Source organism: Paenibacillus sp. FSL L8-0641 (assembly GCF_038006265.1).
GTDB classification, from domain to species: domain Bacteria; phylum Bacillota; class Bacilli; order Paenibacillales; family Paenibacillaceae; genus Paenibacillus; species Paenibacillus polymyxa_D.
In genome coordinates this window covers 5,500,981-5,558,651 of record NZ_JBBOUW010000001.1, presented here as the reverse complement: position 1 = coordinate 5,558,651, position 57,671 = coordinate 5,500,981, and the positions used below count along the sequence as shown (strand labels likewise).

The window sequence follows — 57,671 nt, the reverse complement described above, 5'->3', positions numbered from 1 at the left end:
CCAAATCAGATAAAGCTTTTTCGGTGGCTTTGAAGCAGGTAGATGGACAGCTGTCCCAGAATATTCGTCGCTTGCGTCATGTTTTGGTGGAGACACTTGCTCATATTGAAGTGAACATTGATTATCCTGAGCATGATGTTGAATCTTTTACATCTGATTTAATCAAGGATAAAAGCAGTCAGGTCATGATGGAAATTGATCGGCTGCTGCATATGGCGGAGCAGGGAAAGATTTTGCGTGAAGGGTTGACCACAGCGATTGTTGGAAGACCAAATGTGGGGAAATCATCACTGCTGAACACATTGGCTCAGGGCGAGCGGGCCATTGTGACCGATATTCCGGGCACAACCCGTGACGTTATTGAGGAATATGTGACGATTAATAATATTCCACTCAAGTTGCTGGATACAGCTGGGATTCGTGAAACGATGGATGTTGTGGAACGGATTGGAGTAGAACGTTCGAGAACGGCGGTTAGTGAAGCAGATCTGCTACTCATCGTCATTAACGCCAACGAACCACTGCATGAGGATGAAATGGCATTAATGGAACAAATCCGCGGTAGACAAGCGATTGTCATTATGAATAAAATGGACTTACCGGCCCAGGTAGACCGGGATTTGTTGCTGCGTTATGTTCCTGAAGAGCTTATCGTACCGATGTCTGTGAAGGAAAATGAGGGAGCGGACCGACTGGAGCAGGCTATATCCAAGTTATTCTTTAGCGGCAAGCTGGAATCAGCGGATATGACATATGTCAGCAACGTACGGCATATTGCTTTGTTGAAGAAGGCGCGCCAATCGCTGGTAGATGCCTATGAAGCTGCTGATCAATTTGTTCCGATCGACATGATCCAGATTGATGTAAGGCTGGCATGGGAGCATTTGGGTGAGATTGTAGGCGATACTGCGCATGATGCGCTAATAGACCAAATATTTTCACAATTTTGTCTAGGCAAATAGAACATTTAAGCATGGCTGATATAAGCCTGCTATCGTTATAGATATACAAGAGCATATTCGGCGTGAAGACCGAAATGTATAAGGAGGTAAGAAAGGTATGGGTTACCAAGGAGGCGACTATGACGTGATTGTCGTAGGCGCGGGCCATGCAGGTGTAGAATCGGCCTTGGCAGCAGCACGGATGGGCTGTCGCACGTTGATGATCACAATTAACCTGGATATGGTCGCGTTCATGCCCTGCAACCCGTCTATTGGCGGTCCTGCAAAAGGACATGTGGTGCGAGAAATTGATGCACTGGGCGGCGAAATGGGTCGGAATATAGACAAGACATTTATCCAAATGAGAATGTTAAATACTGGTAAAGGTCCGGCGGTTCATGCATTGCGTGCACAAGCAGACAAGTTCTCTTATCAGCATGCGATGAAGGAAACGATGGAAAAGGAACCGAATTTGACCTTACGCCAAGGTATGGTTGAAGAACTGATTATGGAAGATGGTCATTGCGTAGGTGTAATCACGAAGACGGGCACAGAGTATCGAAGTAAAGCAGTTGTCCTGACCACAGGCACTTATCTGCGCGGGAAAATCATTATGGGCGAGCTAATGTATGAGAGTGGTCCGAACAATCAACAGCCTTCGTTGAGATTGTCTGAGCATTTGAGAGAGCTGGGTTTTGATCTGGTTCGATTTAAGACAGGAACGCCACCACGTGTGCATAAGGACACGATTGATTTTAGCAAAACCGAAATACAACCGGGTGATGATCAACCAAAGTTCTTTTCCTATGAAACGAAGTCTTCGGATAATGAACAGCTTCCTTGCTGGCTGACATATACTTCAGTAGAAACACATCAGATTATTAATGATAATTTGCACCGTGCGCCTATGTTCTCTGGTCTGATTGAAGGAACGGGACCACGATATTGCCCATCTATTGAAGATAAAGTGGTACGCTTCAGTGATAAGCCTAAGCACCAAATCTTTTTGGAGCCTGAAGGTAAAAACACATCTGAATACTATGTTCAGGGCTTGTCGACCAGCTTGCCAGAGGATGTACAATTAGCTGTACTGCGTTCGATTCCGGGGATGGAAAAGGTAGAGATGATGCGTAACGGCTATGCTATTGAATATGATGCAATGGTACCTACGCAGTTATGGCCTACTTTGGAAACGAAGAAAGTCCCAGGCTTGTTCACAGCAGGTCAGATTAACGGTACTTCCGGTTACGAAGAAGCTGCGGGTCAAGGAATTATGGCAGGGATTAACGCAGCTCGTAAGGTGCAGGGCAAAGAGCCTGTCGTATTGGACCGTTCGCAAGGCTACATCGGGGTCCTGATTGACGATCTGGTGACGAAGGGGACGAATGAGCCATATCGCTTGCTGACGTCACGTGCAGAATATCGTCTGTTGTTGCGTCATGATAACGCTGATCTGCGATTGACTCCGATTGGGCATGATATTGGCCTAATTACGGATGAACGATACGAGCGCTTTTTGGATAAAAAGCAAAAGGTAGATCAAGAGATTGAACGTTTGCGCTTGGCGAAGGTTCGTCCAGTTGATATAAATGAGATGCTGGAGCAAGGCGGATCTGCACCGATACAGGATGGTAGTAATTTGTTAACGGTGCTGCGTCGACCAGAGATCAGTTATGCGCAAGTAGCACAAATCTCACCTTCACCTATAGCTCTTACTGAGGAAGAACAGGAGCAGGTGGAAATCCAAATTAAGTATGCGGGCTACATTGAAAAGCAATTGATGCATGTGGAGCGTCTGCAAAAGATGGAGAAGAAGAAGCTTCCAGAGGATATTGTATACAATGAAGTTCAAGGACTGGCCATTGAAGCCAAGCAGAAACTTGAAAAGATCCGTCCGATGTCGATTGGTCAGGCATCCCGTATTTCGGGTGTAACCCCTGCGGATATTTCCATTTTGCTGGTTTATCTGGAGCATTATAACCGCGTAACAGCAGCAAGGGGATCATAATGGACGCGATACAACAGCAATTTAAGCAGCGGCTGGCAGAGCATAGTATTGTGATTAATGACAGTCAGTTAGAGCAGTTTGAAGCATATTACCGTGTGCTGGTTGAGTGGAATGAAAAAATGAACCTGACGGGTATTACTGAGCGCGATGCAGTGTACACCAAGCATTTTTATGATTCTCTTTCCCTGGCTTTTTATGTTCCGTTAAAAGATGTGGAAAGCCTGGCCGATATTGGGTCAGGTGCAGGTTTTCCAGGTATTCCTTTGAAAATATGCTTTCCGCAGATTCAGTTGACTATTGTAGATTCGTTGAACAAACGTATACAGTTCTTGGCCCATGTAGTAGAGCAGTTGGGTTTGGAAAATGTTGAACTGGTTCACAGCAGGGCAGAGGAATTGGGGCGTAAACCAGGATACCGTGATAGCTATGATCTAGTGACAGCCAGAGCGGTTGCTCGTCTCGCCGTATTGAATGAATTTTGTTTGCCGTTTGTCCGTGAAGGAGGACACTTTGCCGCGATGAAGGGCAATGATCCTACCGAGGAAATCAAGGAAGCTTCTTACAGTTTGAAAGAGCTAAAGGGAAAAATCAAACATGTTCAGGCCTTCCAGTTACCTGTTGAAGATGCAGCCAGACATATGATTATTATTGAGAAAAGAGCGGCGACACCACGGAAATATCCGCGTAAGCCGGGTACTCCTTTGAAGGCGCCGTTAGTGTAAATGTTTGAAAGAAAGTGAATGTTTCACGTGAAACATTCACTTTTTTTATGGCTGATAGACTCTTTACATAAAAGCCTCTTTGCTAACATGCGTTCTTGTTTACATTTGGGGATCAAAGAGGATGCATAATTTATTCTCTGATCCTTCCGAAAAGCTGGTAGAGACGATAGGATTATGGCTGGAAAAGTGATAGAATAGAGATAATCGTTTTAATGTAAGTTGACTGCTCCTATACCCATGAATTCAGATATACATATAGGGGAGTGGGACAACAAATGTCGGGTGAGTACGTGGAGTGTACCCGCTTACGGCGCTGTTTCATATAGAAGGGTCTACGATCCGCGTAAGGAACTGTTTTTCACGAAGCGCTGTTAGTATGGTGCTATTATGAAATTAGGTGGTATTATACGGAATGAAAGAACAATTTTCCAAGCTATTTGGTTTGACGGAGCGATCTACTGGGGACGAAATAAAACAAATTCCAGTTCGGGATATTGTCAGCAGTCCTTATCAGCCCCGTACCATATTTGACGACGAGAAGATTGATGAGCTATGCCAGACCATTAAGACGCATGGTGTAATTCAACCGATTGTCGTTCGTTTCCGTAATGGGCAATATGAGATTATAGCAGGGGAACGTCGTTGGAGAGCTGTCACCAAGCTGGGTATGGAATCTATTCCAGCTATTGTTCGTGAGTTTAATGATTCACAAGCTGCATCCATCGCGTTGATTGAAAATCTTCAACGGGAAGGGTTAACTGCGATTGAAGAGGCTGTAGCTTACCAAAAGCTGATTGATCTACATCAGCTCACCCAGGAAAGCCTCGCTCAACGACTTGGCAAAAGCCAATCCACTATTGCTAACAAGATACGGCTGCTTCATCTACCGGAGAGAGTGAAAGAGGCTCTAATGGAACGGAAGGTATCCGAGCGTCATGCTCGTGCATTATTGTCATTAGAGACTGAAGAACTACAGTACAAGGTTTTAGATGAAGTCATTGCCAAGGAACTCAATGTGAAGCAGACAGAGGCACGAGTTGCCTTTTATAAACAAGTATCCACTAATAAGAAATCGAAGCGGATTTCCTTTACCAAGGATGTCCGGCTTGCGCTGAATACAATTCGTCAATCCATTGATATGGTGTCTGGCTCAGGCTTGGATATCAAGACCAAGGAATCTGATCATGAGGATCACTATGAGATTGTCATTCAAATTCCCAAACGTAAGTAAGGGATGAAGCGTACAGGCGGCAGCAATTGCCGCTTTTTCTGTCTAACGCCGAATAAAACCGCAGCATACTCAATTCTATTCTGAAATTGCCGTTATCCCTAAGATAAGGACTAAGTAACGTCTCCATAGAGCGTTTTGCAGGTATGGAGTGTAGCAGGATTCCGATTAAATTATGAGGTGAATGAAGTGTCAAAAATAATAGCCGTAGCCAATCAAAAGGGCGGAGTAGGCAAAACAACTACTTCCGTTAATTTGGGCGCCGGACTTGCTTCCCTCGGCAAAAGGGTATTGCTCGTGGATATCGACCCGCAAGGTAATACAACCAGCGGTGTGGGTATCAATAAGGCGGATGTGGCAAATTGTATTTATGATGTACTCATTAACGAGGTTGATCCTAGCGAAGCTATTGTCAGTACACAGGTTGAGGGATTAGATATAATTCCGGCAACCATTCAGTTAGCAGGCGCGGAAATTGAACTGGTGCCGACTATTTCTCGTGAGTTGAGATTAAAAAGATCGCTTCAACTCGTTAAGCATAATTATGATTATATACTAATTGATTGCCCACCATCGCTGGGTATTTTGACGCTCAATTCATTGACGGCTTCCGATTCAGTCATTATCCCAATCCAGTGTGAATATTACGCATTGGAAGGATTAAGTCAATTGTTGAATACCGTGCGATTAGTGCAAAAACATCTGAACACCTCATTGCAAATTGAAGGTGTGTTGTTAACCATGTTTGATGCTCGCACGAACTTGGGTATACAGGTGATTGAAGAAGTGAAAAAATATTTTCAAAGCAAGGTTTATCAGACGATTATTCCACGCAATGTGAGACTCAGCGAAGCACCTTCACATGGCCAGTCCATTATTACGTATGATCCCCGTTCCCGTGGGGCAGAGGTATATATTGAGTTGGCAAAGGAAGTGGTATCTTATGAGTAAACGGTTGGGAAAAGGACTTGATGCACTCATTCCCTCCCTTACGGTCAATGAAGAGGATAAGGTTGTTGACATTCCGCTGAGCCAGTTGCGTGCGAACCCGTACCAGCCTCGCAAAACGTTTGATGAAGAGTCCATTAAGGAATTAGCCGAGTCCATTCGTCAGCACGGTGTTATCCAACCTATTATTGCACGTAGTGTATTGCGAGGATATGAAATCATAGCCGGGGAAAGACGATTTCGGGCATCTCAATTTTGTGGGAATCCGACGATACCTGTGGTTGTTCGTAATTTTACGGATCAGCAGGTGATGGAGATTGCTCTGATTGAGAATTTGCAGCGTGAGAATTTGAATGCTATGGAAGTAGCAGTAGCTTATCAGGGATTAATGGATCAATTTTCTTTAACTCAGGAAGAGTTGTCCATGAAAGTGGGAAAATCACGCTCTCATATTGCCAATTTCCTTCGCTTGCTCGCATTACCTGAAGAAGTTAAAGATCATGTTTCACGTGGAACATTGTCTATGGGACATGCTAGAGCTATTGTTGGCCTCAAAGATCCAGACATGGTGAAACAGTTAGCACAACAATGTATTGAACAGCAGTGGAGTGTTCGCGAGCTGGAGGAAGCCGTACAGCAGTTGGATCATAAGCCTGGTGAGGCGAAAGCCAAAGCAAAGGTACGAAAAAAGGACCCCTATATTGACCATATGGAAGAGTCCTTGCGTGAACGCTTTAAAACAACTGTGAAGATCAAGCATAATAAAGATAAAGGCAAAATTGAATTGAATTATTACAGTCAGCAGGATTTGGAAAGATTACTGGAGCTATTACAGTAGTTTGTTGAAATATGGACATGTCTCCTTGAGCAAAATGGAAAGTGAGATATGTCTTTGCTTTGTCTGGAATTGCAGGAATTAGAATGGTTTTGATGGATAAACTAATAGCCTTGTGTTATTTGTTTCGCTGTTCTCAAACGTATAAAATATAAGTATGCAGTAATATGATTTTTGGGGTAGAGGAGTAGAAGCAAGCATATGGCTGAATTGAATGGACTAATCATGGAACAGCTTGCCGGAATCGTTGCAGGGATCGTGCTTATTTTGCTCATCCTGTTGATTGTTATTATTGTGCAGGGTGCAAAGCTAAAGAAGATGCGGCGAAAGTATGAAACCATGATGGCAGGCAGTGGTGTCGAGAATTTGGAAACACTGTTGATTGATTTGAAGGTACAGATGGATACGATTGAGGATGAGCAGGAAACCCATCGTGCAAGTATGAAATCACTACGTAGTAAACTGACAGGCTTGAAGGGACATATAGGCATCAAACGCTATAATGCCTTTGGTGAGAGAGGAAGCGATTTAAGCTTCTCTCTGGCTATTGTAGACGACAATCAGGATGGTATGGTATTAACCGGCATTTATAACCGAGATGGCTCATATGTGTATGCCAAGCCTCTAGAAGCGGGACAGTCCACCTATTCCTTATCACCTGAAGAAAAAGAAGCCGTCACTCTTGCGCAGCAAGCAGGACAGAACGGTAGTGCCACTCCTTAATCGCGGAGTATAGGCTGCCAGCAATGATATCTGATAATTTCATTACCAAATTTAGTCTTGTATTTTGCAGCACGAAGTATTCCATGAAGCCGCCGACGTTAACGATACCAGTCAAATGGATATCGCCGACCGGCGGTAATTCTTTATTTACACCTGCTCCAGGCTTGAGAGGACCATCTGAAACCTGAATGCATCCAACGCTGGAGGTTTGTCCAAGACATGCATCTATACCAATGATATAAGGCTGTTCATATCGGGCTTGTATGCCGTTCAGTGTCGTTTGCAGGTTCATGGCATGTACAGGCTCCTCTAATGTACCGTATAGGTTAAACAGAGGGCTTTTGTAGCGTGATAAATGCGTACCTACGAGCGGGCCCAGACAATCTCCAGTAGAACGGTCAGTGCCGATGCAAATAATGACGATATTTTGCAGACTCGGTGCCTGATGCAGATGGAACAGTAGACGATGGATGATGGCTGATTGGATCCCGGGATCTGTGTGTGATATTTTTAAACTTAGGGGTTCTTGCCCCGGAATGAAGTCAGATGGATGAGTCATGGAATCTTCCTTTCGCTCTGTAGTGGAGTGTGAAGGTTACGCTCGCAGTACCTTGAGATAACAATTAGCCTGCGGGTAACATTTATGCTCAGGATAGTAGCTAGTATATGGATAAACTTATGCTTTTATACTCACAGGAAGTAGAATATTCATAGCCATATGTTTGAAGTCGGTAGATAAGCTTATATAGTGAGGATTTTGCAAAATCCTGATAGTAGGAAATAGAATTCGGGAAGCAGGAAGAGTAGTTCCCTTGTTTAAGGAGGAGTACAGCATGACCTTTATACATTGGTTGACCGATAATTTAGACACGGGTGACGTAGTGAAAGGTGCAATTCACTGGAAGGATGCTGTATGGAAATGGCTTACCGATAGTGCGATGTGGTCGACCTTTTTGTTTGTAATTTTGAAAATCGCGATTATTTTTATCATCACACGTATCTTTATTCGAGTTATTAATAAAATTATAGATAAGTCAATGCAACAAAAGGGAGATAACGGCAGGTTTCGATTGAACACAAGGCGGTTAACAACTGTTGGGGAATTACTGAAAAACGTAACCAATATTGTATTTAATTTCATTTTAATTATGCTGGTGCTATCGCAAATGGGCATTAATCTCGGCCCGCTGATTGCTGGAGCTGGAGTGCTTGGATTGGCCGTTGGTTTTGGGGCACAGAGCTTGGTTAAGGATGTAATTACCGGATTTTTCATTATTTTTGAGGATCAATTTGCCGTAGGAGACGTCATTCAGACAGGTACTTTCAAGGGTACAGTGGAAATGATCGGGCTGCGTACAACCAGACTGGTGAGCTGGAAAGGTGAGGTGTACATTTTACCGAATGGCTCAATTACAACGGTAACAAACTTCTCCATGTCCAACGCGTTGGCGGTAGTGGATGTGCCAATGAAGGCCGAGCGTAGCCTGGAGGAAGCAGTTGGCTTGGTAAAACAGGCAATCCAAGGCATTGAAGAATCCAATGTACAGATACTTAATATACCGGATGTGTTAGGGGTTCAGTCCATGACCACCTCAGAGTATATTGTGCGTGTTGTGGCAGAATGTATGCCGAATACAGGGGCAGTGGTAGAGCGTGATATTCAGAATAACATCAAGAAGGCTCTGGAGGATGAGGAACATCGTCAGGCAGCATTGGAGACGGCGGTAACCCTAGAAAAAGAAGACGAACAAGGAAGAAAAGGGGGAGAGAAGGGTGGAGCGTAAGTCATTTGAACTAGGGGACATTGTACAGATGAAGAAGCCCCATCCGTGTGGAACGAATGAAATGGAAATTATCCGCATGGGAATGGATATTCGAATCAAATGTGTCGGTTGCCAGCATAGTGTGCTGATTCCGCGTGCCAAGTTCGAAAAAAACATGAAGAAAGTGCTGCGATCAAAGGCCAACGCCGACGAGCAAAACACAGAAGCAAATTGAGCCAAGAAAGATGAATGGCGATGAACCAGAATCAGCTTGCGTCACAGTTGCAATGATGATATAATTATCCTTGCTGCGGAAAGGTACCCAAGAGGTCTAAGGGGGCTGACTCGAAATCAGTTAGGCGTCGCAAGGCGTGCGTGGGTTCGACTCCCACTCTTTCCGCCACTAACTTCATTAAATAAACCAATCTCTTACGTCTGTGACGTAGGGGATTTTTTGTTTGTGGAATAAAAGGTCAACAGATTGTGATAAAGTGAAAAGCACTAAGATAAACCATGAGGGTAAAGGAAGAAACGATTACAAATCTATTGGGATGAATAAGGCGTTATAACAAAAAAATGCTCCTGACAGCGGGGAAATTATTGCCGTTAGGAGCACTCTTTTGTTATAGCTGGTTAGGCGGGTAATGATAGCGTTTTGTTTTTTTTGAGCCAGAGATCATCAGAAGGATCGCCGCAATCAAATGGAGAGCCCAGCCCACAAAGGGTATCCAGGCCAGCAAAGAAGTGAGTACTCCCCATACAGAGCCGTAGATCGCCTCCTGATTGCGTAACGATAGGATAAGTGTTACTGCATGCAGGATAAGCATAAATCCCAGAGCCGAGTAGCCGGTCCCCATGACAATAGCTCCCCCCACAATTGGTACGGCAAGCACCAATTCGAATATACCTGATATCCACTTTAATATTCGAGAATAGCTCATCTTTAAACCTCCGTAGATAGTAGGTCTTTGTACTTGGATATATTCTAGCAGAAGGAGCTCAATTAATCTGCATTTTACCAGGATATGCAAAAAGTCCGATAATGCAACAAAGGAGGACCACAAAGGTCCTCCATCGTAGGCGATACATTTTTAACAGGATACGATCTGTCCAATCACATCATGAAACTCGGTGTACTGACCAGCAATACCGTGTCGAAAAGACAGTGTCCTTTTACACAAACCTAACGCTTCTAATGCCCGGAATGGATCTCCTAACAGTTTGTCCGGCTACGTCGTCCAACGGAACCACACCTCTCTGTTGTATCGCCTAATCATAATATGGCCAGGATTCCGAGGAAATATACATTAGTGGACACGAGCTTTCGTTTTTTTCTTCCATTTGCGATTATGGTTGGCGGTTTCGGGAAAAGAATCGCCTCTTTCCAGCGTTACTTGCTGTGGGTTTTGGATTTCAGTATGGAAGCTCTTTTCTCCGACCTCCATGTATACGCCGTCGTTTGGGACCTTATCCCCTGGTTCGAACTCAGTCTTTTCACCCATACGGTGGTGCCTCCTTAGATAAATGAATTTGGACTGCAACGGTTATTGTGCGCTGTCTTGAACAGAAACATGCGAAACCGGGTATACAGATACTGAGTGAATCAAATGATTTCCTTTATATATGCGAAATTTTTGATATGCTATAAAATTGTATAAAGCTTATGATATGCAGTGTTTTTAGCCGTTTTAGGCTTGTTTATTGAATTTGTAGGTTGCATTCAGTTGTTGGATTTGGTAAACTGTTTTAGTGCGAGCTTAGGCTCGTTCCTTGCTCTCAACTGAGATTGAGGGCCTTATGTCCATAAGGAGGTGTAAAGAATGCGCAAATATGAAGCGATGTATATTATTCGTCCTGACATTGAACAAGAAGCTGTTCAAGCGACAGTCGATAAATTCCAAGGTATCATCTCTAACGGCGGTGGCGAAATTACGAGTCACGATGTAACTAAACGCCGTCTTGCGTATGAGATCAAGAAATTCCGTGATGGTTCTTTCGTTCTGGTAAACTTCACAGCAGAACCTGCTGTTGTTACTGAGCTTGAGCGTATCATGAAAATTTCTGACGAAGTAATTCGTTATCTCATTACGAACGACGTAGCTTAATTATTGTACGTGATTATGTAATGAACAACGCTCAAAGGAGGGGATTGGATTGTTGAACCGTGTCATTCTGATCGGTCGTTTGACCAAAGATCCAGAGCTGCGCTATACACCGTCTGGTGTAGCAGTAACCCAGTTCACCCTGGCTGTAGACCGTCCGTTTACGAGTCAAGGCGGCGAACGGGAAGCGGATTTCTTGCCGATCGTAACCTGGCGTCAGCTTGCTGAAACATGCGCTAACTATCTTCGCAAAGGTCGTTTAACGGCTGTTGAAGGCCGTGTTCAGGTACGTAATTATGAGAACAATGAAGGAAAACGTGTATACGTGACTGAAATTGTAGCTGATAATGTGCGTTTCTTGGAATCTAACCGCGATGGCGGTAACGGTGGCGGCAATAGCGGTGGAGCTGCGCGTGAGGAGTCTCCTTTCGGAGGCGGTAACAGCAATAGTGGACGCGGGAATAATAACTCGCGAAACAATCAGGATCCTTTTTCCGATGACGGAAAACCGATCGATATTTCGGATGATGATTTACCATTTTAATTGGGAAAGGACTGACAAAGAATGGGCTTCAGACAAAGAGAAGGCGGAGACGATAACAAAAGACCAGCTCGTCGTGGTGGTCGCAACAAACGTCGTAAAGTATGTTTCTTCACTGTGAACAAAATTACTCACATTGACTATAAAGATACAGACCTGCTTAAAAAATTCATCAGCGAACGTGGAAAAATTCTTCCTCGTCGTGTGACTGGAACAAGCGCGAAATATCAACGTATGTTGACAATCGCTGTTAAACGTTCCCGTCAAATCGCATTGCTTCCTTACACTACTGAATAGTAGTGGGTGGAAAAAAGAGACGTTCCCGTTCCCGGGAGCGTCTTTTTTTGTGATTTTTTATATTGACAACAAGTCCCATCTATTGTAACTTACTAATAATACAATCCATGTTTACCCATAACGATAGTATACCTTTTAATGGCTTGTGAAATTGCAAGCTCCTCAACTCGCCAGAGTAAACATTTCGGCATTCTGAAATGTTATTTTATATTACATGAAATCCTGGTTTTTGTCATTTTCCACAAGTAAAATTCATAAACTTTACATAAATAGATGTTTTGCATTTGTATATTACATAAAAAAAGATATTGACGTGATATTATTTTACACTTAAGATAAACCTTAATAAAAATGTAATGGTTGTTAGTGTACAAAATTGACCAGAGGTCTAAAACACGTGTTTACGCTATTAGGACAGTAAGGAGGATGTGCAACTTCATTTTCAAACCTCAAGCTTTAACGAATCACCGCAGGAATGAGACAGGCTGTTAAATAAAGAACCGACTAAGGGGGATTAACAGGATGATGCAGACGAAAAAATGGGTTTCTTTGCTTATGATGCTTACGATCGTTGGTGTTCTGTTTGCAGGATGTAGCGGAGGTGCTAATGAGGCACAGCCACAGCAAGGCAATGCGGACAATAAGACAGAGGGAAATGAAGCAAGTGCACCTGTTACGGAGGGCGTTATTAAAGCGACGGATTTGTCGCAAAATCCTCCAGGAGCGACTAATCGGAAAGATAACATTGTAGTAGGTATGACATCACCTAAAGGGGTATTTAATCCGCTATTCTGGCAAACGACTTACGATCTATATGTAGTCAGAACAGTATTTGACTCCTTCTTACAGGTGAAGGCAGATGGTACATATGAAAATAGTTTGGCTGACAAGGTTGATGTATCGCCGGATGGTCTAAAATATACATTCCATCTGAAACCAGGTGTGAAGTATAGTGACGGCACTCCAGTAACCGTGAAGGATTATGCTTTTGTACTCAAAGTGCTGCATGATCCGAATTATGATGGAGAAACCGATGTATTGTCTTTTAAGATTAAAGGCGGTAAAGAATATCACGATGGCAAAGCAAATGATATCTCGGGGATCAAAGTCATTGATGATAACACAGTAGAGGTCACCGTTACAGAAGCAACAGCGTATACAAAGGATTTTCTGGGTGAGCAATACTTCATGCCAGAAGCTTATTATGGAAAAGGGTTCAAAAAGGGTAACTTGGACAGCATCAAGGCACTTAATAATAAGCCGATCGGCTCTGGTCAGTATGTACTGAAGAGCTTCTCCCCGGGTCAACAAGTCGTTCTTGATGCGAATCCAAACTACTTCAAAGGCGCACCAAAGGTGAAGTCAGTTATTTTCAAAACGACAACAGAAGAAACAAACCTGTCTATGCTGCAAACAGGCGAAACGGACATGGACAACATCACAGTTACGGAAGACAATGTAGAGGAATTAAAGGCTCTAGGCTTCTTGGACGTGAATATTATGCCGACCAATGGCTACGGATATATTGCGTTTAATCACAAGGAAAAGAAATTCCAGGATCCTAAAGTACGTCAGGCTTTAACTATTGGTTTAAACCGTAAAGAGATTGTGCAGGGCGTGTATGGCCCATATGCGAATGTCATTAACATTCCACAATCTACAGAATCCTGGTCTTATACGGATGAAGGCATCAACAAGTATGAATTTGATACAGCGAAGGCGAAGGCTTTGCTGGATGAGGCAGGCTGGAAGGTTGGTGCTGACGGGATTCGCGAAAAGGATGGCGAAAAGCTGACCATTAATTTCTCTGCGACTGCTGATAATCCAGTAGTAGAGGCCTTGCTGCCAATCATGTCCAATAACTATAAGGAGCTAGGCATCAAGCTGACTTCCGAAACTCTAGATTTTAACGCTATTATGGATAAAAAGGATACGGGCAAGTTCGATATGTTCTTCGCGGCTTGGGGCTTAACTCCAGACCCGGATACAACGACTTTTATTACGAATGGTGCACAAAATGATATCGGCTATTCCAATAAGAAGGTCGATGAACTAACGCTTGCTGGTAAGCATGAGCTGGATCAAGAGAAACGGAAACAGATTTACAAACAGCTCTATCAAGAATTGAACAAAGATCTGCCAACTATTTTTATGTACCAACGCAGAGATATGTGGCCAGTTAATGGACGTGTATCTGGCTTAGAAATTACGCCATACAAAGATTTTGAGTTCACTCTGCATAACGCTCAGATCGCTCAATAAGGGTTGCCAAACGTATGCTCAGCTCTCACGAGCTGGGCATATCACTTTATTCGTCTGGAGGAATGAATATGAAGCAGTACATTATTCGAAGACTGCTGCAACTCATCCCCACACTTATTGGCATATCTATTATCGTATTTGCGATTTCAGCCATGGTGCCGGGTGATTATATTACAGCCAAGCAGAACCCAAATATGACCGCCGAAAAGGCGCAGCAGCTACGACATATCTACGGGCTGGATAAACCGGAATACCAACGCTATTTTATATGGGCCGGTAATATGTTAAAGGGGAATATGGGGGATTCATTACAGCATAAGCAGCCGGTAACGAAGGTCATTGGCAATTATGTATGGAACTCATTTATTATCGCTTTTTTTAGTCTTATTTTTAGCTGGTTGATTGCGGTTATTGCAGGGGTATTTTCAGCCAAGTTCCAATATTCGTTATTCGATAAGTTTGTCACATTATTTATTTTCTTATGTATGTCGCTGCCTTCATTTTTTATTGGTCTATTGGTCATCAAAATATTTGCCCTGGAGTGGGGAATTCTCCCGGTTGGGGGCATGACCACAGCAGGGATGGAGCCAGGCTCATGGGCTTATATGGTGGATGTTCTCAAGCATATGTTCCTGCCGACACTCGTACTTACGATGCTGAGCACAGGAAGCCTGACCCGGTATTTCCGTACAGGCATGTTGGAGGTCATTCGTCAGGATTATATTCGTACCGCACGCGCCAAAGGCCTGAAGGAACGTACGGTTATTTTCAAGCACGCACTGCGCAATGCACTGATTCCAGCCATCACACTACTCGGCTTCGAGCTTCCGGCCTTATTTGGTGGAGCGATGATTCTGGAGAAGGTATTTGTGTGGCCGGGTGTGGGTCAGGTCTATCTGGAGTCGATCAGTATGCGGGATTATCCGTTTATGTTGGGCTTCACAATTTTCTTAGCGTTACTTACGCTTATCGGTAATTTGCTCTCTGATGTATTGTATGGCATGGCAGATCCAAGAATTCGCTTGAAGTAGGAGGGATACTATTGTCCGCAGAAACAGTCACGATTGAAACGAATCAAAAGGCGGCGATCCGTCCTGAAGCGTCTCCATGGAGAATCGCCGTTCGCCGTTTTAACCAAAACCGTCTGGCTTTGGCTGGTCTCGTTATATTAATTCTGATGGTTGTCATTTGTAGTTTTGGACCGATGATTTCACCTTATCATTTAGATGATTACAGGCTAGCTGACAAAAATTTATCGCCTAATGCTAAGTACTGGCTCGGTACGGATAAGTTTGGTAGAGATATTTTGCTGCGTACAATGCTGGCTGGCCGTATTTCCTTGACGGTAGGGCTGGTCGCCACGTTTATTTCGGTCATGATCGGGGCGACGCTGGGTGCGCTGGCAGGGTTTTATCGTAAAAGCGTGGATACGGTTATTATGCGGATTGCGGATATTTTCATGGCACTCCCTACATTACCGCTGCTTATTATTTTAGGTGCTGTTCTGTCGGATTTGAAGGTCGATCCGTCGAATCGCATTTATTTTCTGATGCTCATTATCGGGGTCCTGAGCTGGACTAGCTTGTCCCGTCTGGTCAGAGGGCAGATTCTTACGCTGCGTGAACAGGAGTTCATGCAGGCGACGGAAGCGCTAGGCTTGAGAGACCGTCGCAAAATATTCCGGCATTTGCTGCCGAACACGATTCCTACCATTATTGTTACGGCTACGCTTGGAGTAGCGGGTGCGATTATTACAGAATCTGCGCTCAGCTACTTGGGAATCGGTGTTGTGCCGCCCACACCTTCGTGGGGGAATATGATATCGGCTGCGAATAACCTAATTGACTTCCGCAAACGGCCTTGGATATGGGTTCCACCGGGAATGTGTATTCTCATTACAGTTGTAGCGATTAACCTGATTGGCGACGGTTTGCGTGACGCACTGGACCCTAAAATGAAGAAGTAGGAGACGAACGTTTATGAAAAATGCTTTGATTGAATTTCGTAACCTGAAAACCCACTTTCATACCTCTAGCGGAACTGTCAAAGCGGTCAATGACGTCAGTTTTAAAATTCGTGAGGGTGAAACGCTCTGTGTGGTAGGGGAATCTGGCTGCGGTAAGAGTGTAACAGCGATGACGATGATGCGGCTGATTGATTCTCCCCACACCTCAGACGGTGAAATCTGGTTTGAGGGCAAAAACCTCTTAACGCTTAATAAAGGTCAAATGCAGCAGATTCGCGGCAATGACATTTCGATTATTTTTCAGGAGCCCATGTCTTCTCTGAATCCCGTGCTTACGATTGGGGAACAGATCACGGAGCCATTGCTGATGCATACATTAATGAGTAAAAGAGAAGCACATGCTCGGGCAATTGAGCTGATTAATTTGGTGGGGATTTCACGATCGGAAGAAATATTTCATTCCTATCCTCATGAATTGAGTGGCGGTATGCGTCAGCGGATCATGATTGCCATCGCATTAAGCTGTAATCCGAAGCTATTGATTGCGGATGAACCAACAACGGCACTGGATGTTACGATTCAGGCGCAGATTCTGGATTTAATGCGGGATTTGAAGGATAAGCTTAAAACCTCCATTATGCTCATCACGCACGACTTAGGCGTTGTGGCAGAAATGGCTGACTATGTGGTCGTTATGTATGCTGGAAACGTCATTGAAGAGGCGCCTGTCATTGAGCTGTTTAAAAATCCGCAGCATCCATATACTCAAGGCTTACTAAAGGCGAAGCCCGTCATTAATCAGAAAATGGATCGACTGTATTCCATCCCAGGACAGGTTCCAAACCCGATTGAGTTGGGGGAAAATTGTCATTTTCATGATCGGTGCTCCCATTGTATGCAAATTTGCAAGGATCAGGCTCCTCCCTTGAATGAAAAGGAGAATGGTCATAAGGTTGCCTGCTGGCTATATGAGAAAGAAGGAGGGCAACGGATATGAGCGAGCCTTTGATTCAAGTGGAAGGGCTGAAAAAGTATTTCCCGATCACAGGCGGGATTTTTCAGCGTACTGTCGGACATGTGAAAGCAGTCGATGATGTATCCTTTAACATTCATAAGGGTGAATCCTTCGGTCTGGTAGGAGAATCGGGTTGCGGCAAAAGTACGATTGGACGAACAATTCTCAGATTGATGGATAAGACAGAGGGATCGGTACGATATAAAGGTGAAGACTTGCATGCGTTAAACAAAGAGCAGATTCGTGCGCTTCGTCCGAAGTTGCAAATCGTCTTTCAGGACCCTTTTAGCTCACTGAATCCGAGAATTAAGGTCGGTGAAGCCATTGGAGAGGCGTTGCTGGACCACGGGTTGATTGATCGTAGAGAGCTGCGGAAGAAGGTCAATGAAACGCTGAACATTTGCGGGCTGTCCTCGTATCACTATGATCGGTATCCGCATGAGTTCTCTGGCGGTCAGCGTCAGCGGATCGGGATTGCACGGGCTTTGATTTTGAATCCTGATTTTATTGTGGCTGACGAGCCGGTTTCTGCTCTGGATGTGTCTATTCAGGCCCAGATCATTAATTTGTTAAGTGATTTGCAGCAGGAACGCCAATTGACCTATCTGTTCATCTCGCATGATCTAAGTGTAGTCGAGCATCTTTGTAGCCGGATTGGTGTGATGTATCTGGGTTCAATGGTAGAGCTTTCCTCCAAGGAGGAACTGTTCAGTAATCCACTTCATCCGTACACGAAGGCGCTGCTATCGGCAGTACCGATTCCCGATCCCACGATCAAGAGACAACGGATTGTGTTGAAAGGAGACATCCCATCTCCGGCCAATCCGCCTTCAGGATGCAAGTTTCATACACGTTGTCCTATGGCAGAAGCACGTTGTAAAACAGAGATTCCGGTATACCGCGATGCGGGCGATCAGCATTTTGTAGCCTGTCACTTTGCCTAAAATATAATAATTAGGACAGCAAAATATCCGTCATCCTGAAGCAGAATTGACGGATATTTTGGCGTGGAATAAAAAAGGTAAAAAAATTGTATCTTTTTTTCGAAAAATTGCAGACAAAATGGATTTTTCATCGTCTAATAGAGTAAGGAGGTTATTACGATGATGAAAAAACACTGGATACGTTGGGCTATTGTCGTCCCGTTACTTATTATATTGATTTTTATTACACTTGGACCCCGCCTGTTGATCGGAAAGCCGAATGTGGATGCAGAGGCAGCGGTGCTGATGGACATGCATACTGGGGAATTGCTGATGGATGTGAACGGTGATACACCTATGCCTTCCGCAAATATGTCCAAGCTCATGACCGAGCTATTGGTGCTGGAGGATATTCGGGCCGGACGGTTAGGTTGGAATGATGAAGTGCGAATTAGCCGTTACGCGAGTACGGTGGGTGGTGTAAATCTGTCTCTTCGGTATGGTGAAAGGATGACCGTATCCGAGTTGTTCCAGAGTATGGTTGTGTATTCAGCGAATGATGCCGCTGTCGCGTTAGCCGAGCGTTCAGCAGGGAATGAATCAGCTTTTGTGAAGCGTATGAATGGAAAAGCTGCCCAAATAGGGTTGTCATCCGATAGTCGCTTCAGCAATGCCTCGGGGGCAGGTCAGAGTGAATTGGGGCCCAATCACCCTGAGGATATTCGGGGAGAAACGAAAATGACAGCAAGCGACACGGCGAAGTTGGCCTCCTATTTAATTACGTCACACCCAGAGATTTTGAGAACGTCCAGCCGTACGCAGATGGAGTTGAAGGATAAAGGCATCTACATTAGTAATACGAACTGGATGCTGCCTTCCTTGGCTGGACCGTACTCTTACGCGGGAACAGACGGACTGAAAGCAGGGTACACAAGCGATGCTGGATACTGCTTCACGGGTACCGCTGAGCAGCATGGAAGACGGCTAGTTGCTGTGGTGCTGGGTGCTCCGAGCAAGGAAGAGCGTTTTGAGCAGACCCGGAGGTTGTTCGATTATGGTTTTGCCCTGTCGACTTCTTTTCCGGTGCGACTACAAAATTTGGCGAAACTGGCTCCACATTAAGGGAAAAATGACTTTGAAAGCTACATAGGATACGAATAAAAACATGAATTGGGGCTTTGACCGTGAGGTCGAGGCCCTTTTTGGTATGAATTCGAGGAGCTGACCACGCCATGACACTTTTGACAACAAGGTAGCAGACCTTTTATGCTTTGAGGGGAAGTTTTCGCTTCATGAGGGATCAATTCGGTTTAATGAAGAGATGGGATTTGTGACGGAAAGAAGGAAGGTACCGGTTATGGAGAGAAGACATAGGAGAAGGACCCGTGGAAAGACCAAAGAGAAAAAGAGGTTTACCGCTCTATATATTTCATGTATTGTTTTATTTTTGATTGCATTGGGAGGCTACCTGTTCCGCAAACAGCTGACACTGGTGGCTTTTGACTGGTTTGTATCACCGACGTTGGAAAGCAAGCTGGAGAAATCCTATCAGCCCCGACAATCCGGGGAACAGCAGCAGCAAGAGACAGTAGCTTACCGTAAGGAACCTTTTTCGGTACTGTTATTGGGTACGGATCAAAGACCCAATGAAAAGGCGCGTGGTCGCTCGGATACGGTTATGTATGCGGTAGTACGGCCTGCGGAATCGCGTGTGCTTCTGGTTTCTATTCCAAGGGATACGTACGTACAGATTGCCGGACATGATCCGAATCGCGATGGCGAGGATGATTTTGATAAGTTGGGGCATGCTTATGCGTTCGGAGGCGAAGATATGTCCATGGCTACAGTAGAGAAGTTGATGGAGCATAAGGCCGATTATTATGCTACGATTAATTTCCAGGGTATTCAGGATGCGGTGAATGCAGTGGGTGGAGTTGTGCTTCCAATCGACAAGCCCATTGAGAATAAGAATCCGCTGCATATCAAGTTCCGTATTGAGGCGGGCAAGCCGCTTTATAATGGTGAGGAAGCCATGTATTATGTTAGATATCGGGAAGATAGCGACTTCAACCGTACCAAACGGCAGCAAATTTTCCTGAACGCTATGGCGGATAAGCTGCTGAATATCAACGGAATTACCAAGATTCCAGAGTTGCTCGATATTATGGGAGCCAATTTCAAAACCGACATGGAACCTACTTTTATTACTGGGCTTGGCAAGCAGGCTATTTCACAGGGGAATCCGCAAATTTCAAGTTTTACGATTACGGGGGAAGGGTTCAAGAAGAAGGGCCTGTATTATGACCGGGCTAATGAACAGGAACTTGAATATGCCAGACTCATAATTGCCAACTGGCTAGATTCCGATACAACCCCGCAGACGCTGAGGCTTCCCGACAAGCAGGACATTCAGTGAATAATCAATTGATTTATATTTGATTTTGAGGGGGATTCGTTTCTCATGAATATCGCTTTTTTCTTGCTTCCCAAACAGGAAGTTGCTTGTGTAACGGCGGATGCTACTTTACGGCAAACGTTGGAACGGATGGAATATCACCGTTTTACAGCGGTTCCTATTTTAGATAAGGAAGGTAGATATACAGGTACGGTTACAGAAGGTGATCTGTTGTGGCATATGAAAGAGTCCGAGGGGAAAATCACCTTTGAAAACGCTTCTAAGTTTATGCTTAAGGACGTTCCGTTGCGGGTTACGATGAAGCCCGTGTCCATTGATGCTAACATGGAGGATTTAATCAATTTGGCTAAGGTACAGAACTTTGTGCCCGTTGTAGATGATATGGAACGGTTTATTGGCATTGTACGTCGGAGCCAGATTATTGAGTATTGTGAAAAATTTGTATCCAGAGAATCGCTTAATACTTCAAGCTAAAATAAGCAACAAAGCTGCTCCGAAAATAACAATTTACCCTATGGGGTAACAGTTATTTTCAGAATAGGATATGCTATAATGGAGAATAAAGCTTTTTCAGAGGGGTGTGACTCTTCATCATATGCCTAAAGAAATGGATGTAGTTAAACGAGCCAAGGTTATTGAATGGCTTAAAACAGAGGTGCTGGACCAAGTCTCCCGTTTGTTTAAGGCAATGTGGGAAGGCAGTACAGCCCGCATTGGTGATTGCTTGGCGAGCTTAGTGATGAGCAGTTATATTTTGGGGAGGCGCCTTGGAGTGTCTTACCGTGAATTGGATGATCTACTCATCGACAAGCTAAGAAAGCACAGAAAAGAAGGACACCAGCTGGAGGATTGGTATCAGGACATTTCCGCACTGGAAGAACATATGCGTAAGAGGTGAAAACGTTGAAATTCCGCTTGGCAACTGTAGCATGGAGCGTCATTTATTTGCTTCTGCTGCTGACTCTATTGACACCATTAAGAATCATTACCGTATTTTTGCTGATTGTGCCTGGCGCTGTAATGTTTTCATCGCTGCCTTTCAAAGGATTTCTGGTCCACGTCATGCCGGTGCTGCTCATTATAGCGCTACTCGATGTGTATTCGCTGCTCCCTGCGATTTATTTTCTGATTCCTTCAATCATGATGGGACGGATATATAAAAAGGGAGGACTTGCTTTTCAGGCGTTGATGACCGGAATGGGCATTATTTTAGCCGAGTTGTTGGTTGTTCTGTTTATCGCCACGTATTCCTTTGGGTTTGATCTTGCACAGTATCTTCGTGATCAGGCTGCGATATCGGCAAGTATTGTACAGCAGGTTTTGAGTACTAATCCGATGTTTTCAAACATGAATTGGACGGCAGAGGATACGCAGAAACTCGGCACAATGCTGATTGGAAAAATTCCGTATGTGCTGATCGTGACCTCGTTCATATTGGCGGTGATTACGCATGCTTTGACACGTCCGGCACTGAGCAGTCTCGATGTACCGGTACGCAAAATGAAGCCTGCCCGCGAGTGGAGGCTACCGCGCGCGCTGATCTGGTATTATCTGCTGGCAATTGTAATTGAATGGATAGCAGGGTCTTCCGATAGCAGCTGGATTCAAATGGTTTCCATTAGTATGCTACCGCTGATTCATGCATGTTTTATAATCCAGACGATTGGTTTTGTATACTTCTGGACGCATAGCCGTAAAATGAGCCCGGTGATTGCGTTGCTGCTGTCGCTCGTCGTTCTGGTGTTCCAGCCGCTCCGCATTATAGGTATTATTGATTTGGCCTTTCCGCTGCGTGAAGCTATTACAAGATCAAAGAAATAGGGTGAACAGTCATGCCTAAATTTCTACAAAAACGCTGGCACGGCTATCAGACGGTCTGGGCGTTTTTGCTGCTGCTGGTCCTTGTCATATGTATTTCCATGTACAACTGGGAACTGGGTGTGATAGGACTGTTGCTGTCATTCTTGCTCGGCGGGCTGATGCTGAAGACGGAATTGGATTTTCGTCGGGAATTGAATCAATATATCAGCGGTCTTTCCTTCCGGATCAAGCGGGTGGAAGGGGAAGCGATTAGCACATTGCCGTTCGGCATCATTTTATACAGTGAAAATCGAACGGTAGAATGGCACAATCGGTTTGCCGGGGAGATGTTTGAGGAGCAATCGCTGATTGGTGAGTCTCTTCATGATTTGTTTCCTCAACTCGCAGGTGCCCTAAGCACCAAAAAGGAAACAAAGGAGCCTGCTCGTGAGCTGAAGGTGGAGCTACAGCATGATGAGCGTCATTATCAGTTTCTGATCGTGCCCGATGAGCGTCTGATATATTTGTATGAAGTAACGGATTTGGCGGTGCTACGCAAGCAGTATGAAAATGAGCGACTGGCGCTCGGTATCGTCATGCTCGATAATATGGACGAGGCTGCTCAGGGGATGGACGATCAGCAACGCACGGCGCTTATTGCGAAGGTGTCAAGCGAGATTACATCCTGGGCTAATCAGTACAATATTTATTTGCGTCGATTATCTTCTGAGCGTTATCTCATTATGCTAAATCATAAAGCACTTCAGGAGCTGGAGCAGAGTCGATTCGTCATTCTGGATACCGTGAGGGAAATGACGGCGGATTTGAAAGTACCGATGACACTGAGTATTGGCTTGTCCTTCGGTGCAGAGAGCATCAAGGAGCTAGGCGAGCTGGCCCAATCCAGTCTGGATATGGCGCTTGGACGTGGGGGCGATCAGGCAGCAGTGAAGGCGGGACAACGCCTGTCCTTTTACGGAGGCAAGTCCAATGCTGTCGAGAAGCGTACCAGAGTACGTGCCCGAGTGATTGCACATGCGTTGCGTGATCTGATGCAGGAGAGCGACCGCGTGCTGATCATGGGACACAAAATACCGGACATGGATGCGGTGGGAGCTGCCATCGGTGTGTGGAAGGCTGCGGCACTTTACAATGTAGAGGCACATATCGTACTCGATAAATCCAATCCGTCAATCGACCGAATGATGGAGCAGGTAAACAAGGATGAGAATCTATCGCAAGCGCTCATGACACCAGAGCAGTCGCTCCAGCTGATGACTGAGCACAGTCTGCTGGTCGTGGTGGACACGCACAAGGCCTCCATGACGATTGAGCCGCGTCTGGTGCAGACAGCTAGTCGGGTGGTTGTTGTTGACCATCATCGTCGGGGCGAGGAATTTATTAATGATTCGGTTCTGATCTACTTGGAGCCCTATGCGTCATCGGCCTGTGAGCTGGTGACCGAGCTGCTGCAATATATTCATGAGAAGGTCCAACTGACACCGCTGGAGGCAACATCACTGCTGGCAGGGATTACGGTGGATACCAAGCATTTTTCCCTGCATACAGGCTCGCGTACATTCGAGGCAGCCGGCTTTTTACGGCGTAGCGGAGCAGATACAGTTATGATCCAGCGCATGTTAAAAGAGGACCTGGATGAATATATTGCTAAGGCGGAAATTATTAAGCATGCTAAAATGATATATGGGCATATCGCAATTGCGGTAACTGAGCCCGGACAGAAAATACCGCAGCTCCTGATTGCTCAGGTGGCGGATTCATTACTCAATATGACGGATGTACTGGCCTCCTTTGTGGTCAGTGAACGTCCTGACGGCCTGGTGGGGATCAGCGCCCGTTCACTCGGACGCATGAACGTACAGGTCGTCATGGAACGGCTAGGCGGCGGAGGACATCTGACGAATGCGGCGGTTCAGCTGGATTGCCCGCTGGAGGAAGCTAAGCGCAGAGTGGTCGACGTGCTGGCCGAAATTGATGGGGAAGAGGGGTTATTTGAATGAGAGTGATATTCATTAAAGATATGAAGGGCCAAGGCAAGAAGGGGCAAATTAAGGAAGTGTCGGACGGTTATGCAGCGAATTTCCTGTTGCCGCGTGGTGTTGCCCGTCCAGCGACAGAAGGAAATATGAAGACGCTGGAAAACCAGAATGCTGCTGAGGAAAAGCGCAAGCAAGAGGAAAAGGAAGAGGCGCAAGCGCTCGGCAAAAAGCTGGAAGAGACAACGGTTCAGCTCAAGGCGAAGGCTGGTGAAGGTGGACGGCTGTTCGGTGCGATTACAAGCAAGCAAATCGCGGAGGCAGTAGCTAAAACTGGTATCAAGCTGGACAAACGCAAAATTGAGCTGGAAGAACCGATTCGTACGTTGGGCGTGACTCAAATGACCGTTAAGCTTCATCCTGAGGTCAAAGCTACGCTGAAAGTACAGGTGACTGAAGAATAATTATGGGCGGCGAATTTTTTGATCGGATTCCTCCGCAAAATCTGGAGGCTGAACAGGCGGTTATCGGGTCTATTTTGCTCCAGTCTGAAGCACTGATTACCGCAATGGAGCGGGTGCAGACCGAGGACTTTTATGATAAGGCTCATCAGATGATTTACGAAGCAATGATTGAGCTGGGTGAATCCGGACAGCCGATTGACTTGGTTACGCTGACCTCGAAAATTCAGGACAAGGGACAGCTAGAGGATATCGGTGGTGTCAGTTATCTGGCGAAGCTGGCTCACGGGGTGCCAACAGCGGCTAACGTGGATTACTATGCCCAGATCATTGAAGAAAAAGCGATGCTTCGTCGCTTGATTCGTGCAGCTACGCAGATTGTGAGCGAAGGCTATAGCAGTGGCGAGGATGTCGCTGGTATGCTGAGCGATGCTGAGCGCAAGATTATGGAGATATCTAACGGGCGCTCAGGTAGTGGTTTTATTGCCATCCGCGATGTCGTGATGGAAGTGTTTGACCGCGTTGAATTGCTGCATCAGAACAAGGGCAATACGACTGGGATTCCGTCCGGGTTTGTTGATTTGGACAAGATGACGGCGGGGTTCCAGCGCAATGACTTGATCATTGTGGCCGCCCGTCCATCCGTAGGTAAAACAGCGTTTGCTCTGAATATTGCGCAAAACGTTGCGGTTCGGGCAAAGGAGACAGTAGCCATCTTCAGTCTGGAGATGTCGGCCGCTCAGCTCGTGCAGCGGATGATTTGTGCCGAGGCCAATCTGGACGCGAACGTCATGCGGACAGGTGAGTTTAAAGGCGACGACGATTGGGCGAAGCTGACGATGGGCATTGCAGCCTTGTCAGAGGCGGAAATCTATATCGATGATACACCCGGCATCACTGTGGCGGATATCCGTGCCAAATGCCGCCGTCTCAAGGCGGAAAAGGGACTGGGTATGATCGTAATCGACTACTTGCAGCTGATTCACGGACGAGGCAAAGCAGGCGAGAACCGGCAGCAGGAGGTATCCGAAATTTCACGGACATTGAAACAAATCGCTCGTGAGCTTGAAGTGCCTGTAATTGCCCTCTCCCAGCTGAGCCGGGGTGTGGAGCAGCGTCAAGACAAGCGACCGATGATGAGTGACTTGCGGGAATCAGGTTCTATCGAGCAGGATGCTGATATCGTGGCGTTTCTGTACCGGGATGATTACTATAATCAGGAAACAGAAAAGAAGAATATTATTGAGATTATCATTGCCAAGCAGCGTAACGGCCCGGTCGGTACGGTAGAGTTGGTCTTTCTCAAAAATTATAATAAATTCGCTAATTACGAGCGTGCCCATTCGGATGCGTTCGCCGGATAACATATTAGTATCATTAAAAAAGGCTCTTTCGACGCGGATTTCGCGATCTCGAAGGGGTCCTTTTTTATAGAATTCACATATTTTCATATAAGGAATGAAACTCTCAATTACGAACAATACTATTTTCATGTAATATAATGTTCGTTTTTTATTTGACTTTAAAAAATGGTGCTGTTACACTTATAGTGCTGCTTCAACGCAGTGGGGAGAACATTACGCCCGGGGCTTTCCGAACCTACGGAATGTCTGCGACGGACGTTTTTTCCTGCTGTCCGAGAGCGCTCCATATCTGCTCGCTCAGGCGGTTGAAGTCGGATATGCGTAGTGTGTCAGCTCAAAATCAGAGTGTCTGTGGGCACTCCACGGAGGAATGAAACATGTCAACTGTAGTCGTTGTGGGAACACAATGGGGAGACGAAGGCAAAGGTAAAATCACGGACTATCTGGCGGAAAGCGCTGAAGTAGTGGCCCGTTACCAAGGCGGAAACAATGCTGGTCATACGATTCTCATTGACGGTAAAAAGTACAAGCTGAGCCTGATTCCATCCGGCGTTTTTTATGAAGATAAAAAGTGTGTTATTGGCAACGGCATGGTCGTAAATCCAGCCGCTCTTATTGAAGAAATTACTTACATTCATGATAATGGCTTTTCCACAAAAAATCTGGTCATTAGTGACCGCGCACATGTGATTATGCCGTACCATATGACGCTGGATGTGCTGGAAGAAGACCGCAAAGGTCCTAACAAAATTGGTACTACCCGTAAAGGGATCGGCCCTGCTTATATGGATAAAGCTGCACGTAACGGTATTCGTATTGCTGATTTGCTGGATGCAGAGGAATTCGAAAAGAAGCTGCGCCATCAAACGAAAGAAAAAAATCAAGTGATTGAACAAGTATATGGCGGCGAGCCATTGGATGTAGAAGCAATACTAAAACAGTATCTGGAATATGCTGAATTTATCCGTCCTTATGTAGGAGATACATCTGTCGTGTTGAATGATGCAATTGACGCAAATCAAAAGGTACTGTTTGAAGGTGCGCAAGGCGTTATGCTTGATATCGACCAAGGTACGTATCCTTACGTTACGTCCTCCAACCCGTCGGCTGGCGGCGTATGTATTGGTTCCGGTGTGGGACCATCCAAGATTCAACAAGTCATCGGTGTAGCTAAATCGTATACAACTCGTGTTGGCGATGGACCCTTCCCAACTGAGCTGAACGATGAAGTCGGCGATTACATTCGTGAAACAGGTCATGAGTACGGTACGGTTACAGGTCGTGCTCGTCGTGTAGGCTGGTTTGACAGCGTCGTTGTGCGCCATGCCCGTCGTGTCAGTGGATTAACGGGTCTTTCCCTGAACTCGCTGGACGTATTGACTGGCCTGAAAACGGTGAAAATTTGCACAGGTTACAAGTACCGCGGTGAGGTGATTACGCATTATCCGGCTAGCCTGAAAATGCTGGCGGAGTGCGAAGCGGTATATGAAGAAATGCCAGGTTGGAGCGAAGACATCACTGGCGTGAAAACGCTGGAGGAACTGCCTGAGACTACACGCAATTACGTACAACGCGTGTCTGATCTGACAGGTATCCCAATTGCTATTTTCTCGGTTGGGCGTAATCGTGATCAAACGAATCAGGTGCTTCCGATTTATTTGTAGGACAAGAATGATATAGCTATTAATACATGTTCAAAGAGAGAGGCTGTTAGCAGCCTCTCTCTTTTTTTATTCTGTGAAGTGTTAAATGGTATCTTTCCCTTTACATAATCTTATCTTCCTTGTCGATTTGTGATAACAAACCCTCTCTATAATCCAAATAGAAAAGAGATTTGGACGTCTAGACGTCTTGAGAGGGATGAATTATGAACTGGTATCTTCGCTCACTCGGCACACGCAAAATTGTTGAATTCATCGTGCTTATCATTTTCGTCATCTTTTTCCTGGGGCCTCTGACCAATCTCCTCCTCTTGGCGGTTTCAGGAAAATGGCAGTATCCTGCACCGCTCCCGCAGAGCTTGTCACTGGAATGGTGGAAGTTTGTACTTACCCAGGATGATGTAGTCAGCTCGATTTCCCTATCCTTCCTGATTGCGATTACCGTTACGGTCTGCTCCATTATCGTATGTATTCCTGCTGCTTATGCCTTTGCACGAATTTCTTTCCCGCTCAGTAAGTGGTTTCTTTTCTCATTCCTGCTTACACATGCTTTTCCGAAAATGGGTTTGTATGTGTCCATTGCCGTACTATTCTACCAATTCGGGTTGATGAACACTTTTGCAGGCATTGTGCTCATCCATATGGTAAACACACTCATGTATATGACCTGGATTCCATCCTCTGCCTTCCGCAGCGTACATCGTGCACAGGAGGAGTCGGCGCGGGATGCTGGAGCCGGACCCTTTCGGGTGTTCTGGAAAATCACCTTTCCTATGGCGCTGCCCGGCATTGTGGTTGCCTCCATCTTTACCTTTCTTGCTTCACTGGATGAAGCACAGGGGACACTTCTTGTCGGAACGCCGGACTATAAAACAATGCCAGTCATCATGTATTCCATCATTGCTGATTATCCGAGCACAACAGGTGCTGTTTTCTCAGTCATTCTTACCCTGCCAACGATCATTCTGCTATTGGCAGCCAAGCGTTTTGTAAGTGCGGATGTCCTGGCAGGCGGATTTCAGGTGAAGTAACGTAATTGGTCAAAAGAGGAGTTTACAAAATCCTGAAAAGGGAGCCTAAACTAATGCCCATTCAATTATCCATTCAAGAGTTAACCAAGCGCTTCAAGACAGGAGACGGAGTCAAAGGCATTTCACTAGACGTGATGAAGGGAGAACTGGTGACGCTGCTGGGACCTTCCGGCTGTGGTAAAACAACCGTGCTTCGCTCCATTGGCGGTTTTTTGGACCCGGACAGTGGCGACATTCAGATTCAGGGTAAAAGCGTACTCAAGCTACCGCCCGAAAAACGTCCGACGGCTATGGTGTTCCAAAGCTATAACTTGTGGCCGCATATGACCGTGTATGACAACCTGGCTTTCGGGTTGAAGATTCGCAAGGTGAAGAAGACAGAAATTGACCGCCAGGTGAAGGAAGCGTTAGCGCTGGTTCGGCTAGAGAGCGCAGAGCGTAAAACGCCGGGACAGCTCTCGGGCGGTCAGCAGCAGCGGGTAGCACTCGCTCGGGCTTTGCTGCTAAAGCCTGATGTATTGCTGCTGGACGAGCCTTTTTCCGCGCTTGATGCCAAATTGCGCATGGAGATGAGAGAGGAGCTGCGTGATATTCAGACCCAGACAGGAATGACGATGGTGTTCGTCACCCATGATCAGGAGGAGGCGCTGTCCATTTCCGACCGAATCGTCGTTATGAATGCGGGTCGAATTGAGCAGCTCTCTTCACCGCAGGAGATTTATGACAAGCCACAGTCCCTTTTTGTAGCGGGTTTTATTGGCCGTATCAATTTATTAAAGGGGGTGAGCACAGGTCGCAGTGTCTCTGTGAGCGGAATACCGTTTGCACAAGAGCATGAATACACAGGTGAATCCATGGTTGGTGTAAGACCAGAGGATATTGTTCTGACGACGGAAGAAAATGGTTCTCTAGCCGGAACAATCAGACAAGTGATGATTCTAGGGCATTATGCGGAAGTTTCGCTGGATAGCGGTACCCATCATCTGAAAATGTTTGTGCCGCGTGAACGAGCGGCCGAGCTGCGCAGTGGAGAGCACATCAGATTCAGCTTCAGTAAAATGGTTACTTTTCCAACAGCACAATGAAGATTCACGATCAACCTCTATATCGCATCAATGTCCGTCACGAACGCATCATCTGATGATGCTGCGAACTTGTGCAACTATCTAAAGGAGGCAACAACGTGTTTGGGAAAAAGAATATGGGTCTGGTTTTGGCAGGGGTACTTAGTTTATCGTTGTTGGCTGGTTGTGGTAACGGCGGTAATGCCGCCACGGCTACAGGGGAAGCCAAGTCTACAAAAGCGGGGGCCGCTACGGGAACGACGGAAATTTCCTTGTACACTGGAGGGTCTCTGAACGTCAAAGAGCTGTGGGAAACGTTAATCAAGGACTTTGAAGCTAAAAATGATCACGTTAAGGTCAAACTGGTGTATTTGCCAGCAGGAACCGGAGGTGCATCTACACTGGATCGTCTGATTGCAGCCAAGAAAAGTGGACAAACCGATACCGATATCGACCTGTACGAAGGCAGTCTGGATGACATCACCAAAGGGGTAGGCGAGAAACTGTGGGAAACGGTAGACGCCGCCAAGGTTCCAAATTTGAAGAATGTTGATGAAACATATCTCAAGCAAGTCAACAATCAGGCCATTCCATACCGTGCCTCTTCGGTTGTCCTTGCCTATAATAGTGCAAAAGTAGCGACGCCTCCGAAAACAGCCGACGAGCTGTACACGTGGATTCGCCAGCATCCGGGCAAGTTTGCTTATAACGATCCGTCTACGGGTGGGTCAGGCAGCTCGTTTGTGAACACGGTGATCTATAATTTCCTTCCGCCAGAGGCGATGAACAGTGATGATCCGGCAAATATGAAGAAATGGGATCAAGGCTTCTCACTGCTCAAGGAGCTGGGCCCTTCAATGTACCAAAAAGGAGTCTATCCTAAGAAGAACCAAGGCACGCTTGATATTTTGGCGAGTGGAGAGGTTGATATGGTTCCAGCTTGGTCTGATATGGCACTCGAGCAGCTGGCTAAAGGGCTGCTTCCGGACACGGTGAAGCTGACACAGATCGATCCTGCTTTTACAGGGGGACCCTCTTATCTGATGGTTCCTTCGCTCTCCTCCAAAAAAGAAGCCACTCAGGAATTCTTGAATTATATACTGACGCCTGAAGCGCAAACGGTCGTTATTAACAAAATGTACGGCTATCCTGGGATTAAGTGGAATCTGATGCCAACGGAGCTGCAAGAGAAATTCAACAGTGTATCTTCTGGATACCGCAGCTTTAACAGCGGAGAGCTTCAGCAGGAAATTTACAAACGCTGGCAAAGTGAAGTAGCGGGTGGTTGATCATGAGTTCATTGTCCAAAAGGGGGATGCTGGGGCTTGCCCTGGTCATCCCGTCTTTTCTCATTTTGCTGGTCGTCGTTATTATTCCGATTCTTTATGCCGTGAAGGAAAGCTTGATTGATCAATATGGAACGGGCTACGGTCTAGCCAACTATATTCGGCTGTTCACGGAACCTGCCATGCGTAGAAATATCATGTATACCATTAATGTCACGTTAGTCTCGACGGCCCTCACTCTGGTCATCAGCTATGCTTTGGCGATTTATCTGAGATTCGGCAAAGGGGTTGTCGTGAAGTGGATAGGCCGGTTGTATTTTATTCCGATGTTTGTTCCCGGTGTAATTGCAACGTATGCGATCATTACCATGTATGGCAATCACGGTTGGGCTGCACGTCTTTTGCTGCCGCTTGGAATTGAAACGATCCCGAGGATTATTTATGACTACAAGGGTCTGGTGCTGGCTAATTTGTGGTTCAACATTCCGTTCGCAACCATGCTGCTCAGCTCGGCACTTGCCAGCATTCCAAACGCTGTCGTCGAAAGTGCCAGAGATGCTGGAGCCAGCACGATGCAGCTGTTTGGTCGCTTTATTTTACCCCTTTCCTATAAAACGATGTGGGTTGCGGTGACCTTCATTTTCATGGGAATCATGGGCAGCTTTACGGCTCCCTTCCTGATCGGTGCCAACTCACCACAAGTGTTGGGTGTTGCGATGCAGCAGGTGTTTTCCAGCTATCAGGAGACGCATACGGCCAGCGCAATGGCAGTATTTATGTTTTTACTGTGTTCTTTTATGGGCTACTTTTATATTCGGACAATGGTGAAGGATGCGGATGCCAGCTAGACTGCCGTCATACACTAAGGAGGTTACAGGGATGAATAGCCAAGCAGAGGTACAAATTACCGGGTTTAGTGGGCGAGTGTGGGAAAAGGATTTGCTGGATTGCGGTTATCGGATTGCCTTACACAAAGCGGAGGTTGAGCTCAGCCCGGGAAACGGGTTCCGGTTTAGGTTCTCCATGCCAGAAGACGGATACGCGGAGCTTGATCTGTTCGCCAGATCAGACAGTGACTGGGCTGCGACAGATCGAGAATCTGCCTTCGTACGCCTCTACCTGAATGAAGCCTATAATCAGGATGTCATTTTGTACTATGGCAGCAGTCAGGGAGTGTATACCCGTTTGTTGGGATACCTAAAAGAAGGCGATTACGAGGTCTATGCTGAATTCCGCGAACTGGAATCGGCTCCGCTTGTATCTCGAGCATGGATTGACGGGGTTGAACTGCGCTGCGTGGCTGATTCCTCTCCAAGATCACTGATTTATCGCCATACCCCGCTTTTATATGGCCGCAATCTGTCACATCCCTATGAGAATCGCTTTACGGATACACCACTTGTTTTGTTCTATTCCATAGAAGTGAACGAGGGGAAGACGGTCATCGAATACCAGATGATGTTCAGCCATGAAGATGAGGGAACGCCCGCGCCGCTGCTTATGAGCAAATGGGGAAGAACCACCGATATCGAATGGATGTACCGCGTCGAGCTAGATGCAGGGGGCAATGTTCTGGAAGCTGTTTTCCAGGGGGCACATCATATTACGACTGCGTTTAATGGCAGTTATGATCTGGGTGGCCATCCTGTTCTCCAATCCGCAACAACCAATGGAAACTTTAAGGATGACATTTCATCGGACTATCGTTTTATGCTGCCGCCTGCTTTCCAGTGGAAACCAGAGGAAGAGCCGCGTGAGGCGGTCATGAGCCGTTTTCCTTTTGCCTATCAGGTCACTGGGTGGGAGATGGAACGTCAGCAGGAGCTGGAAATGCCGTCACAAGCGTCTTCCATTGCACTTGCACACCAGCGTAGCTATGTGTTTATCCAGACTTCCAAACGTCCCTTACGGGATTCAGGCAGAGAATCGTCTCCAGGATTCAGGCCGGGCTTCAATCGGCGCGAGGAAGATGCATGCGTCGATATCCAGCTTCGTCTTCACGGCTCGGAGCAGTGGTATTCATCATGCCACCATGATCTGAGACTCGGGGAGTTTAGAGCCGCTTATGAGGGGGCAGAGTCACATTTTTCTACCACGGTCAAGCTATCTGGAGAGGCTGTGCTTGAGGATATAGCTGAAATTAGAGCCGTATTGCTGGAAGGCGGTGCGGACAGCATGGAAGTGGCTGGACTGTGTGCCTTTACGTTAAACGAGGATAATCTCCCGCAGTTTCCAGGTATTCATACAGACCGGGTGATTGAGCTGACGCGGCTTCAACCCGTAGGTGTTTTATGGACAGCCGACAAAGACGTGTCGGGTGATGAAGGACATCCTGTGAATGATATGGTGAAGCAAGTTGTAAATGAACCGTCCAGCAAGGATGGGCAGTCATGAGCAGGCTGCTGTATGTGGAGGGAACGGTCGACAGGACCTGCACCCAGAGCCATATTACGTACTCCTTCTATATTCCGCAGCCGACTGAAACGATTCGTATTCACTTCTCTTACACGCCCAAGTTATTGGAGGATCAAGAGCAAGCACGAGGAATCATTGAGGAAAGCATGTGCAAATACGGATACGACGAGCCGGGGCATTCATCCGATCTATGGAAGAAGTATATACCGCTGCAAAATTTATTAACGCTGTCTGTCGATGATCCTGTCCGTCACCGGGGAAATGCGCACCGTCCCGAGATGCAGCAGGAGCATTGGCTCGGTTCGTCTGCGGCTTCGCCGGGGTTCCTTGCAGGAGATCATCCGGCGGGCATGTGGCGGATTACGGTCAGTCTGCATGCCGTTGTGACCGAGACGCTTGCCTACCAAATTCATGTATTGGGGGAGGAAGCAGCATATGCTTAAATGGATTCCAGCTGAGCTTCACACCCATACGCTTCACAGCGACGGCAAGCACACGCTGGAGGAGCTTGTTCAAAGCGCAGTGGATCTGGGACTTGAATGCATTGCTATGACGGATCACAACACGCAATCGGCACTTGCGGATCAGGAAGGGGTTCAGCGGCAGTTCGGTCTCCCGATCATTTCAGGGATGGAGTGGACGACCTTTTACGGGCATATGCTGACGCTTGGGGTTGACCGCTTTATCGACTGGCGTGTGCTGGGGCCAGATGACATTCATGAGGGGATTCGGCAGGTGCATGAGCAGGGAGGCATTGCAGGGATTGCCCATCCGTTCAGGATCGGAAGTCCGATCTGTACGGGGTGCTTTTGGGAGTACACGATTCAGGATTGGCACGAGGTGGATTATATAGAGGTCTGGTCAACGCTGATGCCATCTATTAAGCGGGATAGCCAGCGGGCGTTTGCCATGTGGACCGATTTGTTGAATCAGGGGTATCGCATCACTGCCGTAAGCGGTCGGGACTGGCATGTATCTAAACCGGATGATTCACTTCCGGCTGTTACATATCTGGGAGTTCATGATGAAGCAGAAGAGCGAGAAGGTTTAGAAGGCCGGGCAGTTGAGGCGATTCGCCACGGTTCAGTGTCAGTTACGATGGGACCGCTACTGACGATGTGGGCGCAGATTAAGGGCAGAGAACATCGTTATCACATCGGCGAATGTATAGAGCTGACTGTAGAGGATCCACTATCTGTGACGGTTCAATTGGATGTAGAAGGAAGAGCAGCCCATTATAATCTCAAGCCTCAGAATCTTCGTCTTCTGCTGACAAGTAGTCAAGGCATATGTTCGGAGATTCAGATCCCTGCCCAAACAGGAGAATATACGCTGTCATTGCAAGACCCGCTAGGAAAGGGCTGGATACGAGCGGAGCTTTACGGCTGCATGGAAGACTGCGTGATGATGATTGCTTTTACGAATCCGATTTATATGGCTTAACACAATAGAAAGGCTGGGCTTCGGACGGTGCCAACCAAACAAGAGAACATCAAGCAGCGTATAGAAGAATATATGAAGGTTAATCAAATGGGTCCGGGGGATCGTCTGCCGTCGGAAACTGCACTTTCCCAATCGTTTCGTGTCTCGCGTACGACGCTACGGGGAGCTATTCGCCAACTGGAATCGGAAGGTAAGTTACTAGTAAAACACGGGAGTGGCACGTTTGCGACTTGCCCGCTGCCGAGTATTCCAAGCTCGCTGGACCGCCTGTACAGCATCGGTGACATGATTCGTTCGGCAGGGCTACGGGAAGACGAGCAGCTGGAATCCATTCAGAGAATTTCGGTTTGTCCTCCTGATATTGCCGAACAGATGAGATTTTCCGAGAATGAGCCCATGATTGCTCTAGAGCGTACACGTACTGCCAACGGAGAGGCTGTAGCCCACTCTATAAACTGGATGCCAGAGAAATTAGCCGCTCCCATTTTGGAAGATGACTCTTTTTCAGGCTCGCTTTTTCAGAGTCTTGAGTTCAAGGCGGGGGTAAGAATTGTTGGAGCCTATTCCGAGCTTACCGTTCCAAACTATGACGACGCACATATGACACGTCTGCTGAAGCATCCGCAGGCTACGGTATTACTATTGAAGCAGCTTCACTATGATGAAATGAACAGGCAGGTGCTGTATTCTCTGGATTATGTTCGCAGTGACATTTTCCGTTTCTGGGTGCGTCGTACGCGCTGATTCAATCAGAATGTGGCATCTCCTATTGAATGGTGCTAGTTTTACATATTTCATGGGTTAAAAATCGTCATATCTCGTCAATACTGATCTATATGCACTTCATGATGATACACACATGGCAGGATGCGTATAAGGAGGTAACGGGATATGAGGTGGCTTGGATGGCTGCTCAAAAAAGGAATGACGGTCGTGTTGGTTAGCGCACTAACGCTGGCAGTGACAGGTGTAGTCGTTAATGCTTATGTTCAATCGCTGCTACGGCAGTTTAACATTCAGCTTGATCAACAGCCCATATGGGGATTGGGTTGGCTAAAAGGCAGCGCGGGCACTGACCCAAGCACAGACACGGGGAAGAACAAGACGACAGGAAGTGGCTCGGGAAGTGTAACACCGCCTGATGATGCGTTGCCTGTCATGGGACAGGGCTTAGAAGAAAGCGGAAGTGAGGCAGGTGGCGCAGCCAATGGCAAGGTATCTCAGAAGGGGGCTGTGTCGGCCGGAACATCAGGCAACGAGTCACGGAAGCAGGCAGAAGGTACAACTACACCCGAAACGAGTATTGAAGGCCATGATTTAGTGATTACGCCCGACCATTTGACAGAGAAGAAGAACAACTTACCGGCTGCACAGAAACAGGAAATTTTTGCAATTCTGATGAATAAGCTGCCGCCGGAGGAGATGCAGAAAATATCAGCCGCGATGGAAGGCGGTCTCACTGAGCAGGAGCTTCAGGATATTCAGCAGGTGCTTGCGAAGTATTTGACCAAAGAGGAATATAACAAGCTGATGGCTTTGCTTAAATAAGTATTTTACAAAAATCCAATAAGCGACTTCCAATGAACAAGATATAGAGCGAAATGGGTTAGTTTGTCTAGATGAATTCATGGGCAATGCTTATGCTCAAAATAGGACTGTAGAATCCGCGCCATGCGCGGATTTTTTTGCGTGTCAGGAAGTAATTGGGGTGTAGTTGAATTCTTTGTAAAGGCTATGTTAAAGTAAACAGTGTTGTGAAAAGGTTAAATTTTTGAAACCTTTTACGCAACTATGCAATGATAGATAGCGACTAATATCATAGATGCTTGTGAATACAGGCTAGATTCATAGTGTGAAAGACCAATAATGAACGCATTTATATAGAGATAAGATATGCTGAAAAGGAGAGAGTCATGAAGGTTTTGAAGGAGCAGGATTCACCAGACAGCAGGAATGCAGCTTCCAACGTTGCAGACAAGTCTGCTGTAGAAACGGGGAAATTAGCAAAGTGGTGGAACGGTCGAAGAAAATGGCTGAGCTGGACGGCAGGCGGTGTGGTGATTGCAGGCAGTCTTATTTTTGCAAGTAATCAGTATGTCGGGGCTAACACAGTTCCTTATTATAAAGTGTATGTAAAGGGCGTCGAGGTCGGAAATATCTTGAATGAGCAACAACTTAAACAGCTATACGCAACGAAGAGCAAACAGTATAAGGATAAGTATCCCGGCGTGGATATGGTGCTCAATACGAACGCGGTAACGACAGATATTGAGAAGGCATATAAAGCGGATATCGACAGCGCAGCTACGCTGAAGAAGCTGGATGGTATGCTGACAGCGTATGCCAAAGGGGTAGAAGTGAAGGTCAACGGTCAGACGGTTGGCATTGTAAAGGACAAGGCGACTGCACAGGCGGCTTTAAAGCAAGTGCAGAAGAAGTACACACCTGTGGGTGAGGGTACATCTTCAGGCATCAAGGGGCTGGTTCGCAAAACATCCGTGGGCAGCAGCCATGCGAGTGCTAGTACTAAAACCCCCAAAGCATGGCTGGAGTCTGCCAGTATCCGTGAGAAAATCGCGTACGAGCCTGTGAAAGCAGACCCGAACAAGGTGCTGACGGAGGCAGAAGCAGTCAAAGTGTTGACTGAGGGGCGTGAGGCTCCTATCACGTATACAGTGCAAGAAGGCGATTCTCTGTCGTCGATTGCAACTAAATTTAATATGACCGCTTGGGAGATTAAGCAGAACAATCCCGGCTTGCGTGAGCTGTATTTGCAAATTGGGGACGAATTGAAGCTTACTGCTCCGAAGGTTCCGGTTACGGTGCGAACAGTAGAGAAGGTCGTCGAACAGATTGCCATCGAGCCTGAGGTTGAGATTCGTCAGAGCGATGAACTGAAGGCAGGAGTTACCAAAGTGGTCAGACCGGGACAAGCAGGTCTTAAAGAGATGGACTATCGTTTGACCAAGGAGAACGGTGAGGTCGTGCAAGAGGAATGGCTCGGTCAAAAGGTGCTGCAGCCGTCTATTACTGAGGTGGTTCTTAGAGGAACGAAGGTTGTAGGAGAAGGCTCAGGACAGTTTGCTTGGCCGGTGTCCGGCGCATCGATGTCGAGTAGCTTTGGCGCACGTTGGGGACGTATGCATGAGGGTGTCGACTTGGTCGGTAGTGCTGACATTCACGCATCAGATGAAGGCGTGGTATCATTTGCAGGTCAGCAGAATGGATACGGCAATGTCATTATGATCGATCATGGCAACGGCTACCAAACCGTGTACGGGCATTTGAGCAGCATTGGCGTTCATGTAGGACAGGTGGTTCAGCAAGGCGAGTCGATCGGGGTCATGGGGAACACAGGACGCTCGACCGGAACGCATCTGCATTTTGAAATTCGTAAAGATAATACGCCACGCAACCCAATGACGTATTTAAGATAGGTTGGATGTTTATAACGAGAGTTACATGATTTATGAGGATCAATGAGAAAGGCCATGTTTTTCTGCATGCTTAACAGTAGGTGCAGGCATGGTTTTTTTCTGCGTAAAGAAAAGGGTCTGAAGAAGTAATGGAATGACGCACGGGTATGATAGAATAGAATAAGCATCTTATAGGTACTGACAAACGAAAGTTATTATAGATGATGATCCGTGAAAAGAGGTGAACGCTGTATGCAAGGAACGATTCTGGTAGTGGATGATGAGCAGCCCATCGCTGATATTTTGAAATTTAATTTAGAAAAAGAGGGCTATCAGGTGATTTGCGCCTTCGATGGAATCAGCGCGGTGGATATTGCGGTCAAGCAGCAGCCTGATCTGATCCTGCTGGACCTGATGTTGCCGGGCATGGACGGCATGGACGTATGCCGCGAGGTGCGCGGACATCAGCTCCAGACGCCGATTATTATGCTGACCGCTAAGGACGGCGAAATCGACAAAGTGCTGGGGCTGGAGCTGGGCGCGGACGATTATGTAACAAAGCCGTTCAGCACGCGGGAATTGCTGGCACGAGTGAAGGCACAGATGCGCAGACAGCAACGCGGCGGGGCAGGCGCGTCGGAAAGCCGACCGCAGGAAGATAAGCAGGGGCTGCGTGTGGGCGACCTCTTTTTTGATACGGATATGTATACAGCTTACAAAAACGGAACACCGCTTGACCTGACGCACCGCGAATATGAGCTATTGCACTATATGGCTAAGAATGCCGGAAAAGTCATGACGCGGGAGCATTTGCTCCAGGCAGTATGGGGCTTCGAATACTACGGGGATGTGCGGACAGTGGATGTGACCATTCGGAGGTTGCGCGAGAAGATTGAGGAGAATCCGAGCAAGCCGGAGACCATCCTGACACGCCGTGGCCTTGGATATATCGTGAGCGGGGGCAAAGGTGGCCTGCGGGCATGAAATGGCTGTCTTTCTTTCGTACCATTCATGCAAAGCTGATTATTATTTATGTGCTACTTATCTTGGTGGCTATGCAGCTGATAGGGGTTTATTTTGTCAGCTCGATGAAGAACTCCCTCACGAGTAATTTTACGCAGGATTTGCAAGCACGGGCGGAGATGCTGTCCGTGCTGGCGGAGCAGGATCTGAGTGGCAGCGACGGCAAAATGGAAGAGGACAGCGTGGAAAGTCTACGTGCACGCGTGAATAATTTATTCGATTTCAGCGGCGCGGAAATTCAGGTGCTGGATGCCAGCGGGAAAGTATTAATTACTTCCCAAGGTTCACACGCCGATTATGTCGGACGCAAAAATACGCAGACAGTAGTCAGCCGCGCACTCCAAGGAATCCGAGATAACGAGGAATACATGGTGGACGAAGATAATGTCCGCAAGAAGGTCGTCGCCAAGCCCGTTATCAGCCAAGGCAAGATTGTCGGCGCGGTATACATCGCCGCTTCAATGACCGAGCTCTACGATACGATGAAACGCATTAACAATGTGTTTCTCTCAGGTATGCTCATTGCGCTCGCGTTGACGGCTGTGCTGGGCGTGGTATTGGCCCATACGATTACGCACCCGATCAAGGTAATGACACGCCATGCAACGGAGGTTGCCGAGGGAAAATTCGACCAGCAGATGCCTGTATTTGGTGAAGATGAGATCGGTAGGCTCAGCGTGGCCTTTAACTATATGACAGGCCGTCTGCGTGAGGCACTGTCCCAAAATGAAGAGGAGAAGGAGAAGCTCTCCTCCATCTTGACCAATATGAGCGACGGTGTGGTCGCTACTGATGACAATGGCCGGGTCATTCTGGTCAACCGTCGGGCCAGCGCCATGCTGGGCGTGAACGAGAACGAAATGACCGGCAGGCATATCGCGGTACTGCTGGGGATCGACCCGGAGGAAACCGAGGCCCTGTATAGCGGTTCTTCGGCCTCCACGCTCTTGCAGCTGGAGCCAGCTGGTCAGGATGAACCCATCGTCATCCGTGTGACATTCACGCCGATTCATCGGCGGGAAATCGGCATTACGGGGACGATTGCCGTGCTCCAGGACGTGACGGAGCAGGAGGAGATGGAGACGACACGGCGGGAATTCGTAGCGAATGTATCCCATGAGCTGCGCACTCCGTTGACGACCATCCGCAGCTACGCTGAAGCGCTGGATGACGGCGCGATGGCTGAACCGCAGCTTGCAGAGCGTTTTGTGGGCGTGATCCGCAACGAGACAGAGCGTATGATCCGGTTGGTTACGGATTTGCTGCATCTGTCACGGCTTGATTCCAATGAGGCGCCTTTGCGGATGCAACCTGCCGATGTGATGGAGATGCTGGACGAAGTCGCAGATCGGTTTTCTTTTCAAATGAAGCAAAAACACATTCGCTCAGGGATGTTCGTAGAGCAGGGAATCGGTAAAGTCGTGATCGACCGGGACCAAATTGAGCAGGTGCTGGACAACCTGATGTCCAATGCGCTGAAATATACGCCAGATGGCGGAAGTATTCGGATCGAAGCTCGCCGCAACAGTGAAGGAATGCTGTCCATTTCGGTACAAGACACCGGAATTGGTATTCCCAAAAAAGACTTGGACCGGATTTTTGAACGGTTTTATCGTGTAGACAAGGCGAGATCGCGCAATATGGGCGGCACGGGACTGGGACTGTCGATTGCCCGGGAAATTGTAAAGGCACATGGGGGCCAGATTTTTCTGGAGTCGGAATACGGTCAGGGGACCTGCACGACCTTTACGCTACCCATGTCGAGTGAAGGGAGGGAAGCACAGTGAAGGAACGTTTGAAGTCCTGGACGCTTATTTTGCTGGTTGCTTCCAGCCTGGTACAGACTTATTTTTTGATTTACCGCCTTCCAGGCAGTGATTCTGTACTCACTTCAGAAACGAACTATGTCAAAACCGAAAGCATGGGGCAGGAGGAAAAGATTGAGAACCTCGTGTTTCCTGATAAAATGCTAATTCACCAAGGTGAGAAGAAACATACCGTTTTTTATCCGGGTGTTACTTTTTACGATTTAATTTATACACGGCTAGAAAGCCGAAGCTTTAACAACTTTCAACGTCGAAGTATTCAATCGGCGGACTGGGCACAGATTCGCAGCGAAAATGAAGGCATCGAATTATCCTTTTCAGGCGGAGTCCCGGTTTCATTACTGGAGCGGGTTATGCGTCTGACGCCGGATTCGGTGTTTCAGGGAGAGACGATTAACCGCATTTGGATCTATATAGACGAAAAGAATGCCAAGCCACATGCGCTCTTTTTCAGTGCAAGAGGCGATGTGGTGTATGAGGCGAACCAGTTCGATATGACGGTAGAGGACATCCGCCAGCATGTGAATTTCGGTAAAAATGCCCCGTTGTACGAGTTGGTGAATAATCAGTACTACATTCCCGTGAATGACCTGGAAACTGTGCAGCCTGTGGTATATGCTGGGTTGTTTACGACGGAGCAAATGCAGCGGAATTTGTTTTTTGATCCGGGGATTACGCGTAATATTCAGGAGAAGGACGGCTCCCAAATTTATACAGACAGCAAACGTAGTCTGCAAATCAAGCAGGAGCAACGTTGGATGAGCTATACCGATCCGAGTGCACCGGGGGCGGGTGGAAGCAGTCCGATTAGGGATGTGCTGGCCGCAGTTGATTTTGTGAATCAGCATGGCGGTTGGGATGCTTCGTATCAGCTGAAATTGAGAAGCAGCGATGAAAATCGTACGACTGTGATGTTTCAGCAGTATTATGGTGCTTATCCAGTGCTGGACACACCATCGTTCCGCTTTGGTACGATTTCGCTGCAAATCCAGCAGGAAACGGCATCTGCTTATGAACGTTCGTTGCTGTATCTCAAGGGAGGAGAGCAATCCTCGAAGAAGGTTATGCTGCCGGGCGGTGAGTCCTTGAAGAAGCAACTGGAGGCTGTGGGCAAAGGGAAGACGATTCGGGATCTGACTCCCGTATATCAACCGGAGCTGACCAATGATGGATTGAAGCTTGCTCCTGAATGGCGCGTTACGCTCAGTGACGGTTCTGTTGCAGAAATTCAGGCTGTTCCTGTGACGACAGCATCCAACACAACACAGACGAAGCCAGACCGGGAGACAAAGAGGTGACAGGAAGGGGGAACGGGAATGGATTGGAGCCGCGCCAAGAACGTATTGATCTGTACATTTTTGCTGCTCAATGTGGTATTGGGTTACCAATTGTGGCATGATGCGCAGGAAACGGCAGGGCCGAATCTGGATTTTACTTCATTGGATGAAAATACGCAGCGTTTAATGGAAGAGAAAAGCATTCAGGTGCTGGCTCCGATTCCCGGCGATACCCCGCAGCTGCCTAAACTTTCTTACACATACGTTCATAGTGGAGAAAAGGATGATCGTGTGCAGCTGGTGAAGCCGGTGGATAGCAAACTGGTATTCACCCATGATGCGCTAGTGGAGGCATTGGAGCCACAAATCAAGGATATCGATAACTTTCAGTACGATCCGCTGGATGTTCAGGAGGAATTGGCATCCGGACAAGCAGATGCTTTTGTACTTCATCCGCTGGTTCAGGGCAAATGGCCGCTATTTAATGTGAAGCTGGCTCTGTTTTATAGCAATCAAAAGATTACAGGGTATCGCAAAATTAAGGTCGAGCTCCAGCCTTCGGATGAGGCAAAGAAAATGCTGCCTGCGTCCAAAGCACTGGCAAGGCTGATCGACGGCTATTTGCCGCGTGATACGATTGTGAAGGATATCCGGCTCGGTTATTACGGACAGACCTTTAACTCCGATAGTCAGGTGGCTGCCCCCGTGTGGCGGTTTATGCTGGACAACGGGAAAGGTGTGTATTATGTGCAGATGAACGGAGATGTCATTAGTCCAAAGACAGAACATACAGAAGGGTCTTGAACAGATATGGGGATTTCATTTACCGTGCTGTCGAGCGGTTCGACCGGCAACGCTACCGTTGTGCGGAACGAAGACACGACATTGCTCATCGATGCGGGTCTCAGTGCGAAGCGTATTGACGAATTGCTGAAAGAACGCGATCTGAGCGGAGAAGAGTTGGATGGTATTTTGGTCACGCATGAGCATTCCGATCATGTTAAAGGACTAGGCGCCATGGCGCGTAAATATAATTTACCTATATATGCTAACGAAAAGACATGGTTTGCCATCAGCAATGCTGTTGGGCAAATTGCAGACGATAACCGCAGAATATTAGAGACAGGCGCAACGCGGGAATTTGAGTCATTACGCGTAGAGTCTTTTGGCATATCCCATGATGCGGCTGAGCCCGTAGGGTATAGCTTTTATGATGGGGCAGAGAAGCTGAGTGTAGCGACCGATCTTGGCTATGTCAGCGACAAAGTGAAACAGGCGATATCAGACGCGGATGTATTGGTGCTGGAGTCTAATCATGATGTGGAAATGCTGCGTATGGGTCGTTACCCGTGGAACATCAAGCGCCGTATTCTCAGCGATATCGGTCACTTATCCAATGAGATGGCGGGCGCGATTCTTAGCGAGCTGTTGACAGGCCGTACGAAGCGAACGTATTTGGCACATTTGAGCCGCGACCACAATATGATGGAACTTGCGAAGCTGACTGTACGTGGGGCGATGGAAGACCGCGGCTGTTTTTACAAGGACAGTGAGTTTCGATTGTGTGATACGTACTATGATCGTCCTACACCTTGGGATAAGGTAAGTGAGCCATAAAGCTGTCCAGCTCGGCGGCTTTGCGTTCTACCTCTTCACGGGTCACTACGCCTTTGTCCACCAGTAGTTCAATCAATGTACTTAGCGCTAGTGTATTGCGGTAATGCTCGTCTTTCAAATCCGCCAGCTTGGCAGCCATGCGAACTTCATCCATAGCCGAACGATGTGAATTCATCATATATTCCTCCTAAAAAATATTTTAGAAATGGCGTGCAATGAGCTTGGTTCTGCCTGTGGTTTTGCTAAGTGCTGTGATACAATAAAGCTAACAACGGAAAGCTTTCTGAAGGAAGGCTCTCATCGAAAGTATAGGCAGCTTTAAGCGGACGGGAACAGGCCAGAACGTCTCTATGAGACGATCATTTTGTAATAGAATAGAAGACTTGTTACTATTGTAGTCCATTGGTTTGGAAATCATTCCTCTTTTTTCCTCTATTCGGAGTCAGATTCGGCGTGTATGCTAATTTATGAGATTCGGTTGCTTAGGAAGGCACCATTTGTGGTGATTAATAAGTAGGCCGGAACGATTGGTTGCTGGATTCCGATGATAAGGGATATTCCATCCATTTGAGATGTTCAACGGAGCAGGTTCTCTGTAGCATAGGTTGGCGCAAGCCCGAATAGCCCTAATTTTTTAGTGAGTGTCGGTGCATGACAACGAAGGGGAGAGGATTAGCATGGGCTTGTTTGAGGACGATTTTTATTCAACGAAGGTATCCACACGTGCGGCTAAAAAAATGGCATTTAAGGCGCGCCGTGGAGGACGGGGACGTTGGCCACACAGGAAGCGTGGAGTAAGTCCGGTGCAAGCTGCTGTCATTAGCGGTGCAGTCAGTGCAGTGATTGCCGTGCTTCTGTTCAGCTTTATTACAGGTCTGCCCTCCACTACAGCGGTAACCGGAGCCAGTCACTATCCCTTGCGGCAAGCAGCGGGTGACCCGTATGACCGGATTGTGCAGGCGGCAGCCAAAGTGCGCCCAGCCGTCGTTAGCATCGTGAATCTGAAAGATGAAGAGGGTAAAAGTACGGAACAATCCGCGCTTGGATCGGGTGTCATTTTCCGAGTGAGTTCGGGCAAAGCCTTCATTATGACGAATAACCATGTGGTCGAAGGATCAGATGATCTGGATATTGTAACGGTAGACGGTGTCAGAAAAGAGGCAAAGCTGATCGGGAAGGATCGCATTAGTGATATCGCGGTACTGGCAGTTGACGATAAAGGCATTAGCACAGTAGCGGATATCGGCGACTCCAGCAAACTTCGTCTGGGTGAAACGGTCATTGCTATTGGCAACCCGCTTGGCTTGGGAGATACGCTTACCTCCGGTATAGTAAGCTATACGAATCGCATCATTCCGATTTCCATTAATCAGGATGGGGTATATGACTGGGAGCAGCATGTCATCCAGACCGATGCGGCGATTAATGAGGGAAACAGCGGCGGCGCGCTGGTCGATCTGGACGGACGTGTGATTGGCATCAATACGATGAAAATCGCTGATACTGGTGTTGAGGGACTTGGTTTCGCTATTCCCGCCAATGAGGTAATGAAAACGGTGAATGAACTGGTTGAGGACGGCAAGATCACCCGCCCTTATCTGGGGGTATACACGGTCGATCTCAATAATGAATATGCACCGCTGGATGAAACTCAGCGCAAGGAGCTCAAGCTGCCGGACAGCGTGAAGAATGGAGCAGTCGTTCTGGAAGCCCACGGTCCTGCCAAAGAGGCTGGCTTGAAGCTGAACGATGTCATTACAGCGTTTGATAGCGAACCGATTAACTCTACGCTTGATTTGCGTCGCTACTTGTACGATAACAAGAAAATTGGCGATGAACTGAAAGTTACCTTTTACCGGGCAGGCAAGGAAGAAACGGTGACGTTAAAATTAACAGATAAGCCGGAAGGCTAAGGTTTAACGTAAAGGCTTAACTATAAAAAGGCGTTCACCGGCTTAGTTCCGGGAACGCCTTTTTCGATCTTCTGCTGCGCCTTAGATTAAGATGTCGTTCCCGTTACACGGGTTCCGCTCTTGATGATTTTGTATGTCACCACATCGCCGCTCCAAAAATGGAACTTCAGCGTGACTTCACCATCTTTTACACTATTAAAAAATTCAGGCAATAGCTTGATCCCATTGGCATCATAGGCAGGAGAAAAGGTATTGCCAAACTCTTTATAAGGTGTCCAATCCTGTGGACCCGCATTGCCACCATTCGTATAAACAGCTTCCATCGTGGCAAGCTGGCTACCGCGGAAGTCCGTTGGAATGGCAAAGGCTTGTGTAGTCCCTTCGACAGCACTTAATTTTGGAGTATCATACACGACTACTTTGAAATTCCAGTCTGTCCCCTTGTTAAACTTAGCGGTAATGACGGCATTCTCCCCATACTTACCGGAAGTGGTCAGACTGGTGAGCAAGCTGGCTTTGAAGGTTAATGTGTCTCCGCTCAGCGTATAGTCGGTCCCCTGTTTTAGTTGCTTGCTGTTAGCACTGAGTGTGTTCAGCTGATTGCCGTTCAGGTTTAAGGTGACCTTGGTGTCCTGAGCAGGGGTGCCTTTCTTCAAGTGAATGAGGTCACGGTCTGCATTGGAGGAACGCCCTTTTAGGCTGGCTTTAATAACATTAAAGAGTTCGGGATCAGACCATTTGTACGTTGTGCGGTTAAAATGCTGGCCGTTATCCCAGAGTGTGCCTGTTATTTTCTTCTCCTTCATGTAGTAGGTCAGGAACTCGAAGAATTTTAGCTTTTCGCCCTGTTCAATAACGCCTGTATGTTTATCGAAGCCGAGTAGACCGAATTCACCTACAATAACCGGAATACCTTTGGCTACAAAGGTGTTATAGACGTTATCAAAGGTTTGGATGATATCGTCTTTAGTATCTTTATCAAAAGTAGTATGGCCCGCAATATTTACACTGAAGGGCCAATAACCATAATAGTGGACGGTGGCAATCAGATTGGGATCGTTCAGCTTGGTTATCGTGTTGTACAGCTCGTTGATTTTGGCCTGGGCAGGTGCGGTGTCCAAGCCAGGCAGAACAAGGGGACGAGTGGCATTTTTACCGCCAGAGGCGCGGACAATTTTGTGAAAGGATACGTTCAGTTCTTGGAGCATCTGATTCATTTTCGTTTCATCCGTAGTCCCTCCTTCGGAGAAACGGGGTTCGTTAATACTTTCGAACATCAGCTTGTTAGGCTGATCTTTAAAGCGTTGGGCAATTTGTGTCCATAATGCGTTATAGCGAGCCAGCACCTCATCATGTTTGGGCTCCATACTGCTTACCCACGTCCATGAATCATGATGGACATTGATCATGACGTACAGATTGGCATCTAGTGCCCAGCGAACAACCTCTTCCACACGGTTCATGTAGGCAGACTCAACGGTATAGTTCGGTGCTGCTCCAATGTGTTTATCCCAGGTGACCGGGATGCGTATGCTTTTGTACCCTTGGGCAGCAATTTGCTGAATCAACGCCTGGGTAATGCGCGGATTGCCCCAGGCTGTCTCATCCGCGCCGACAGCATCCAGAGAATTTCCTAAATTCCATCCAGGCTGCATGGCTTCTACATACGATTGCATGCTGCTCGCAGCCGCAGCTTGTGGTGCTTGTTCGTCAGATTCGGCAGCAGCGGCGACGGATGCGAACGTAGATAACAATAGAGTGATGGCAAGCGTCAACGACAGCAATGAAACGGGTCTTCGTTTTAACATAACAGGCCCCTTTACAAAGTTATTTTTGAAAGCGCTTTCTAATAAAACACTACCATACTATTTGAATATGGAATACCTGTATAATTCATGTAAAAATTATGTGTTTATTAGATATTTTAAATTTGTAAGCGTTATTATTGAAAAAATACAGAAATGAGTGTAGAATCTATGACCCTACAAAATCCTCAAATACAAAAGAAAGAAGGAGATGAATATGAATAAGTGGGACACGGAAGAGGCCATTCGACGCTGGGATATGCATGCAGAAAACTTTACGGCCAAGTACACTGAGGAAGGGGATCGATCTCGCGAAGTCCTGCTGAATCCGGCATTGCAAGCCTGTATGGGGCCCCTTGAGGGCAAAAAAGTGCTGGATGCCGGCTGTGGCGAAGGTTATCTAAGCCGGAAAATGGCCAAGGCGGGTGCTTTGGTAGAGGCTGTCGATTACTCGACAGAGATGCTGAGGCTAGCCAAAGAGCGAACGCCGTCAACGTTGGGAATTACATATCACCATGGCAATCTGGAAAAGCTGGAGATGTTCGGGGACCAGAGTTTTGATCTGATCGTGTCCAATATGGTCATACAGGACTTGGCTCAATATGAACAGGCGATTGCCGAAATGCAGCGGTTATTAGTTCCAGGAGGCAGCTTTATTTTTTCAATTCTGCATCCGTGCTTTCTGACGCCGCAGAGTGGATGGGTGAAGGACGAGACAGGGAAAAAGCTGTATTGGAAAGTGGATCAATATTTCAACGAAGGCCCCTTGGAGCAAGCGATCCCTTATGATCAGGAGGAAAAGCTTTTGTATTTTCACCGTACGCTGGGCAGCTATGTACAGACCATTGTTGAGGCGGGTTTGTTGTTGGATGGAATGATCGAACCGAAGCCGTCTGCTGACATGCTGGAGAAATTTCCCCATTTCCGTGAAGACCTGAACGTCAGTAATTTCCTCATTTTTAAGACCAAACGTCAGGGATAGTAGGCAAGCCCTTTCCTTTCCGCGTCAAGTGTGGTAGAACAAAAGAAGGCAGTTTTGACACACCTACAACACGGAGAGCTTCAAACGGAAAGGGATGCAACTGGAATGTACGTGGTATGTAAAGAGCATGTGGAACTGGCAATTGATATGTTCGTCGATGAATACGAGGATGCACCGGATGTCGTCGATCTCAAGGAAACGAAATTTTCGGATTGGGACCCTCCAGTGAAGTGCAAGGAATGTGAGAAGAAAGCCGAGTTTTTGGTCGTCTAAAAGAAACAAGCACGGGCGTTTCGGGTAGAAACGTCCTTTTTGTATACCAGGATTTATTGCAAAAACACTCATACATAGAGCTATATTTATCCCTACCACGTACTGAGACAGGAGTGAACGATGGATGGACCCTTTACTGCATTCGTTATTTCGTCCGCTTCAAGTCAATGGAAGTGATCCCTCCACATATTATATCGAACAAAAGCCGTCTGCTGCGCTGAGAGCTTATGTAGCTTGCTATTGGGAGTCTGGTCCGACTGCTAGAGAAGTTTCTGAAGGGGATATGGCATTATCGGGTAGAGACGCAGCTTCATTAGGCTGGCTGGAGGAAGAAGAGGAAGTGGATCGGGTATTACCTGATGGTTGTACGGATATTCTATTAGAATACGATCCGGTGAATAAGCGTCAGGAACCCTCGTACTGTGGGACATTTACGCAACCATTTGTATCTGCCAGACAAGCAGGGTCCGAGACACGTATTTTTGCGGTGCGATTTTTTCCGGGCGGGGCACATTATTTTCACGGGATGCCGACTCACTTGTTTACAGGCGGTAATTATCGCTTGGAAGATCTCTGGCCCGAAAGCATCACCATCATAGGTGAGCGCATTATGGAAGCACAGAATTTCAATGAACGGGTGCGCATAATGGATGAGTATCTTAACCAGCTTCTGCTGCGCCAACGCACGAACGGTTGTGACCTGATGAAAAACTTGCTGCATCGCATCTTTGTGAGCGCTGGGAGTGTGGGGGTTAAGGAGCTTGCGGAGTGTGAGGCGATCAGTGAAAGACAGATCAATCGTAAGTTCGGACAATGGATCGGAATCAGCCCCAAAAAGTTCAGTGAAGTCGTCCGCTTCCAGAGCGTTCTACACAGTATCCAAAGCGGCGGGAGTCTGGATTGGACAGAGCTGGCATTGAAGCACAGCTTTTTCGATCAGGCGCATTTAATCCGCGATTTTCGCAGATTTTATGGCGATTCCCCGCTTACTGCGGCCAAGGATTTTCGGAAGTTGTCCGATTTTTACAATACACGCCCAGAGGCATCGGCTATACTCAAAATATGAATAAGAATGGCAAAGGAGAGATGTGAATATGAGTGGAACGCTGCAAGTTCGCGATCATTTGCTGAATGAGCTGGAGACCGGAGTACGGACGGGGGAAGCCTTAATCCGTAAAATACGTTCAGAGGATTGGAGCTTTCGCCCGCAGGACAATTTCCGCTCGCTGCTGGAGTTAGTACATCACTTTGTGCTCATTCCAGCTTCGGATCTTGCGATCATGCAGGAGAAGTCTGAGGGTGAAGTGGGAAGTATTGAAAATAGCCTGTCTGGAGTGGAAGATCCTGAGCGCTTGGCTACGACTTTCAGGCAGAATTTTGAGGCCTATAAAGCTTACATTCTTTCGCTTAGCGAAGAAGATTATCTGAACCGTTCGACGAAAGCTTTCTATATGGAGCATGGACATTTGCAGGTTCAATGGCAGATTGAGACCGTAACCCATGTGTTCCATCACCGTTCGCAGATTTATAATTATTTGAAGCAATTGGGACATGAAGTGAGCTTTTTTATGTTGTATGCTTGAGTATCTTTTATAAAACGTTTGGAGGGCACCTGTGAGGTGCTCTTTTTTTGTTTTATTCAAGGCTTTTTAGCGTGGAATGGCTTAGTCGAACGCGCGTGAAACTTCTTTACTAACTCGTCTGAGAATGCCGATTTGCTCCTCATTCAATCTGCTGGTCAACGCAACAAACTCATCTATCGCCTCTTGCCGAATCGTTTCGTCTTTAGTCATATGTTCTTTGGAAAACATTAATTCACTGATAGACACGTTTAAGGCAGTTAACACTTTCTCCAAGGTATCAATCGAAAAGTTTCTTTCGCCACGCTCTACCGATCCGATATATGCATCGTCTAATCCTGAAAGTTCCGCAAGTTGTTGCTGTGTTAATCCCTTAGCTTTCCGAATCGTTCTAATTCTTTCCCCAACCGAATTCCGTAATTTTGTCATATTAACCACCTCATAACAAGCTTATGGAAGATGAAGTGTAGAAGTCAGGTAGAAAAAATTGTTCAATTCTTTTTTTGTTGTAACTCGACTAAACCAACAATATTTTTAGTTATAGTAGTAAGAATTTCGAGCTCTGTTGTTTCTCTTGAATTTATGAGTAACATAAGTTCATTTATGATTTGTTTTCGATCTGTATTTTCATCGAATTGAAAAAGTTCAAAGGGTGGAACCTTTAATGCTAGAATTATTTTTTCCAACGTCTCCAATGAAATATTTCGATCTCCACGTTCTACTCCACCAATATAACTGTAATGAAGTCCTGCTGCTTCTGCCAGTTGTTCCTGTGTCCATCCTTTAGCTTTTCTTAGTTCTCGTATTCGGTTTCCGACACTTTCTGGTAAACTCATGTAATCACCTCCACTTAAGGTTAGAAGAGGAGAGAATATCGTTACAGACCATCTTATACAAAATAAATACATATAAAACTGTACTCTTAAGTACTTTTTATATTGACCTCCTTTTTCACTTTCTATACAATTGGTTCTAAATGGAAACATAAGGAGGAGCTACTCTTGAGAACTTCTATCCTGAAATCACTCAAACCGGACATCATTGTTGAAATGTTAGAGATGGCTGTGGCTTTTGAAAATTGGAAGAAGGTGATGGAAACGGTAGATATTTTGTACCAATGTGTACAGCGTATCTATGAAGAACGACAGTATCATAAAGCAATGGAATTACCCATTCCGCATGTCCATTTAGAACGTCCATTGGTATATTATTTTGGGCTTAGTCACCTGATGTGTGGAATGGCTCACCAGAACCAGGGTACATATGAGCAGGCAAGGGAGTGCATCTATAAGTATGCTGAGCTGGGGTGGATGGAGGATCTAAAGGAAGAAGATAATCAGGTTGTCGAGGAGTTCAGGTTTTTAGCCAAAACTAATTTATATGCAGTAGAAATTTTGTCTGGAAATATAGAGCTTGTCGAGGAATACGTAGCCTTTTTACAGGATAATCTAGAGGAAATATTACCGGGGCTGAATACCGTATTACAGGCAGCGCTTATGTATCATTTGGATGTAGAGGATATTTTACATACGTTTGCAGAGCAGATTGATGAATTCGGGAGTTATGAAGACGCAGAGAACATATCTTACTATTATAGCTACTGCTATCACTTGGCTTTGTACTATCGGGAGTACGATAGATTACAGGATGCAGTGGGACTTACTTTGCAGGCGATGCAACTAGCCGATCAGTCGGGCAATGATGGTCAATTTAAGAAATGTACAGCATTGTTTGAATCACTGCGTGAGTCAGCGACTACGGAACAAATCAGCCAATACCGACAGATGCTAATGCAGAGTCTTGATGAATACGAAACGGATAGGCATTTCATTGTGAAGAGCGTAATGGATAATCCGCTATGACCTGAACAGGGAATAGGCTCGTAGCGGAGAGGAAATAGATAGGTAAGAGACGTTTCAGGTGCTAAAATAACTATGTTAAAGGTATTTATTCATGTTAGGGATCGTAAATGCAATTTTACATTATTATTCGACATAGATAGGGGTATGGAATTTGTTTATTCAACTTATAGGTGTGGGCAAGTTAAAAGAGAAATATTTAGTTATGGGCATTCAGGAATATGCCAAACGGCTAGGACCATACATCAAGTTTCAAATGATCGAGGTAGCGGATGAAAAGGCTCCAGACACACTGAGCGAGGCGGAAGTCCGACAGGTCAAAGAGCGAGAGGGCGAGCGTATTTTAGCCCATGTGAAAAGTGAAGCACACGTGATTGTGCTCGCCATTGACGGCAAACTGTGGAGCTCGGAAGAACTCGCAGAGGAACTGGACAAGCTTGGCACCTACGGTACAAGCCATGTCGTCTTCGTCATTGGCGGCAGTCATGGTCTCTCTGACGAGGTCCTCCGCCGTGCCCAGCAGAAGCTGAGCTTCGGAAGGATGACCTTGCCGCATCAGCTAATGCGGCTGGTGCTGTTGGAGCAGATTTATCGGGCGGTGAAGATTAATCGGGGTGAACCTTACCACAAGTAGGGCAAGTTGTTTAGTTAATAAAATATATAACAAATTTGCAAGAGGTGTTTTATACTATTATGTTGAATTAATATTTATATTACATTTTGGGGGTTAGCTCATTGTCATTTAATGCTACTGTATATCATGTTTTGGTTGCCTCGCCTTCTGATGTTTCAGAAGAGAGAAAACTCATTTCGGAAGTAATTCATACTTGGAATGAAAACAATGCTGCACATTATCAAGCCGTGTTACTTCCAGTTAAATGGGAAACGCATTCAATTCCGGAGCTTGGAAATAGACCCCAAGCAATCATTAATAAACAGTTGGTAGATCATTGCGACATCCTAGTAGGGGCATTTTGGACAAGACTTGGAACACATACTGGAGTATCAGAGTCAGGTTCTGCAGAAGAAATTGAAGAGTTTAGGGCTAAGGGAAGACCTGTAATGCTATATTTTTCTTCTGTACCAGTTATTCCAGATAGCTTGAATATTGATCAGTATGGAAAACTACAGACATATAAAAAGAAACTGCTACAAGAAGGTTTATTGGAAAGTTATTCATCACTCGAGGAATTTAGAGGAAAGCTAGAGCGTCAAATTACTGCATTAATAAGACACATTCATAAGGTTACAGATAGCAAGGAAGGACAGGAGAAATTAGCTATTGATACATCAAGGGATAAATTAAATAACTTTATTCGGCAAGTGGAACTTGAATGGGAAAGTGAAAGGGATATTTTCTCACATTCGACTAGTAATGGGAAGTACATATTGCAGTCATTGGCGGGGGGGTTAATCGATACATTAGCTGAACTCGAAGGGCAATTAGAAACAAATGCTGTGTTAAAAGTTAAAGAAATCATTAGAACATGTAAAATCCTTCAAAACCACCAAACCTTATTGGATGGTGGAAAATCATTCAAACAATTTTGGGATATTGGTGATTCTGTATTTGTAGAACTAAAGAATATTTTAAAATAAAACAAGATTTTTAATAGGCAAGGTGGGTAAATAGACCATTAAAGTAACTGTAAGAATTTAAGGGGTATCCATTAAATCAGGATAACCCCTTTATCATGTTTAAGTCATAGTCATGCTTAATTTACCAACTGGGATAGATTAAGAAGAAAAGTTAGCCCTGAATGACCTGCATTTGAACGGGGAATAACATTATGGTAATCCATGCCTGTTTCCAATGAAATCCCAGCTTTTATAAGTTCTAACTGTGTCGAACCAGGATTACCAATCGATAGATGAATTTTATCCTTAGGGTTTGGTGAAATTAAGTTTTTGAAGCGAGTCTCCCTATCCTTTACCATTTTGTGATTTATTTCAATTATTATCGGTCTTATGTGAACGTCTACAAAATCGTTCGATTCGATAATTACATCATCAATTGAAGTGCCAGGGGTTAGAGAATGTTTAAATTTTTGGGAGAATCTTAACATCTCTGCCCAAAATAAGGGTAAGTATTCCCTAAGGTTATATCTTGCTTGAAGTATTATTTCAGGCTCTACTGATTTGATGGGCGGTAAAACTAAATCAATAGATTTCATAGCTAGTAGTGAAGTAAGAAATTTACTAGGGTATTTGTCCGCCTGCATTTGCTGACGGATGTGATGTTTTCCAAAGATGGGTATCGCACCAGATTCTAATATATTTGTCGTTCTTTCTTGGTTTTCAAGAGTGACAGTCATAGAGTTTACGCTAACATTATATGTGTTTTTTTCCCCTGGGGCACCCTTTTTCACTAATTCAGCTTTTAAAACCTCATCATCAGGAAAGAAGTCTGATTTAATAATCTCACCAAATAACTTATAGTGGTGAATTGAAAATTTCATGACGGCTTGAAGATATTGATTAGCGGTATTTCGTTGTGTTGTTGATAAATGAGCAAATGGGTCGGTCGTATCATCGTGCATTGGCTCTATTACTATTTTATCATTGAAGTCGCGGGAATCAATAAATTTATATTTTTTTGAAAATTCAATAACATATTCAAGATGATTAGGAAGATAAACTTGATCGAAGAGTAAACACATAACTGTGAGAAGTCTCGGATTGTTAATGTAAAAACCCGACATATAAATTCCAGTAAATTTGGCGAACTGAGGCTTTACGTTGTTAATTTGATCCAAATGAATCACCTTTTTTATCCCTAATTATATCACAAATGAAAGAGTATTTAGCATTGAACTATCTTAAAAACTCACCGTTACAGACAGCGCGGTGAACCGTATCACAAGTAGGGCGAAATTTACTCTACTTTATTTAGACTTTATCAATGATACATATGGAGGGATGACCTTGAGATACAGCGAGTACATTCGCCTGAAAACAGGTAGATACCAATCTGTAGGGTATGAATAGGATAAAATGAGACGAGTCCTGCGGATGCGGCGCTTTTTGGTGTGAGTGAAGAAGAAGATTGGTCAGCGACTTATCACATATTAGGGAATAAGTGGGCGTGTTATACTTGACATTAACTTTGCTTAACATAGTACCGGAAGAGGTGGAAACATGTAAGTCTTAGCCGCAGAATACAATATTCGAATTATCCCAATAAAATATAACGCAGCCTGCTATACGTTCGATATGGCCGGTTGCCGGGATACGTATAGCATCGCTTGTGTTTACGATAAGGAGATTAACGGCGATGAACTTAACATGGGACTTGAAGAGCCTGTATTCCTCATTCCAGTCGGAGAAATATCAAAAGGATTATAAACATGCAGCAGAGCTTGCAGATGAACTTGGTGCGATGGCAAAGCTTCATTTACACACTCAAGAGAAGGCTAAGATTCTAACGGAAGATTTTCTTAGGCAATATAATGCATTCAGGAGCGTGTATCTGTGCTTATTCAGCTATGCAGAACTGGTATTCAGCATTGACAACGGGAATACAGAAGCAGCAAATCAGATGGATGTATTGGAAGAAATGGCCGCGGGTTCCGAAGAAGCTCTAGCAAGTTTCAGCAAATGGCTGGCAAGCATGAGTGGGGAAGAGCTTGATACTATTATTGGCTCGGGTGAGTATGTGGGTCGGCATGCTTTTTATTTGCGTCAGCTGCAGCAGCAGTCAAGGTATTTGCTCAGTGAAGAAGCCGAGGCAGTCATTGCCCGGATGCAGCTTACCGGCGCCAAAGCGTGGGAGAGGCTGTACATGAAGATACAGTCTACCTTGCGTGTAGAGGTGGAGATGAAAGGGGCAGCGCATCAGCTGTCTTTGACGGAGCTGCGCAATCTGGTGTACGACCATGATTCTCAGGTTAGGCAGGCGGCATATGAAGCGGAAGCCAAGGCTTGCCGCAGTGTTGCCGAACAGAGTGCAGCTTGTCTTAATGCGGTGTGTGGAGAGGCGATAGGAATCTATGAGCTAAGAGGGTACAAATCGCCGCTGCATAAAGTACTGGAGACCTCACGTATGGATCAGGAGACGCTGGAAGCAATGCTGCAAGCGATTAAGGAGAGCCTGCCTGCCTTTCATCAGTATTATCTTCACAAAGCAAAGCTTCTGGGCCACGCAGGACCGCTCCCTTTCCATGATATCTTTGCTCCGGTTGGCGAGGATTCTTCCGTCAAAATTAGCTACCCGGAGGCACAAGAGCTTATTGTTGCCGGGTTTAACTCGTTCAGTACAGAACTGGGTGCGTTCGCCCGCAAGGTGTTCATCTCCAGATGGATCGATGCGGAGTCACGGGCAGGAAAAGGGAACTTTGGCATGTGCATTGATATCGCACCAATCCAAGAGAGCCGGATTATAACCAGCTTCACCGGGAGCTATATGGATGTTGGTATACTGGCGCATGAGATTGGTCATGCCTACCATAGCAGCTGTCTTGCCGGAAAGACTATGGTCAATATAGATTATCCGATTCCGATTGCCGAGACGGCGTCGATCTTTTGTGAGGGTCTGATTAATCAAGAGTTACTGCTGAGTGCATCGGAAGGAGAAGTCTTGCCGATCCTGGAGCGGAGCCTCTCGGATGCCGGTTATTATATCATTGATTTCTATGCCCGTTATCTGTTTGAAAGCCAGCTTTATGAGCATAGGAAATCAGGCTCGCTAACGGTGGAAGAACTGAACAGCCTGATGCAGGATGCCATGTCTGCGGCCTATGGAAGCAGTATTGACCCCGATTCTATTCATTCTTACCAGTGGGTTAGCAAGGCTGGTTATTATATGACAGGCAATGAGTTTCTGAATTTCCCGTATTCGTTCGGGCTGTTGTTCTCTAAAGGGCTATTCGCGCAGTATAAGAAACGTGAA

58 protein-coding genes and 1 tRNA gene (2 of these 59 only partly in view) are annotated in these 57,671 nt (G+C 46.3%); 51 read left to right on the top strand and 8 right to left on the bottom strand.

The window, feature by feature from the left end:
- The 7 genes from mnmE to MKY16_RS25110 form a co-directional block, all read left to right on the top strand.
- Positions 1–962: the 3' portion of a tRNA uridine-5-carboxymethylaminomethyl(34) synthesis GTPase MnmE gene (gene mnmE / locus MKY16_RS25140; protein WP_165145428.1), read on the top strand. It extends 415 nt beyond the left edge of the window; only the last 962 of its 1,377 coding nucleotides appear in the window; its start codon lies off the left edge, out of view; its stop codon occupies positions 960–962.
- Between the two features lie 97 nt (positions 963–1,059).
- On the top strand, positions 1,060–2,949 hold the full coding sequence (mnmG, locus tag MKY16_RS25135; protein ID WP_029518968.1) for a tRNA uridine-5-carboxymethylaminomethyl(34) synthesis enzyme MnmG: 1,890 nt from the start codon (positions 1,060–1,062) through the stop codon (positions 2,947–2,949).
- On the top strand, positions 2,949–3,671 hold the full coding sequence (rsmG, locus tag MKY16_RS25130) for a 16S rRNA (guanine(527)-N(7))-methyltransferase RsmG (RefSeq protein WP_029518967.1): 723 nt from the start codon (positions 2,949–2,951) through the stop codon (positions 3,669–3,671). Before mnmG ends, rsmG begins: the two co-directional genes overlap by 1 nt.
- A 412-nt stretch (positions 3,672–4,083) precedes the next feature.
- On the top strand, positions 4,084–4,902 hold the full coding sequence (gene noc / locus MKY16_RS25125) for a nucleoid occlusion protein (RefSeq protein WP_029518966.1): 819 nt from the start codon (positions 4,084–4,086) through the stop codon (positions 4,900–4,902).
- 186 nt (positions 4,903–5,088) lie between these two features.
- A complete protein-coding gene (locus tag MKY16_RS25120) occupies positions 5,089–5,850 on the top strand; it encodes a ParA family protein (RefSeq protein WP_023991152.1) in 762 nt (253 codons plus the stop codon).
- Entirely contained in the window at positions 5,843–6,685 is an 843-nt protein-coding gene (locus MKY16_RS25115; RefSeq protein WP_029518964.1) for a ParB/RepB/Spo0J family partition protein, read from the top strand. Before MKY16_RS25120 ends, MKY16_RS25115 begins: the two co-directional genes overlap by 8 nt.
- A gap of 198 nt (positions 6,686–6,883) precedes the next feature.
- The gene (locus MKY16_RS25110; RefSeq protein WP_165145430.1) at positions 6,884–7,405 is read left to right on the top strand and encodes a DUF4446 family protein; all 522 of its coding nucleotides are present in this window, start codon (positions 6,884–6,886) and stop codon (positions 7,403–7,405) included.
- Here MKY16_RS25110 and yyaC read toward each other — a convergent pair.
- Positions 7,359–7,964, bottom strand: a complete 606-nt coding sequence (gene yyaC / locus MKY16_RS25105) for a spore protease YyaC (RefSeq protein WP_025723135.1) — start codon at positions 7,962–7,964, stop codon at positions 7,359–7,361. The two genes, MKY16_RS25110 and yyaC, sit on opposite strands and share 47 nt — an antisense overlap.
- Before the next feature lie 274 nt (positions 7,965–8,238).
- Between yyaC and MKY16_RS25100 the strand changes: the two genes are divergently transcribed.
- The 3 genes from MKY16_RS25100 (at position 8,239) to MKY16_RS25090 (ending at position 9,571) form a co-directional block, all read left to right on the top strand.
- Positions 8,239–9,189, top strand: a complete 951-nt coding sequence (locus MKY16_RS25100; RefSeq protein WP_165145434.1) for a mechanosensitive ion channel family protein — start codon at positions 8,239–8,241, stop codon at positions 9,187–9,189.
- Positions 9,179–9,403 carry a DUF951 domain-containing protein gene (locus MKY16_RS25095; protein WP_025723137.1) on the top strand — a complete coding sequence of 75 codons (225 nt, stop codon included), beginning with the start codon at positions 9,179–9,181 and terminating at the stop codon, positions 9,401–9,403. The genes MKY16_RS25100 and MKY16_RS25095 overlap by 11 nt, the downstream gene beginning before the upstream one ends.
- A gap of 77 nt (positions 9,404–9,480) precedes the next feature.
- Positions 9,481–9,571, top strand: a tRNA-Ser gene (locus tag MKY16_RS25090).
- 220 nt (positions 9,572–9,791) lie between these two features.
- On the opposite strand, the gene MKY16_RS25085 is transcribed toward MKY16_RS25090, so the two are convergent.
- Together MKY16_RS25085 and MKY16_RS25080 are read right to left on the bottom strand one after the other, a co-directional pair.
- A complete protein-coding gene (locus MKY16_RS25085) occupies positions 9,792–10,109 on the bottom strand; it encodes a hypothetical protein (RefSeq protein WP_029518959.1) in 318 nt (105 codons plus the stop codon).
- Between the two features lie 366 nt (positions 10,110–10,475).
- Positions 10,476–10,670, bottom strand: a complete 195-nt coding sequence (locus tag MKY16_RS25080) for a YjzC family protein (RefSeq protein ID WP_013312803.1) — start codon at positions 10,668–10,670, stop codon at positions 10,476–10,478.
- Between the two features lie 318 nt (positions 10,671–10,988).
- On the opposite strand from MKY16_RS25080, the gene rpsF reads away from it, so the two are divergent.
- From rpsF to MKY16_RS24920, 32 genes are all read left to right on the top strand, one after another.
- Positions 10,989–11,273: a 30S ribosomal protein S6 gene (gene rpsF, locus MKY16_RS25075; RefSeq protein WP_013312802.1), complete on the top strand. Its 285-nt coding sequence runs from the start codon at positions 10,989–10,991 to the stop codon at positions 11,271–11,273.
- 49 nt (positions 11,274–11,322) lie between these two features.
- Positions 11,323–11,814, top strand: a complete 492-nt coding sequence (ssb, locus tag MKY16_RS25070; protein ID WP_013312801.1) for a single-stranded DNA-binding protein — start codon at positions 11,323–11,325, stop codon at positions 11,812–11,814.
- A 21-nt stretch (positions 11,815–11,835) separates the two neighbouring features.
- On the top strand, positions 11,836–12,108 hold the full coding sequence (gene rpsR / locus MKY16_RS25065; RefSeq protein ID WP_013312800.1) for a 30S ribosomal protein S18: 273 nt from the start codon (positions 11,836–11,838) through the stop codon (positions 12,106–12,108).
- A 522-nt stretch (positions 12,109–12,630) separates the two neighbouring features.
- Positions 12,631–14,370, top strand: coding sequence for an ABC transporter substrate-binding protein (locus MKY16_RS25060; protein ID WP_340957529.1), 1,740 nt, complete (start codon positions 12,631–12,633; stop codon positions 14,368–14,370).
- Between the two features lie 68 nt (positions 14,371–14,438).
- The gene (locus MKY16_RS25055; protein ID WP_023991143.1) at positions 14,439–15,401 is read left to right on the top strand and encodes an ABC transporter permease; all 963 of its coding nucleotides are present in this window, start codon (positions 14,439–14,441) and stop codon (positions 15,399–15,401) included.
- Positions 15,402–15,412: 11 nt separating this feature from the next.
- Positions 15,413–16,336 (top strand): oligopeptide ABC transporter permease, encoded by a 924-nt coding sequence (gene opp4C / locus MKY16_RS25050; protein WP_340957528.1) that lies wholly within the window; start codon positions 15,413–15,415, stop codon positions 16,334–16,336.
- Positions 16,337–16,349: 13 nt separating this feature from the next.
- Positions 16,350–17,333: an ABC transporter ATP-binding protein gene (locus MKY16_RS25045; RefSeq protein ID WP_069012451.1), complete on the top strand. Its 984-nt coding sequence runs from the start codon at positions 16,350–16,352 to the stop codon at positions 17,331–17,333.
- Entirely contained in the window at positions 17,330–18,295 is a 966-nt protein-coding gene (locus MKY16_RS25040; RefSeq protein WP_311080854.1) for an ABC transporter ATP-binding protein, read from the top strand. The genes MKY16_RS25045 and MKY16_RS25040 overlap by 4 nt, the downstream gene beginning before the upstream one ends.
- Positions 18,296–18,454: 159 nt before the next feature.
- Positions 18,455–19,396: a D-alanyl-D-alanine carboxypeptidase family protein gene (locus MKY16_RS25035; protein WP_340933807.1), complete on the top strand. Its 942-nt coding sequence runs from the start codon at positions 18,455–18,457 to the stop codon at positions 19,394–19,396.
- Positions 19,397–19,631: 235 nt separating this feature from the next.
- Positions 19,632–20,690 (top strand): LCP family protein, encoded by a 1,059-nt coding sequence (locus MKY16_RS25030; RefSeq protein ID WP_340957522.1) that lies wholly within the window; start codon positions 19,632–19,634, stop codon positions 20,688–20,690.
- 45 nt (positions 20,691–20,735) lie between these two features.
- Entirely contained in the window at positions 20,736–21,164 is a 429-nt protein-coding gene (locus MKY16_RS25025; protein WP_013312792.1) for a CBS domain-containing protein, read from the top strand.
- Positions 21,165–21,285: 121 nt separating this feature from the next.
- Positions 21,286–21,588 (top strand): MazG-like family protein, encoded by a 303-nt coding sequence (locus MKY16_RS25020; protein ID WP_013312791.1) that lies wholly within the window; start codon positions 21,286–21,288, stop codon positions 21,586–21,588.
- A 5-nt stretch (positions 21,589–21,593) separates the two neighbouring features.
- Positions 21,594–22,511, top strand: a complete 918-nt coding sequence (locus MKY16_RS25015) for a DUF2232 domain-containing protein (protein ID WP_340957520.1) — start codon at positions 21,594–21,596, stop codon at positions 22,509–22,511.
- Positions 22,512–22,522: 11 nt separating this feature from the next.
- Positions 22,523–24,511 (top strand): DHH family phosphoesterase, encoded by a 1,989-nt coding sequence (locus MKY16_RS25010; RefSeq protein WP_069012455.1) that lies wholly within the window; start codon positions 22,523–22,525, stop codon positions 24,509–24,511.
- Positions 24,508–24,951, top strand: a complete 444-nt coding sequence (rplI, locus tag MKY16_RS25005) for a 50S ribosomal protein L9 (protein ID WP_340957518.1) — start codon at positions 24,508–24,510, stop codon at positions 24,949–24,951. Before MKY16_RS25010 ends, rplI begins: the two co-directional genes overlap by 4 nt.
- Before the next feature lie 2 nt (positions 24,952–24,953).
- Positions 24,954–26,312 carry a replicative DNA helicase gene (dnaB, locus tag MKY16_RS25000; protein ID WP_013373892.1) on the top strand — a complete coding sequence of 453 codons (1,359 nt, stop codon included), beginning with the start codon at positions 24,954–24,956 and terminating at the stop codon, positions 26,310–26,312.
- A gap of 377 nt (positions 26,313–26,689) precedes the next feature.
- Positions 26,690–27,976 (top strand): adenylosuccinate synthase, encoded by a 1,287-nt coding sequence (locus MKY16_RS24995; RefSeq protein ID WP_029518946.1) that lies wholly within the window; start codon positions 26,690–26,692, stop codon positions 27,974–27,976.
- A 203-nt stretch (positions 27,977–28,179) separates the two neighbouring features.
- On the top strand, positions 28,180–29,004 hold the full coding sequence (locus tag MKY16_RS24990) for an ABC transporter permease (protein ID WP_069012367.1): 825 nt from the start codon (positions 28,180–28,182) through the stop codon (positions 29,002–29,004).
- A gap of 53 nt (positions 29,005–29,057) precedes the next feature.
- On the top strand, positions 29,058–30,089 hold the full coding sequence (locus tag MKY16_RS24985) for an ABC transporter ATP-binding protein (protein WP_340957517.1): 1,032 nt from the start codon (positions 29,058–29,060) through the stop codon (positions 30,087–30,089).
- A 98-nt stretch (positions 30,090–30,187) separates the two neighbouring features.
- The gene (locus MKY16_RS24980) at positions 30,188–31,357 is read left to right on the top strand and encodes an extracellular solute-binding protein (RefSeq protein ID WP_025723151.1); all 1,170 of its coding nucleotides are present in this window, start codon (positions 30,188–30,190) and stop codon (positions 31,355–31,357) included.
- A gap of 2 nt (positions 31,358–31,359) precedes the next feature.
- Positions 31,360–32,202 carry an ABC transporter permease gene (locus MKY16_RS24975; protein WP_165178318.1) on the top strand — a complete coding sequence of 281 codons (843 nt, stop codon included), beginning with the start codon at positions 31,360–31,362 and terminating at the stop codon, positions 32,200–32,202.
- Between the two features lie 31 nt (positions 32,203–32,233).
- Positions 32,234–33,748 (top strand): hypothetical protein, encoded by a 1,515-nt coding sequence (locus tag MKY16_RS24970; RefSeq protein WP_340957515.1) that lies wholly within the window; start codon positions 32,234–32,236, stop codon positions 33,746–33,748.
- On the top strand, positions 33,745–34,212 hold the full coding sequence (locus MKY16_RS24965) for a hypothetical protein (protein WP_340957513.1): 468 nt from the start codon (positions 33,745–33,747) through the stop codon (positions 34,210–34,212). Before MKY16_RS24970 ends, MKY16_RS24965 begins: the two co-directional genes overlap by 4 nt.
- Positions 34,205–35,212 (top strand): CehA/McbA family metallohydrolase, encoded by a 1,008-nt coding sequence (locus MKY16_RS24960; RefSeq protein WP_165145445.1) that lies wholly within the window; start codon positions 34,205–34,207, stop codon positions 35,210–35,212. The genes MKY16_RS24965 and MKY16_RS24960 overlap by 8 nt, the downstream gene beginning before the upstream one ends.
- Positions 35,213–35,239: 27 nt before the next feature.
- On the top strand, positions 35,240–35,956 hold the full coding sequence (locus MKY16_RS24955; protein WP_340957511.1) for a GntR family transcriptional regulator: 717 nt from the start codon (positions 35,240–35,242) through the stop codon (positions 35,954–35,956).
- Positions 35,957–36,103: 147 nt separating this feature from the next.
- On the top strand, positions 36,104–36,760 hold the full coding sequence (locus MKY16_RS24950; protein WP_029518936.1) for a hypothetical protein: 657 nt from the start codon (positions 36,104–36,106) through the stop codon (positions 36,758–36,760).
- Positions 36,761–37,125: 365 nt separating this feature from the next.
- Positions 37,126–38,649 (top strand): M23 family metallopeptidase, encoded by a 1,524-nt coding sequence (locus MKY16_RS24945; RefSeq protein WP_318627806.1) that lies wholly within the window; start codon positions 37,126–37,128, stop codon positions 38,647–38,649.
- 231 nt (positions 38,650–38,880) lie between these two features.
- Positions 38,881–39,612: a response regulator YycF gene (yycF, locus tag MKY16_RS24940; RefSeq protein ID WP_025723159.1), complete on the top strand. Its 732-nt coding sequence runs from the start codon at positions 38,881–38,883 to the stop codon at positions 39,610–39,612.
- Entirely contained in the window at positions 39,609–41,438 is a 1,830-nt protein-coding gene (gene walK, locus MKY16_RS24935) for a cell wall metabolism sensor histidine kinase WalK (RefSeq protein WP_029518931.1), read from the top strand. The genes yycF and walK overlap by 4 nt, the downstream gene beginning before the upstream one ends.
- Positions 41,435–42,775, top strand: coding sequence for a YycH family regulatory protein (locus tag MKY16_RS24930; RefSeq protein ID WP_340957508.1), 1,341 nt, complete (start codon positions 41,435–41,437; stop codon positions 42,773–42,775). The genes walK and MKY16_RS24930 overlap by 4 nt, the downstream gene beginning before the upstream one ends.
- An 18-nt stretch (positions 42,776–42,793) precedes the next feature.
- Positions 42,794–43,558: a two-component system regulatory protein YycI gene (gene yycI, locus MKY16_RS24925; RefSeq protein ID WP_307350601.1), complete on the top strand. Its 765-nt coding sequence runs from the start codon at positions 42,794–42,796 to the stop codon at positions 43,556–43,558.
- Between the two features lie 6 nt (positions 43,559–43,564).
- Positions 43,565–44,371: an MBL fold metallo-hydrolase gene (locus tag MKY16_RS24920; RefSeq protein ID WP_023991120.1), complete on the top strand. Its 807-nt coding sequence runs from the start codon at positions 43,565–43,567 to the stop codon at positions 44,369–44,371.
- Here MKY16_RS24920 and MKY16_RS24915 read toward each other — a convergent pair.
- A complete protein-coding gene (locus MKY16_RS24915; RefSeq protein ID WP_025723164.1) occupies positions 44,340–44,546 on the bottom strand; it encodes a hypothetical protein in 207 nt (68 codons plus the stop codon). The genes MKY16_RS24920 and MKY16_RS24915 overlap by 32 nt on opposite strands.
- A 502-nt stretch (positions 44,547–45,048) precedes the next feature.
- Here MKY16_RS24915 and MKY16_RS24910 point away from each other — a divergent pair.
- Complete coding sequence (locus MKY16_RS24910) at positions 45,049–46,284, top strand: S1C family serine protease (RefSeq protein WP_340957507.1); 1,236 nt, start codon at positions 45,049–45,051, stop codon at positions 46,282–46,284.
- 86 nt (positions 46,285–46,370) lie between these two features.
- Here the strand turns inward: MKY16_RS24910 and MKY16_RS24905 are convergent, their stop codons facing one another.
- Complete coding sequence (locus tag MKY16_RS24905; RefSeq protein WP_340957506.1) at positions 46,371–48,092, bottom strand: cellulase family glycosylhydrolase; 1,722 nt, start codon at positions 48,090–48,092, stop codon at positions 46,371–46,373.
- A 214-nt stretch (positions 48,093–48,306) separates the two neighbouring features.
- Here MKY16_RS24905 and MKY16_RS24900 point away from each other — a divergent pair, with 214 nt between their 5' ends.
- From MKY16_RS24900 to MKY16_RS24885, 4 genes are all read left to right on the top strand, one after another.
- A complete protein-coding gene (locus MKY16_RS24900) occupies positions 48,307–49,071 on the top strand; it encodes a class I SAM-dependent methyltransferase (RefSeq protein WP_340957504.1) in 765 nt (254 codons plus the stop codon).
- Between the two features lie 105 nt (positions 49,072–49,176).
- Complete coding sequence (locus tag MKY16_RS24895; protein WP_013373879.1) at positions 49,177–49,344, top strand: CxxH/CxxC protein; 168 nt, start codon at positions 49,177–49,179, stop codon at positions 49,342–49,344.
- 124 nt (positions 49,345–49,468) lie between these two features.
- On the top strand, positions 49,469–50,410 hold the full coding sequence (locus MKY16_RS24890) for a helix-turn-helix domain-containing protein (protein ID WP_340957502.1): 942 nt from the start codon (positions 49,469–49,471) through the stop codon (positions 50,408–50,410).
- 28 nt (positions 50,411–50,438) lie between these two features.
- On the top strand, positions 50,439–50,927 hold the full coding sequence (locus tag MKY16_RS24885; protein ID WP_340957499.1) for a DinB family protein: 489 nt from the start codon (positions 50,439–50,441) through the stop codon (positions 50,925–50,927).
- An 81-nt stretch (positions 50,928–51,008) separates the two neighbouring features.
- Here MKY16_RS24885 and MKY16_RS24880 read toward each other — a convergent pair whose 3' ends face one another.
- Positions 51,009–51,353 (bottom strand): helix-turn-helix domain-containing protein, encoded by a 345-nt coding sequence (locus MKY16_RS24880; RefSeq protein ID WP_025681828.1) that lies wholly within the window; start codon positions 51,351–51,353, stop codon positions 51,009–51,011.
- Positions 51,354–51,415: 62 nt separating this feature from the next.
- Positions 51,416–51,760 carry a helix-turn-helix domain-containing protein gene (locus MKY16_RS24875; protein ID WP_069012356.1) on the bottom strand — a complete coding sequence of 115 codons (345 nt, stop codon included), beginning with the start codon at positions 51,758–51,760 and terminating at the stop codon, positions 51,416–51,418.
- A 165-nt stretch (positions 51,761–51,925) separates the two neighbouring features.
- On the opposite strand from MKY16_RS24875, the gene MKY16_RS24870 reads away from it, so the two are divergent.
- The 3 genes from MKY16_RS24870 (at position 51,926) to MKY16_RS24860 (ending at position 54,382) form a co-directional block, all read left to right on the top strand.
- Complete coding sequence (locus MKY16_RS24870) at positions 51,926–52,786, top strand: DNA-binding protein (protein WP_340957497.1); 861 nt, start codon at positions 51,926–51,928, stop codon at positions 52,784–52,786.
- 151 nt (positions 52,787–52,937) lie between these two features.
- Positions 52,938–53,417, top strand: a complete 480-nt coding sequence (gene rlmH / locus MKY16_RS24865) for a 23S rRNA (pseudouridine(1915)-N(3))-methyltransferase RlmH (protein ID WP_340957496.1) — start codon at positions 52,938–52,940, stop codon at positions 53,415–53,417.
- Between the two features lie 101 nt (positions 53,418–53,518).
- Positions 53,519–54,382 carry a hypothetical protein gene (locus MKY16_RS24860; RefSeq protein ID WP_340957494.1) on the top strand — a complete coding sequence of 288 codons (864 nt, stop codon included), beginning with the start codon at positions 53,519–53,521 and terminating at the stop codon, positions 54,380–54,382.
- A gap of 116 nt (positions 54,383–54,498) precedes the next feature.
- Here MKY16_RS24860 and MKY16_RS24855 read toward each other — a convergent pair whose 3' ends face one another.
- Positions 54,499–55,539: a hypothetical protein gene (locus MKY16_RS24855; protein WP_340957492.1), complete on the bottom strand. Its 1,041-nt coding sequence runs from the start codon at positions 55,537–55,539 to the stop codon at positions 54,499–54,501.
- Between the two features lie 518 nt (positions 55,540–56,057).
- Between MKY16_RS24855 and MKY16_RS24850 the strand changes: the two genes are divergently transcribed.
- Positions 56,058–57,671, top strand: partial view of a M3 family oligoendopeptidase gene (locus MKY16_RS24850; protein WP_340957491.1) — the 5' portion only. It continues 207 nt past the right edge of the window; the window shows 1,614 of its 1,821 coding nt (coding positions 1–1,614); the start codon lies at positions 56,058–56,060; its stop codon lies off the right edge, out of view.

Bases quoted from the DNA above. Each gene is read 5' to 3' on its own strand.
- MKY16_RS25020 (WP_013312791.1), top strand. From the start codon at position 21,286: ATGCCTAAAGAAATGGATGTAGTTAAACGAGCCAAGGTTATTGAATGG.
- MKY16_RS24950 (WP_029518936.1), top strand. From the start codon at position 36,104: ATGAGGTGGCTTGGATGGCTGCTCAAAAAAGGAATGACGGTCGTGTTG.
- rplI (WP_340957518.1), top strand. From the start codon at position 24,508: ATGAGAGTGATATTCATTAAAGATATGAAGGGCCAAGGCAAGAAGGGG.
- MKY16_RS24975 (WP_165178318.1), top strand. From the start codon at position 31,360: ATGAGTTCATTGTCCAAAAGGGGGATGCTGGGGCTTGCCCTGGTCATC.
- dnaB (WP_013373892.1), top strand. From the start codon at position 24,954: ATGGGCGGCGAATTTTTTGATCGGATTCCTCCGCAAAATCTGGAGGCT.
- MKY16_RS25100 (WP_165145434.1), top strand. From the start codon at position 8,239: ATGACCTTTATACATTGGTTGACCGATAATTTAGACACGGGTGACGTA.
- MKY16_RS24900 (WP_340957504.1), top strand. From the start codon at position 48,307: ATGAATAAGTGGGACACGGAAGAGGCCATTCGACGCTGGGATATGCAT.
- MKY16_RS24880 (WP_025681828.1), bottom strand. From the start codon at position 51,353: ATGACAAAATTACGGAATTCGGTTGGGGAAAGAATTAGAACGATTCGG.
- MKY16_RS25045 (WP_069012451.1), top strand. From the start codon at position 16,350: ATGAAAAATGCTTTGATTGAATTTCGTAACCTGAAAACCCACTTTCAT.
- MKY16_RS25035 (WP_340933807.1), top strand. From the start codon at position 18,455: ATGATGAAAAAACACTGGATACGTTGGGCTATTGTCGTCCCGTTACTT.
- MKY16_RS25055 (WP_023991143.1), top strand. From the start codon at position 14,439: ATGAAGCAGTACATTATTCGAAGACTGCTGCAACTCATCCCCACACTT.
- walK (WP_029518931.1), top strand. From the start codon at position 39,609: ATGAAATGGCTGTCTTTCTTTCGTACCATTCATGCAAAGCTGATTATT.
- yycF (WP_025723159.1), top strand. From the start codon at position 38,881: ATGCAAGGAACGATTCTGGTAGTGGATGATGAGCAGCCCATCGCTGAT.
- MKY16_RS24890 (WP_340957502.1), top strand. From the start codon at position 49,469: ATGGACCCTTTACTGCATTCGTTATTTCGTCCGCTTCAAGTCAATGGA.
- MKY16_RS24965 (WP_340957513.1), top strand. From the start codon at position 33,745: ATGAGCAGGCTGCTGTATGTGGAGGGAACGGTCGACAGGACCTGCACC.
- mnmG (WP_029518968.1), top strand. From the start codon at position 1,060: ATGGGTTACCAAGGAGGCGACTATGACGTGATTGTCGTAGGCGCGGGC.
- MKY16_RS25060 (WP_340957529.1), top strand. From the start codon at position 12,631: ATGATGCAGACGAAAAAATGGGTTTCTTTGCTTATGATGCTTACGATC.
- MKY16_RS25030 (WP_340957522.1), top strand. From the start codon at position 19,632: ATGGAGAGAAGACATAGGAGAAGGACCCGTGGAAAGACCAAAGAGAAA.
- MKY16_RS25115 (WP_029518964.1), top strand. From the start codon at position 5,843: ATGAGTAAACGGTTGGGAAAAGGACTTGATGCACTCATTCCCTCCCTT.
- MKY16_RS25010 (WP_069012455.1), top strand. From the start codon at position 22,523: ATGCCTAAATTTCTACAAAAACGCTGGCACGGCTATCAGACGGTCTGG.
- MKY16_RS25025 (WP_013312792.1), top strand. From the start codon at position 20,736: ATGAATATCGCTTTTTTCTTGCTTCCCAAACAGGAAGTTGCTTGTGTA.
- yyaC (WP_025723135.1), bottom strand. From the start codon at position 7,964: ATGACTCATCCATCTGACTTCATTCCGGGGCAAGAACCCCTAAGTTTA.
- MKY16_RS25085 (WP_029518959.1), bottom strand. From the start codon at position 10,109: ATGAGCTATTCTCGAATATTAAAGTGGATATCAGGTATATTCGAATTG.
- MKY16_RS24910 (WP_340957507.1), top strand. From the start codon at position 45,049: ATGGGCTTGTTTGAGGACGATTTTTATTCAACGAAGGTATCCACACGT.
- MKY16_RS25040 (WP_311080854.1), top strand. From the start codon at position 17,330: ATGAGCGAGCCTTTGATTCAAGTGGAAGGGCTGAAAAAGTATTTCCCG.
- rpsR (WP_013312800.1), top strand. From the start codon at position 11,836: ATGGGCTTCAGACAAAGAGAAGGCGGAGACGATAACAAAAGACCAGCT.
- MKY16_RS24905 (WP_340957506.1), bottom strand. From the start codon at position 48,092: ATGTTAAAACGAAGACCCGTTTCATTGCTGTCGTTGACGCTTGCCATC.
- MKY16_RS24995 (WP_029518946.1), top strand. From the start codon at position 26,690: ATGTCAACTGTAGTCGTTGTGGGAACACAATGGGGAGACGAAGGCAAA.
- rpsF (WP_013312802.1), top strand. From the start codon at position 10,989: ATGCGCAAATATGAAGCGATGTATATTATTCGTCCTGACATTGAACAA.
- MKY16_RS24885 (WP_340957499.1), top strand. From the start codon at position 50,439: ATGAGTGGAACGCTGCAAGTTCGCGATCATTTGCTGAATGAGCTGGAG.
- MKY16_RS24985 (WP_340957517.1), top strand. From the start codon at position 29,058: ATGCCCATTCAATTATCCATTCAAGAGTTAACCAAGCGCTTCAAGACA.
- noc (WP_029518966.1), top strand. From the start codon at position 4,084: ATGAAAGAACAATTTTCCAAGCTATTTGGTTTGACGGAGCGATCTACT.
- MKY16_RS25080 (WP_013312803.1), bottom strand. From the start codon at position 10,670: ATGGGTGAAAAGACTGAGTTCGAACCAGGGGATAAGGTCCCAAACGAC.
- MKY16_RS24895 (WP_013373879.1), top strand. From the start codon at position 49,177: ATGTACGTGGTATGTAAAGAGCATGTGGAACTGGCAATTGATATGTTC.
- rsmG (WP_029518967.1), top strand. From the start codon at position 2,949: ATGGACGCGATACAACAGCAATTTAAGCAGCGGCTGGCAGAGCATAGT.
- MKY16_RS24990 (WP_069012367.1), top strand. From the start codon at position 28,180: ATGAACTGGTATCTTCGCTCACTCGGCACACGCAAAATTGTTGAATTC.
- MKY16_RS24945 (WP_318627806.1), top strand. From the start codon at position 37,126: ATGAAGGTTTTGAAGGAGCAGGATTCACCAGACAGCAGGAATGCAGCT.
- MKY16_RS24875 (WP_069012356.1), bottom strand. From the start codon at position 51,760: ATGAGTTTACCAGAAAGTGTCGGAAACCGAATACGAGAACTAAGAAAA.
- MKY16_RS24970 (WP_340957515.1), top strand. From the start codon at position 32,234: ATGAATAGCCAAGCAGAGGTACAAATTACCGGGTTTAGTGGGCGAGTG.
- MKY16_RS25110 (WP_165145430.1), top strand. From the start codon at position 6,884: ATGGCTGAATTGAATGGACTAATCATGGAACAGCTTGCCGGAATCGTT.
- MKY16_RS24915 (WP_025723164.1), bottom strand. From the start codon at position 44,546: ATGAATTCACATCGTTCGGCTATGGATGAAGTTCGCATGGCTGCCAAG.
- MKY16_RS24960 (WP_165145445.1), top strand. From the start codon at position 34,205: ATGCTTAAATGGATTCCAGCTGAGCTTCACACCCATACGCTTCACAGC.
- yycI (WP_307350601.1), top strand. From the start codon at position 42,794: ATGGATTGGAGCCGCGCCAAGAACGTATTGATCTGTACATTTTTGCTG.
- MKY16_RS24920 (WP_023991120.1), top strand. From the start codon at position 43,565: ATGGGGATTTCATTTACCGTGCTGTCGAGCGGTTCGACCGGCAACGCT.